Genomic DNA, 55838 nt, shown 5'->3' with positions numbered 1-55838 from the left:
CACGATGAACTATCCGCCTTGAGTGCTGGGAGGCTCTTTTCGTATGGCAGACTACTCGAAACATGGTGGCGGAGGAATCTCATGGCCGAGCCGTGCGCGCCTGGCCCTGGCGATCTCTGCTGGCAAGCTGGCGGGGGCCTCGGGCCGCCTCTTTCGCATTGGCGGCGGCACAAGCCTGCCGGGCATGATTGCACGGCGCATCGATCCCAACGTGCTCCGCTCTGTCATGGCGGCCACGACCGCCAGTAAAATCGTCATCACCGGCAGCAATGGCAAAACTACTACCGCGCGCATGACCGCCGCCATCGCCGATGCCAGCGGTCGGCGCGTTTCTCATAATCGCACCGGCTCGAACTTGCTGCAGGGCGTGACCTCTGTGGTCGTCAACTATGCCGACATGTTCGGGCGGCTCGATAGCGATCTCTTGCTCTTCGAGATCGACGAGGGTACAATGCCGGTGGCCATGCCCGAGATTCAGCCTGATGTGGTTGTCATTACCAATATCTTCCGCGACCAGCTCGATCGCTACGGCGAGCTGTATTCAGTGGCCAAGGCGCTTGACAAGCTCCTGGAGCGCCTGCCAGAGACAGCCACGATTGTGCTGAACGGTAATGATCCCCAGGTGGCCAGCTTTGGGCAACAGGCCCGCGCCAAAAAGCTCTATTTCGGCCTGCGCACCACCGATATCGGTCGTCCTGTCCCCGAGCACGCCGCCGATGTCATTCGCTGCATTCGCTGCAATGAAGATCTGGTCTACGAGGTGGCCTATCTGTCCCACCTCGGACTCTATCGCTGTCCCAACTGCGGCTATGAGTTGCCGCCGCTGGATGTGGCTGCGACCTCGATCCAGTTGGACCCGCGGGGCGATGGACCCACTCAGGTAACGATGCAGACACCGCTCGGCCAGTTAGAGCTGACGCTGCCGCTGCCCGGCGTGCACAATGTCTACAATGCTGCTGCCGCCATCGCCGCCTCGATCGCCGCTGGCTTCGGCATTGAGAAAGTCCCGGCAGCGCTCAGCAATATCCGCACTGCCTTCGGGCGCCTGGAGAAGATCCAGGCTGGTGATCAGACGATCTATCTGGCCTTCGTGAAAAATCCCACCTCCTTCAATCTGGTGCTGCGTCTCATCGCCCAGCATCCGGGCGAGAAGCATCTGCTGCTGGTTGCCAGCAACACGGTCGTCGACGGCGAAGACTTCGCCTGGCTCTGGGACGTCGATCTGGAGGAGATCTCGCCCCAGGTGGCCGATGTGATCTGCAGTGGAACCAAGGCCGAGGAGCTGGCGATGCGCCTGAAATACGCCGAGGTGCCGCTTGACCGCCTGCGTGTCATCCATGAGCGTGAGGCGGCGCTCAATGCCGCCCTGCAAAACGCCGGCCCTGGTGGCACGCTCTATATCATGGCCAGCTATACACCGACACAGGAGCTGCGTCGCATTATGCAGAAACGCGGCTGGGTCAAGCCCTATTGGGAGGAGTAAGCAGCATGGCAAACGAGCAGGGAAAAGATACACGTCTGGTATTGCGCATTGGGCACCTCTATCCCCAATTGATGAGTGTGGCCGCGGATCGTGGCAATCTCTTCGCCATTGTCAAGCGCTGCAAGTGGCGCGGCATCAAGACGGCCATTGATCAGATTTTTGTCAGGCAGACGCCGGATTTCACCCAATATGATCTGATCCTCTTCCACGGCGGCGCCGATCGCGAGATGGAGGTGGCGGCCCAGGATCTGCAGGCTAAGGCGCCCTCGCTGCGCGAAGCCGCCGAGTCCAATACGGTCTTTCTGGCCGTCTGTGCTGGTTACCAGCTCCTTGGGCACTCCTACAAACCCTTCGAAGGTCCCGAGCTGAAAGGTGTCGGCATCCTTGATCTGCATACCGAGGGCGGCAGCACCCGCTTCATGACTCATATCGCCATCGAATGTGAGTTTCCGGAGTGCGGCAAGCAGGTCCTGGTCGGCTACGAGAATCATAGTGGGCGGACCTATCTGGGACCAGGGGCCCAGCCATTGGGACGGGTTTTGGCTGGCTGGGGCAATAATGGGAAAGATGGCTATGAGGGAGCGGTCTATAAAAATGTCTTTGGGACCTATTTGCACGGCCCCGTGCTGCCGAAGAATCCCTGGTTCACCGATCTACTGATTGTGCGCGCGCTGGCCCGTCGCTATGGGCAGCTTGAGCTGCCGCCTCTGGATGACTCGCCAGAGCAGGCGGCCCACACCGCAGCCTTCAAGCTGGCAATGGCCTTCAAGGGGACGGTCTCGGCTATCGACGCCACCCCCTGGCGGGAACGCCTCTCGCCTGGCTCTACCTCGCGCTCCCTCTAGCTCACAGCGCTTCCTTCGATGCTGGCAGGCAGGCGAGCTGCTGCGCTTTGGGCTAAGGATAGCGTGCGCTGGCGTTACGATTAGCTGGCAGGCTTCCCTCGCTCTCCGGGCCTGACGAGCGCTGCATCAGGATGAGCGCGCGAGAAAAGGGATCAGCTCTTAAGCTTACACTTGTGGCAGGAAGGGACTGTTGTCATGCCCTGGATGAGAGGGAGAGACAAAGGCAGAAAAGGACTCTTCTGGCTCTTGCTCTATTGGCAGCTGCTGATCGCCTGGCTCTTGACGGCTTGTCAGGGGCCGCTCAGCATCAGCATTACCGGGCCAGGCACACCCTCCCCGACGGTGCTTACTTCCACTGATGGGACCAGCCGTCCATTGGATCGCTGGCTGATGCTCGCTACGGGCGTCGAGCTACGTTATGAGCATTGGAAAGGGCCGAGTGGCAACGAAGATACCATCATGATCGCCCGCTTTGATCCGCGGCGCGTCGCTTTACGGGTGCTCTACAGCCCCTCAGCGCCGCACTTTATTAGTGACTGGCTCAAGGGGCAGAAAGGAGCGCTGGCGGTGATCAATGGCGGCTACTTTAATGATCAAGGGGAGGCTACGGGGCTGGTCGTCTCCGATGGCCAGGTCTACGGCACTTCCTACAGCGGCTTCGGTGGCATGCTCTACGTCGACAGCCAGGGAGCCATTCACCTGCGTTCCCTGAGCCAGTACCCCTACAGTCCCGGGGAGCAGCTCCAGCAAGCCACACAATCTTCGCCCATGCTAGTCCTTCCAGGGGGCAAGCGCACCCAGTTCAACGCCGACGCATCGAGCAACCGACGCACGGTGGTCGCTCTTGATAAGGAGGGGCGTCTCCTCTTCATTATCAGCCCCGAGGCCGCTTTCTCGCTGGATGAGTTTGATGATTTACTGCTGGCCTCTGACCTGAATATTGATGTCGCCCTCAATCTTGACGGCGGCTCCTCGACAGGGATGTACCTCAATGCCAGTGGTCAGCGCTTTGGTGTAGATTCCCTGACGCCGGTGCCTATCGCCCTTGTGCTGCAACCTCGCTAGCGTTGGCTGTGGTCCCTCCCTGACCTGGCGGCGCATGCGGATGCCTGTCCTTCTGAGGCTGAGGAGATCCGGGCGAGCGCGCAAGGCAAGCCAGCTGGCCAGGATCAGAGAAGCCAGGCCCAGCCAGGGAGGGACCCCGCCACTGGCTGGGCGCAGTGACGGGCCGGGCTAGAGGCGCTTACACTGCTTACCGGCCAGATCGCACTGGATCGTGGCCTTCTGGAAGCGCTGACTCACCAGATTCCCTTGATTGTAGTCGGGCATGCTGGTGGGAAAGCCAAATTTATCCAGGCCGCCGTTCTTGTCGAAGTAGTTCAGAATAGGGGGCGAGACGCTGTAGCCCGTATAGATGTAATAGCGGCCGTGATTAGCCGTCGGCAGCGTATTGGTCTTTTTATCGCGAACAAAGTAGCCCCAGTCGTAGTCGTAAGGAATGGGGTGCTGGAGGTCGACATCGTACGGTGAGATCCACTGGAAATTGTCGAAGCCCCAGTTCATCAAATCGCGCATATCCGTCCACCAGTCTTTCGTGTTCATTGTCACCCCGATCAGGTGGCGGCCATTGCGTGTGCACGAGACCACCTGCACGAAGTCGGTGTTGCCGTCCCAGCCTGGCTTACCGCCATCGACGCCAGGGTACCACCAGAGAAATTGGTTCCCATTGACCAGATAGTGCTCAGCGTGCTGGGAAGTCTTGGGAATATGGTAGAGGCGGGTGCTGGCAATCTGGTGGAGAGTGGGGTTACTCATGGTGTAGCGACCGAGGACCGCCAGATCATGGGCGCTGGAGTAATGGCCAGTGGCGAGCAGGCCGCTGGGGTTCATGTAGTGGGTGTCGTACATTCCCAGCTCGCGGGCGCGCTGATTCATCATGTCCACGAAGTGCTGATAGGAGCCACCAACCGTATCGGCGATTGCTACGGCGGCGTCATTGCCGGAGGGTAGGAGGAGGCCATAGAGCAGGTCTCGCAGCGTATAGGTCTCGCCCTTCTTCAGCCCGAAAAGACTGCTATCTGCAGAGATATGCTGTTGAATATCGTGATTGAGGGCATTCGTGATTGTCACCTGCTGATTGAGATTCCCGTGCTCAACGGCCAGCAGAGCTGTCATCAGCTTGGTGGTGCTCAACATCGGCAGGTGCATGAAGGGGTTATAGGCGTAGAGAGTGGCCCCGCTCTCCATATCCATGAGATAGGCCGAGGTGGCCAGAACTGGTGGAGGAGGATGATCGGTATCGCTGGGAACGATCACCACCTGGTGGGGATTAGCAGGAGCCTGGTTGAGCGGTGTAGCTGCCACTGTGGCCGTGTTTTGTTGCAGGCTGAGGCCCATAGGCCGGGGGGTGCCCAGCCAGCTCACGAGCAAGGGGATAAGGGAAACGAGCACCACTAGAAGGGCAGCGCATAGCAAAAGCAAGGTTTTGTTATGGCTCAAGTCGTGCAAGCGGTGAAGCAAGCTGGGGGGAGAAGGGGCAGCTGTTCGAGGAGGCGGGGGTGGAGGAGAGACCGCGCGTGTTCTACCAGTGCTGGCGGTTAAGGCCGGAGGTCGGCGCTGTTGGGTGGTAGCCAGCGGCTCATCATCGTCGAATGTTGGCCAGTCAGAGGCGCTGCCCTGGCTTCGGCTCAGGCTCTGGGATGGTTGCCGCTGCGAGCGCGTCACAGGGCCTTGCTCTCTGTCCAGGCTGGCATCTGAGCGGGAAGGACCGCCTGCTCTCTGGCTGGCAGAGCCTGGCTGGCCCGCGGCCCGACTGGCTCGTAGCGAGGCGCGGCGCTTCGGGACCGGGATGCTTCTCCAGGATGAAGTACTCATCGTTGACGAAGGCTCGGATTCATCCAGAGGTGGCAGCCGACGAGATTGCTGGACCCGTTGCCTGGCATACTGGGGAGCCTGCCGCGGAGAAGAGGCAGGCGGATAGGCGCGCTGCTCATCATCGTTTAGCGGCGTGCGTGGCATCGAAATGTCTCTCTCCGTTCTATCGTAGTTCAGCAACACCGGTTCTAGTCTAGCATACCTGTTCAAGAGGAAAAGAGGGGGACGCCACAGGGCAGAGAGGCAACGGTCCGCTCTTTCGGCCCTTGACGGTCCAGGCCAGGCATGCTACTCTGCAACCAATACCTCGATACCTCAGCCGTCTGTCTGGCTCCCTGCAGAGAATCAACGAGGCGCCAGCCCTCAGTTGCTGAAGAAAGGACGGAGATCGAATGGAACTCGCTCAGATTGAGCAGCTTGTGCGCGATGGCAAATTGGAGTATGTCAAAATCGGAACTCCCGATATGGAAGGGGTCTACCGCGGCAAGCGCGTCGATGCCACCTATTTCTTGCATGCGCTCAACGATGGCTTTGCACAGTGCGATGTGCTCTTTGGCTGGGATATTGCCGAAAATGTCCTGCCCAACCTCAAATTTAGCAACTGGGAGCGCGGCTTCACCGATCTAGTCATGCGCCCTGATCTCTCGACCTTTGCGCTGGTCCCCTGGGAAGAGCATGTCGCTTCTTGCATCTGTGATCTGTGGACTGAAGCGGGTGAGCCGGTGAAGCTCTCGCCGCGCTACCTGCTCAACCAGCTCGTTGAGCGCGCCCGCTCGCTGGGCTACAGCGTGGCAGCGGCTGCCGAGCTGGAGTTTCGCCTCTTCCGCGAGAGCCAGGTCTCCCTGCGCGAGAAGGACTTCGGGCCAAATCTCACGCCGCTCAACCCAGGCATGAACTGCTATGCTATCAGCCAGGCGAGCGCTGATGATCATTTGCTGGGCCGCATTGCCCGCATGATGCGCGATTACGGCATTGCCATAGAGGGCTATAACCGTGAGCATGGCCCTGGCATGTACGAGATGAACCTGCGCTATCAGCCGGCCCTGGTGGCTGCCGATTATACCATGCTCTTTAAAACGGGCATCAAAGAGATCTGCTATCAACTGGGTTATGCCGCGACCTTTATGGCGAAGTGGCATGATCAGGAGGACGGCAGCAGTGGTCACTCGCATATGAGCCTCTGGGACCTGGATATGGAGCGCAATTTGTTCTGGGATGAGGGGGCGGAGGGCCATATGTCGGAGACCATGCGCCATTTCCTGGCTGGCGTGCTGGAGTCCATGCCGGGCCTGATGGCGCTCTATGCCCCGACCATCAATTCGTACAAGCGTTATGTTGTCGGGACCTGGACGCCGCTCAATACCACCTGGGGCTGGGATAATCGCACCTGCGCGGTGCGTGTCATCAACAATGGTCCCCGTGCCATTCGCATCGAGAACCGCGTGCCCGGAGCCGATGCCAATTTCTATCTGGTCTTTGCCGCTATGCTAGCTGGCGGCCTCTACGGCATCGAGCGCAAGCTGGAGCTGGGGCCGGCTCTGCGAGGGAATGCCTATGATCCGGCCACCATTGCCCGCGCCTCGGAGAGTGGCCGTATCCACTCGCTGGCGTCCAATCTGACGACAGCAACCGACCTCTTTGAGCAGAGCGAGGTGGCCCGCGAGTACTTCGGTAGCGAATTCGTCGAGCACTTTGCCGCCACACGGCGCTGGGAGGTCAGCGAGTTCGAGCGCGCTGTGACCAACTGGGAGCGCCGCCGCTATTTCGAGCTGATTTAATCCCCGCCCGCGGACGGACGATCCAGGAAGGCTGCTGAACGCCTGCGACAAGCACGAGCGAGAGCCGCAGCACAGTCGATCGAGGCTGTGCTGGCGTGCTCTCCTCGGGTGGGTCGGCCCGGGCTGGGCTGGGCCGGGCTGAGCCAGCCATCCTCTCAGGCCCCAGGTTCGGCAGGCTTTTCCTGCTCAATCCAGCCTTGGGCCTCATCGCAGGAAAGACCTTGCTCTCTGGCCTCGTCAGCAGTGAGATAAGGGAGAACGTGCCCGACCAGTAACTGACCGGCGCGGTAGCGTTCCAGGTTAGCGCGTGCCTGCTCTGCCAGGAGCAGTAGCCCCTGCTCGCTCGGACCCAGACGACGCTCCAGCTCCGCGAAAAGGTCGCGGGCGCGAGCCTGACGGGCGGGACGCAAAGGCTGGCGTCCCAGGTAGCGCAAAAGGGCCAGCATATCTTCGTCGGGGACCAGGCCGAGGTGTTCGCCCCAGAGGAGCAGGCGCAGGCCCCGAGCCAGCTCGCTATCCAGCGTGGCCACATTCAGCTCTGTATCATCGCGCATGCCCCGGTTATTCAGGTTAGCTGACCCCACCGTTGACCAGAGGTCATCAACCAGGGCTACTTTGGCATGGACATAGATAGGGCGATAGCGTACCTGCCCGTCGACCAGATCGGACGTGGCGAGTGTCAAAACGAGCAGACGGTCCTCCTTGACGGCCTCGGGAGCCTCCTCGCGCAGGCGCTGTAGACCAGCATCGCTGAAAGCCCGACCCACATTGGGATGGTCCGGTAGGACCATGACGAGCCGGGCGCCGCGCCGCAGAGCCTCCCCAAGCAGGCGAATATTCTGCTCCATATCGGGGCTGTCCGACCCAATAAAGGGAATGTTCAGTCCCAGAAAGGAACGGAGCCAGAAATACTGATTCTCCAGGTAGATCAGCTGCTGCGCGTTGCGGAACGCTGCAGCGTAGAGCTGGGCGATCCCCTGGATGCCTCCCTCGGGGGTGAAGCTGTAGGTGTGCTGAGGAATGGTGCGCGCAATCTGAACCACCGTACGACTCTGCAGCGGCGGCGGGAGCGGATGCTCCGGCACCAGTACCGTTGCCTCAAGCCCTTTGCGCTTCACTACATCGTTCCAGCGCTGGCGGAAATTCAGCTCGACGTCGGCGGCTGCTGGCCCTTCGATCAGAGCATGGGCATCATGCCAGGGATGGGGAGAAGCCGGTTTGGCCAGCAGGCGACGCAGGGGAGTGAAGAGGGGGTGAGGATGCATATCCCAGCGGTCAAACTCGCCATCGTTCTCGATCAGGGGATCAATGCCGCCCACAAAGGCGTAGCGCCCGTCGATAACGCTGGTCTTCTGATGCAACGCCTCCGCTGGATGATGGAGCAGGCCGCGTGAACTATCATCGAGCAGGCAGAGCACGCCGACCGCGCTCAGCTCCTCATAGGCTTGCTGAGGGTGGTAGTGCGAAAAAATTTCCGGGCAGTCCCAGAGCAAGACACGCACTTCGACGCCGTGCTGGACAGCGTAGCCGAGGACCGTCTGTAGCGTCAGCTCGTGATTGCACCAAAAAGCGATGGCCTCATCGCTCAGGCCCGCCAGGCGCAGCTCGGCGACCAGCTCCTGCTGTTCGGAACTATCATCAGGTCCGGCGCGCTGATCTCTACCACGCACGAGCGGCATCGAGGGGGTCAGGCCCCAGTGAGCAAGATAGATATAGTCTCTGGCCTGGAAGCAGGCCAGGCAGAAGGCGAGGAGCGTGGCATGGCCATCAACCAGATAGGTCACGCGCGAATCGCGGCGCACGGGCGTGTCGCCTTCGGCCCACCATTGCTGCTCGTCGGCGCTTGCTGCGCTCATTGCGTCTCTACCTCCGTCGCTCAAATTGTGCGCCGGACAACAAAGCTCTTCCTGCCGGCAGGCCCCCTGATTGTAGCATTCTCCCCATGAGAGGCGCAAGTCTGGGCTGAGCCTGGGAAACAAAGAGGAGGAGTGGCTCGATCGAAGGCATGCGTTCGACCAGGTCACTCCTCCTTGCTGAAGAGGATTGCCTCCTTACTGGCGGGCGGGTCCGATCCAGACTGTTTGGATATTGACAAACTCGCGGATACCGAAGACCGATAGCTCGCGACCGTAGCCGCTGTGCTTGACGCCGCCGAAGGGGAGGCGTGGGTCGCTGGCAGTCATCCCATTAATAAAGACACCACCGGTCTCGAAATGGCGAGCCATCTGGCGTGCGCGCTCGACATTGCGCGTCCAGATATTGCCACCCAGGCCGAAAGGCGAAGCATTGGCCAGCTCCAGAGCGTGCTCCGCATCGCGGGCATAGATCACCGCTGCAGCCGGGCCGAAGGTCTCCTCGCGGAACAGCGGCATCGCCGGGGTCACCCCGCTGACAATCGTCGGCTCGTAGAAGAAGCCACGGCCCGAGCCGGGCTTGCCGCCCAGGAGCAGGCGCCCGCCCATCTGCAGCGTCTCCTCGACCTGGCGCCGCAGGGTCTCGCGCAAATCGCCGCGGGCCAGCGGGCCGATCTGGGTCTCCCGCTGCAGCGGATCGCCCATGCGCAGGCGCGAAGCGGCCTCAACAAAGCGGCGCTCAAAATCGGCGGCCACCGACTCCACTACGATGAAGCGCTTGGCAGCAATGCAGCTCTGGCCGGTATTCTGGAAACGTGAACGCGCAGCCCATTCGGCGGCGGCATCGAGATCGGCATCCTCCAGAACAATAAAGGCATCCGAGCCGCCCAGCTCCAGAACATGCTTCTTGAGCGCACGCCCGCTGGCGGCAGCCACCTCCATACCCACTTCGGCGCTGCCCGTGAGGGTGACAGCAGCGATGCGCGGATCGCTAATCAGCTTCTCGGTCTCAGAGCCACGCACCAATACCGTGCGGAAAACTCCCTCGGGGAAGCCGCACTCGCGGAAAACACGCTCGATCTCCAGGGCGCAGCGCGACACGTTGGAGGCATGCTTAAGCACTGTTGTATTGCCCGCCATCAGCGCTGGGGCGGCGAAACGGAACACCTGCCAGAAGGGGAAATTCCAGGGCATCAAGGCCAGAACCACGCCCAGGGGACGGAAAGCCACGTAGCTCTCGCTGGCGCTACTCTCGACCGGCTGGTCGGCCAGGAACTGCTCAGCATGCTCAGCGTAATAATCACACCCCCAGGCACATTTGACAATCTCTGCCTCGGCCTCCGCAATGGGCTTGCCCATCTCCAGCGTAATCAGCCGCCCCAGCCCTTCCTTATGCTCGCGCAGGTAGGCAGCAAGACGCCGGAAGAGGCCAGCCCGCTCCGCAAAGCTCGTGTCCCGCCAGCGCAGGAAGGTGCTGCGTGCCTGATCAAGTGCAGCGTTGATCTGCTCGTCCGTGAAGAGTTCAAAGGTCTCCAGCACCTCTTCGGTGGCCGGGTTAATCGACTGGATGGTCGGCCTGATCGATTGGATGGTCATCGGCACAACTCCCCGGGAACGAAAATAAGGGTCTCCTCTCGACTGTATTATATCATCCCACTGGCCGCCTTTCCGTTCGCTTGCCTCCTTGCCAGGGGGCAAGATATTGCTATTGAAACTCTCATCTTTCTGGAACATTTGACAGATTGTAATTATGATGGTAAAATTCATCTATATTAATGGCAAATAAATTCATTGATAAGGAGCTTTTTACTGAGTCAGGCGGAAAGCGTCGCTGACGCCCTGCTGGCGAAGGTGAAGCTGAAAGCAAGGAGGATTGCAGTAATGGTGACCCAGTCTGGGATCAAGAAGCCGGATTACGGAGTTGATGCTCCTGGTGTGGTGCGCATGCTCGTGCTCATTGGGCTTTTCCTCTGTGTGCTGGCGCTAGGGCTGCTGATTGCCTTTGGTCTCAATGCTCTTGTAATTGTTCTTGCTGCCTGGGTGATTTTGTGGGCCTTCGTCTGTCTGGGGGAGGCGCTGGCCATGCTATGGACCTCGCGCGTTGGGAAGCTGCGCGAGATTCGGCGCATGCTCGATTGTCTCGTGCTCTCCGGCGATGAAGAGGTGCTTGATGTCGGCTGCGGGCGAGGGATGCTGCTGATCGAGGCGGCCCGTCGCCTGAGCAGCGGGCACGCCACGGGTATTGATATCTGGAGCGAGCGCGATCAGAGTGGCAACAGTCCGCAAGTCACCCAGGAGAATGCGCGTCTGGCCGGGGTGGCGGAGCGCGTCGCTGTGCTCACTGCTGACGCCCGGCAGCTGCCTTTTCCGTCAGAGCATTTCGATGTCGTCGTCTCCTGTCTGGCCCTGCACAATATCGATGGGCGGGAGGGGCGCTATCAGGCTCTGCGTGAGATGCTACGAGTGCTCAAGCCTGGAGGGAGGATTGCCATTCTCGACTTTACCCACGTGAAGCAATATGCCCAGGATCTGCAGGCCCTGGGGGCGGGCCAGCTCACCCTCGGGCGTCCCTCCTGGCGTGTCTTTCCCCCGCTGCGTCTGTTGCTGGCCCGCAAGCTGCCAGTTCCTGAAAAGAGCCAGGCTGCTGCGACGGCCATCTGAAGCGAAGCGCAGACTCTTGCCTGGGGATGGACGAAGAAGGCCACGAGCAGAGAGGAGGGGCCGCTGTCATGAGTGTTCTCTTGCACGGTCTGAGTCTGGCAGCCCCGGAACTGTCTGATCGTCGAGGGCTGCTCTGGCTCTTCACGGTCTGCGATCATGATGATCTCTACGACGCCGACTATGGAGGCGAGCCGCTGCTCAGCGCGGAAGAGAGCTGGCTGGTCAAGAGCCACTCAGGGGAGCCGGTTGCCTATGTCGATCTCCGCTTTCAGCCGATGAACCAGGAGAGCGCAGGCGCAGCCGTCCTGGCCTGTCTGCTGCGCCTCCTCGTCCACCCTGACTATCGTCGTCGGGGTCTGGGCACACTCTTGCTCCGGCTGGCTGAAGAGCGGGCCAACCGGCTGGCCGTTGCTCTTTTCTCCCAGCGAGAGAGCGGCACACCTGTCTCCCTACTGCTCTGGATACCACTACTGCTCAAACGAGACAGACGTGGAGCGCTGCTCTTCTTAGAGCGTGAGGGCTATGCTCCTCTAGCTTTTGGCTATCGAGCCTGGCCGCGGGCAGAGGCAGGAACAGGCGGCCCTGACGTGCTGTCCCTGCTGTCTCTGCCGCTGCGGTCCTGCCGGCCTCTGCTGATCTACGCCAAAGAGATTGCCCTGGCACGGCAGGCCCTGTTCTCCGCTGCTGTGGCTGCTGCACGTACCCTATAAGGTGTCTCCTGCCGCGGTCCCTCTAGCCGGCAGGACCGAGGCAAACGTCACAGGCAGCGCCTGCAAGCCGCGAAAGACCAGGGAGGGAAGGCGCTCAACCTGCTCGGTTGCCAGGCGCAACCCCGGCAAGCGTCGAAGCAGGGTCGTAAAGGCTACCTCCGCCTCCAGGCGGGCCAGGGGAGCCCCGAGACAAAAGTGGGGACCGTGACCGAAGGCCAGATGACGATTGTCTGTGCGGCGCAGGTCGAGTCGGTCAGGCTCGGGAAACTGCTCGGGGTCGCGATTGGCCGCTCCCAGCACAGTCAGCACCTCCTCGCCGGCTTTAAAGCGTCGCCCGATCCATTCCACGTCCGTCTTGAGGCGACGCGAAGTCAGTTGCACCGGACTGTCGTAGCGTAAGAGTTCCATCACCGCCGTTGGCGCCAGACTGGGATTGTTCCGCAGCAGCTCAAGCTGCTCTGGGTGCTGCAAGAGGGCATAGAGGCCGTTGCCAAGCAGGTGGGTTGTGGTACCATGACCGGCGGCCAGCAACAAGACGCAGTTCCCGAGCAGCTCTTCCTCAGTCAGGCGATCGCCCTGCTCCTCTGCCATGATCAGGGCTTGCAAGAGATCATCGCGCGGGGCCAGGCGTCGCTGCGCGATCTGGCGCCTGAAGTAGGCCAGGAATTCAGCGATGCCACCCAACGTGTTCAGCAGCTCCTCGAAACCCAGATTGCTGCCATCTAGCAGCCGGCCAAAGTCGCGTGTCCAGACAATGAACTGACTGCGATCCTCGGGCGGCACCCCCAGCATCTCGGCGATCACAATCGCTGGCAAAGGATAGGCGAAATCGGCAACGAATTCCATCTGTCCCTGCTCCTGCACCGCATCGAGCAACTCGTTGACAAGGCGCTGCACGCGCGGACGCAGGCTTTCAACCATGCGCGGCGTGAAAGCCCGCGCCACCAGGCTGCGCAGACGCGAATGATCAGGCGGATCAAGAAAGAGCATTTGACGCGAGACCGCTCGCAGGACAGGCTCTAGCTGAGGGCGCAGCTCCTCTGGCATCCAGGCCGTCTCCAGGGAGCCCCAGGCCGAGGAGAAGCGCGGATCGCGCAGCACAGCTACGACATCGCTATAGCGTGTCAGCACCCAGGCCTGCATCTCTTCATCCCAATAGATGGGATCGTGCTCGCGCAGGCGGTGATAGAGAGGATAGGGATCGGCCAGATATTCCGGCCTCTGGGCGTCGCTCAGCGTCAGGCGCTGGCGAGTGCTCTGGGGATCTTGCATGACCGTTGCTGCTCCTTGCTGAACAAGCTGCAACACTCTGTAAGGTGAAAATGAATCAGGCGACCGTCGGTTGACCGGTCTGTTCACCCTTGCTGTTCTTACACCCTACCACAGCACCCGGGCCGGGGACAATGCTCCCTCGGCCCCGCTTTCCCCCGCGAGAGTGGCCTCCGGCGGAGAGGGTCGCCGATGGAGAAATCTTTATGAGTCAAGCCTGGCATTAACCAGATCTTGACAAATTTGCGCTCTCTAGCAGCAATATTCGTCAGATATAATGCTGCGCAGTAATTTGAGGGGGATCATGCGGGTCTTGCTTATTGGGGTGGATGGTCTGACGTTACGCATTGTGAAACCGCTGATGGCGCAAGGATTGCTCCCCCATCTGCGGCAGATCTACGAGGGGGGAGCGCATGCCTTGTTACAGGCCCCGCTTCCACCGGCGGCGATCACACGCTGGCGAGCTATCATGACCGGCCTTCCGCCGCGGAAGCAAGGCCTGATTCCGGAGTATGACGAGTACGATCGCTGCCTGCTGGAGACGGCGGCTGCGCTGCGCTCGACTCCGGAGACCGTGGACGACCTGGCACAAGAGGATGAGACGCTCTGGAGTTACCTGAGCGCCTGGGGGCGGCGCGTCCTGGTCGTCAATGTCCCCGCAACCTATCCGCCTCGTCCCATCAATGGCATCATGCTCAGCGGTCCACCTGCACCGCCATTCTATGCTGGCCTTGCCTATCCACCCGACTTCGCTGCCAGACTGCTGGAAGTCGTTCCGCATTATCAGCTCGCGCCCACCTGGCGAGGGCTGGCGACCTGGTTCAAAGAACCTCTGATAGAGATCCGGCGCCTCCTGGCAGATCGCTCTGCTCTCCTGGACATCCTGCTACGCGAAGCGTGGGATTGCTGTCTCTTCGTACTCCATGAGATTGATCTGCTGCAACATCTCTACTGGGACCGCGTGCTCGATCTCTGCCGGGAGGTGGTCGCTTGCTATCGCCTTCTCGATGAACTACTTGGGCGAGCGCTGAGCGCCCTACAGCCGTCTGACCTGCTGATCCTTCTCTCGCCCTACAGCTTTCAGAGCATCAAGCGCACTTTTCATCTGAAAGAATATCTGAGACGCTATACTCCCCATTTTCCTTTGTCGGGGAGAGTCACTGCTCGGGGAGTCGGCTGGTCTGCTTGGAGAGGGGAAGCGCAGCTACTGCCTCCTCTTCCCGCGCGGCGGCGCTGGCGAGTCTGTCGGCTGGCTGCCTCTCCTGGGAAGTCAGCTGAGCCACCGCTGGCGGGTGGTTCCCTTCTCTGGCTTCCGGCCTCATCGCCGCTGGGAGGCTATGCAGCTATCGCGCTTGCCGACCACCTCACCGAAAGGCACATCGAAGAGTTCATCGCCGATCTCCAGGCCCAGGTCGATCCAGCAACGGCCTATCCAGCCATTGGGGACCTATACCGTGACGAAACCTGTCTGCCCAGCCAGGAGCGACGCCTTATGCTCCTGGCCCACGATGGGATACTGCTTTCGCAGGCCCTGGGGCAGCGGCAGCTCTGGAGCGCGGGCGAGCCGTGCTATGGGATGCATCAGCCAGATGGGCTGCTCTGCCTCTATGGAGCGGGACTCCAGCGGTCTGTACTCCGGCCTGTCTCTGCCTACGACATTCTCCCGACCGTGCTGGCCGCGCTTGACGTACCTGTCCCTGCGCGGCTCGCGGGCCGCCCGCTCATTGGGGCTGGGGCGCCCCTTGCAAGGCCGTCTCCGATATAGTATCATAGCTAATGAGCTAATTTATGGAAGATGTCGACCTACGATTACCATCAGGATTGCAAGAGCGACCTCAAACTGCCTGATTGGCCGCAGCGGCAGGCGAACGACGCCAGACAGCACGCCGCTGCCTCTATTTCTCTCTGGGGTGGGCAGGCTGTGGTGGGGGGAGTTCATCTACGGAAGCGTGCACCGACTCGCGTACGCCTGGCTAGTGCAAGGTGTTTTTTACGCCTTTCGCATGGTGGATGAGGCAGACCCGGCTGCGAAAGGAGCGGCGGCTTGTCTGAACGCGCGAGCGGGCAGGGCCGACAATCCTGCTGCCTGGGGTGCGAGTCGCGGAGTCATAACGAAGGTATTGCTAGTTAGCTCAGCTGTCCCTCTGGGCAGACGTGATCTTGTCCCTCTGGGCCAATCAGCTAGCGAGTAGAAAGGTTGGCGGCCTCTGTGCTAGAGCTAAGCAAGATTCGTGTAGGCAAGCCTTCTTTGAAGCAGCTTTTGGTTGGCGGCCTGGGGAGCGTCATCGGAGTGGCAGGATTCGTTGTCACAGTAGCTGTCTATGTAGTTGAAACCCTGATCCGTCCCAAGAAAATCGTCAGTTTTGCGGACCTCTACAAAATCTCTCCCTTTGAGCTTGAGCTGCCAGCCGAAGCGGTGACCTTTCCGGCCTCCAACAGCGACCACATGGTCAATGGCTGGTACATTCCCTATCCCGGGGCCACCACAACCATCCTGGTCTGCCCTGGCTACCGCTCAGGGATGGCCGACGTGCTTGGCATGTGTGCCCACCTCTGGAAAGCCAGCCATAACGTCCTCGTCTTTGAGTATTACGGGCATGGGCAGGAGGTAGGCAAACCGGTCACCCTCGGCTACCGCGAGATCAATGATTTCATGGGCGCAGTGGCCTATGCCAGAGAGCGCGCGCCTCACGCTCGCCTGGGGGTCATTGCCTATTCGATGGGGGCTGCTGTGGCCATCATGTGCAGCGCCCGCTGTCAGGATGTAGAAGCAATTGTCGCTGACAGCTCATTTGCCACTCACTGGAGTGTCATCGACTACAATGTTCACCGCGTGCTCCACTTACCTGCCGCTCCCTTCACCTGGGTCGCCGATTACCTGCTCTGGTGGCGCGCAGGCTATCGCTTTGACCAGGTGGCGCCGTTACGCGATATCGCCAAGATCGCGCCGCGTCCCATTCTCATCATCCACGGTGGCAAAGATTCGCTGGTCGACCCGCGCGATGCCCCCCTTCTTTACGAAGCAGCTGGAGAACCGAAAGAGCTATGGATCGTGCCCGAAGCTGACCACTGCGGTGCCTACTTTGCGGACCGGCGCGCCTACGTCAACAAAGTGCTCTCTTTCTTCGAAGAGCATTTAAAGAAGCCCCGCCCTCATCTGCAGCTGATCGAGGGCGAAGGAGCGGGGCCGATACCGGCGCGCCCCGCTGAGCGGGTGGAAGAAATCACGGGCCTCTCCGAGGCCAGCTAATCAGTCAGCGGGTTCAGTTGAATGCGACGAGCGCTCCCGTTGCTCGTCGGGGGTGGGAGCGTAGCCCAAGGTCAGAAGCTCCCCATCCCGAGCGGCTCGTGTCGCGCGAAAAACGCGCCGGGCCGCTTTTTCGGCGTTGGAAGGATCATTGATCTTAGGGCTGAAGTGAGTCAATAGCAGCGTGTGAGCGCCGGCCTCCTTAGCCAGGCGCGCGGCCTCCTCTGCCAGCATATGCCCGTGAGCGCGGGCCAGAGGGAGATCTGCCGGATCATCATACATACTCTCGCAGATCAGCAGATCAACATCGTGGGCGAGAGCGCTCAGCTTAGGTGTTGGGCGTGTATCAGTGATAAAAGCCAGCGAGATACCGCGTCGCGGAGGGCCGAGCACCTGATCCGGGGTAATCAGCCGTCCCTCGTACTCAACGCTCTCGCCGCGCTGCAAGCGTGACCAATACTGGACGGGCAGGCCCAGAGCCTGAGCGCGCTCCACCTGGAACTGTGGGCGGCGTGGCAGCTCCAGGCGGTAAGCCAGACAAGGGATACCATGCTGAGCGGGGGAGCAGGAGCCCTGCAATCCTCCTGGCAGGGCCAGCCTCTCACCGCCCTGCAGCTCCTGCACCTGCAGCGGAAAAGGTAGCTCGCCTGCAATACGCAGCAGGCCCTCGACTACGTAGCCTGTTCCTGGTGGCCCGTAGAGCAGCAGCGGTTCCGTGCGTCCAGCGTGGGCCACCATAAAGAGCACGCCTGGCAGCCCTGCCACGTGGTCGGCATGCATATGCGTCAGGCAGATGGCTCCAAGCTGACGAAAACCCCAGCCCAGGCGCTTCCAGGGGATCTGTGTCCCTTCACCGCAGTCCAGCAGCGTTAGCGAGGCGCCACAGCGCACCAACACACATGAAAGCCAGCGTCCCGGCAAGGGCATCATGCCGCCAGTTCCCAGCATGCAGATGTCGATCATTGTCCGCCCGCATTCAGAGATTTTTCTGGTAGGCCCAGGCTAGTCCCAGGACGAAGATAGAGATCATCAGGTCGCTGCTGAGAGTGAGCGTTATCACGATGAAAGGGAAGCCGGAGATGATCATCACCGTAGCCAGCAAGAGCCAGAAGACCAGCAGGGCAGCTGCCAGATAGGCGAGGGCAGGAATTCGCCGCATAGGTTGCATCCTTTCGCGCCATTTCCCTCGTATGGTAGCACGCCCGGAGGGCCTTTGCAACCGGCATAGTTGTTGCAGTCTTGTGCCTGTGCCCCATCCGGAAGGAACGAGAAACAGAGGCAAATAAGCGACCCTCTTCGCCTGTCTTGCGGCTCTCCTCTATCCTCTGGGCGAATAGCTGTGGTATCATCAATCTGCAGAAGCCTGGTCCCGGGTAAGATACGCCGAGGCCTGGCGAGTAAGCAAAGCCGCAAAGAGCGGGCGCAGCCGTGAGAATGATCGATCGCTTCCACCCTCAACGACGTCGAGAGCTTCAGGCTGCTCTCGACGCAGGGCTAGTTCTCCTGCGAGGAGAAGTTTCGCTACTAGAGCCACCCTTGCTCTATCCGCTGACGCTGCTCAGTTTTTTGCTCCTGTTCATTGGGTTGGCGGGCTTTGGCGCGCTGGCTCTGATGGCGCTCAGCTGGCGATCCCTTCACGGCTGGTCCGCAGGGAGAGCCGATCTCCTGCACCTGCTCATGTGGCTCGCGGTCAGCGGCGGCGTTTATCTGGTCCTGCTGCCCCTGCACGAGCTCCTGCATGGGCTGGTCTTCCGGTTCTGGGGAGGACGGCCCTATTATGGGATGCGCCTCCCTGTGGCCCTCTATTGCGGAGCGCGTGGTCAGCTCTTCTGGCGCAACCAGTATCTCACCGTCGGCCTGACTCCCTGTCTGGTCCTCTCCCTTCTCCTGGCCCTGCTCATGTGGTGCTGGCCAGCAATCGCCCCGTACCTGGTCCTGGCTGGGGCTGGTCATCTCTCCGGCTGTGCTGGTGACTTGCTGGCGATCTGGCTCCTCTTGCGCTATCCGTCCCACCTTTGCATTGAAGATACAGAGGCGGGCTTTCGGGTGTGGGAAATTTTCCCCCTCCTACTTGATTCCGATCCCCCTACCCGAGCCAACTGAAGCCTCCTCTGTTGCGGGGGCCGGGAGCAGCGAGCGTGAGCGGGCAGAGCGCTGGCTGTTTCACCCCTGGCGGCTTTGCTCCCAGGCAATGCAGGCATCATCATATGAGCGAGTAGAACCATGCCAGAATTACCAGAAGTTGAATATACGGCGCGTCAGGTACGCGCTGCTCTTGTTGGAGCCAGTATTGCGGAAGCGCTGGTCTTTTGGGAGCGGAGCATCGCCCGGCCTGACAGCGACGCCTTCTGTCAAGAAATCGCCGGGCGACGCATAGAAGGAGTCCGCCGCCGCGGCAAGCTGCTCCTGCTAGACCTTAGCGGTGACTATCTGCTGACCATCCACCGGCGCATGACCGGCAACCTGCTTGTCCTGCCCCCTGGCTGGCATCTTGACTGCCGGCTCCGGAAGCAGGACCGGGCGTCGTGGGAACGGGTGGGGCCAGCCTTTCTCAACGAGAGTTATCAGTGCCGTTGTCAGGAGAAGCGGCAAGGGGAGCAGGAAGAAACCCTCTGTCTGCTGCATGACCAGCCATTCTACTGTCGTGTCTGCTTCACATTAGCCGATGGGAGGCGCTTACTCTATAACGACCTGCGCAAATTTGGCAAGCTGGCCCTCTGGTCCCGCGGCCAGGAGGCTGAGGCTCTGGCTGGCCTGGGTCTCGAACCGCTCGGCCCGGACTTCACCAGCGAGCGGCTGGCCCTGCTGCTACAAGGAAAGAAGCGACCGATCAAGCAAGTACTTCTTGAGCAAACTCTGATCGCCGGTTTAGGGAACATCTATGCCGACGAAGCCCTGTTTGTAGCGTCCATCCATCCTTTGCGCCGGGCCGACACGCTCAGCTGCGAAGAAGTGGCCGTCCTGCGCCAGGCGATCGTCGCGGTGCTCCAGCTCGGCATCGAGCATGGAGGAACCTCCTTCAACGACTATCGCGGCCTTTGGGGAGAAGCCGGCAGCAACTATGCCCATATGCAGGTCTACCAGCGCACTGGTCAGCCCTGTCGACGCTGCGGTACAGCGATCCAGCGCATCAGCGTTGCTCAGCGGAGTACCCATTTCTGCCCGCACTGCCAACCAGTCAGTCAGTCCGCCCGCCCGTCCTGCGGCCAGCCTTAGTGGCAAGGGCCTTACTGAGGCGTAAAGAAGGCCGGGCTGCAATGCAGGCTAGCAGGCCCACCGGGGATATTCGTAAAGGTCACATCGACAGTCGCTGGCACATTGCGCGGCTGCCGGCCAGCCAAAGACAGCGTAAAGCGGACATAGCCGCCCTGATCGCTTGTAGGCTGTTGTGCCAAAGGCGTATCGCCGCTGCTAAAATGGACCACCGCCGTTGCTGTAGCACCTGGCACGCCCTGCATATTTTTAGTCAAGCGAGCATAGATAGTAATCACCGCTGCTGGTGATGGAGCATTGTTCGAGGCCCAAGCGCCACAGCGATAGGGCGGCTCTGTAGGCAGGGGCGAAGTGCTTGCCTGGAAGGCGGGATTAATGGTCACCGTCGCTGCCGGAGAAAGCTGGTTAGCGGTTGGGCCGCAGGCACTCAGCAGGAGCAGCCAGAGCGTGGCCAATCCCGAGAGCAAGACGCCCAAGCGCTGATAGCGAGATCTCCTCATACAGGTTGTCACCCTGAACCTCTCTCACAAGGCATCATAGTTGTCCCTCCGGTTCGGGCGGAAGCCAGCAGAGCGAGGCAACGCGAATCCGACGGACCCTGGGTCCTGACTCGCGCGCTCTGCCATCCTGCGATGTTCACTGTGTGCTGACAGGCAGGATACATCTGAAACGGGCATCTGACAAGCCCATTGCTGAGAGGCTGGCCCGAGACTCTCCCCTGGGGGGATAGGCTTCCCATGAACGGCAGGCCAGGAGTCGCGGAGGGCCTCCGAGAAGCGGACAAAAAGTATTTCGAGCAGAAGAGCAAAATACTCTTCGGCCCGGAGGAGTAGTTGCCGGCGCGACTCCATAGCACCTGTTAGAAATAGACCACATTTGGAGGTGCGAGTACATTATATCATAGACAGGTAGTATAGGAGAGCTTACGCCCAGCCGGCTTGGCCGGCAGGCGCTGAAGCAAGGGAACGCCTGGCAGGAGGTGGAGGGGGAGCAGGGACCCTCCTGGTTGGGGAGAGTGAGCTGCCCCTGGGTCTGCCTGTCTGTCTGGCGACCTGAGCCACGACTCAGCAGGAGACTGGCAGGGGAAGTGGCACTTGAGCGGAAACGCTTTTCCTAGACGTGCTTGTCCCACGGCCCTTATGGCCCTGGAGGTTCTGGTGCTGGCATAATTGCCTTGTTCTTTCTATCGAGATGTGTTACACTACTGGACGTTGGAGAATTCCTGGATAGGAAGACAATTATTTTGCTCAATCAGGAGTGTATATTTCCATGAGTCATCAGTCTGACGAACAGTGGGAGCTGTTCGTAGAGCTGGAGCAGCTGAGCAAGAGGCCGGAGGTGCACAGCAGTGAGGGATCGCAACCAGCGTCGTTGTCTGTGCAGTCCGAACCGGTCACAGTTCGTCCTGATCCTGGTCGTGAGCGCAGGAAAGGGGCGCCGGAAGTCATCTTTGGGGAGACCAAAGAGACGGCGCAGGTGATTGCCATGGCCGAGGCGTTGCTGGCTGGTTCAGGGCGAGCGATTGTCAGCCGCATGCGCTCAGAGACGAAGGAAGCACTCCTTGACGTCTTTCGTAGTTACACCATTCGTCTGCGCGAAGCCGCCAGAGCGATGGTCATCTCCAGGCCCGATTTTGTGCGTCCCGACACGGGGGGGCACGTTGGCATCATCACGGCAGGTACCTCCGATGTCCCGGTAGCGGAGGAGGCGGCCCTTCTTGCCGAGGAAATGGGCTGCCGCGTGACCTGTATCTATGACGTGGGGGTGGCAGGGTTGCACCGTCTGGTTGGCCCGCTGCGCGACCTGCTCTCGAACGGCGTAGATGCGATCGTGGTGGCCGCTGGCATGGATGGGGCGCTCCCTTCAGTTGTGGCAGGACTGGTTCCTGTCCCTGTCATTGGCTTGCCCACTTCGGTTGGCTACGGCCTGGGCGGCAAGGGCATGGCCGCCCTGCTGTCAATGCTGCAGACGTGTGCCCCGGGCCTCGCCGTCGTCAATATCGATAACGGCGTCGGCGCGGGCATCACCGCGGCCCTGATCGCCAACCGCGTGGCTCAGGCTCGCAAGCATCCCTTGCGCTAGCTAGAAGGCTGCGAGATTTCTGTCTCTCTCGCTGGGAGCAGAGACTGTCTCGCCGCGTTGTTGGGTAAACGTGGATTTGAGTGAAAGAGAGGCGGGACCTTCTATGGCGAACAATAAACGCGGACCGGAACCCGGATCGCAGAAGGCCAAGCATGGCGGTCAGGCTGTGCGCGAGAAGTATGGTACGGAGTTCTACGCTAGAATCGGTAAGAAGGGAGGCGAAGCGGTCAAGCAGAAACGCGGCCCGCAATTCTATTCTGAGATCGGTAAGAAGGGCGGAGAGTCGACGAAGCGTCAGCAAGGCTCGGCTTTCTACTCGCGCATTGGTAAGAAGGGCGGTGAGCGGGGGCGTGCTGCTAGCTCTGCCGCTGCTCCAGCTCAGACATCGGATGAGAGCGGCGCGACCCCTTAGCATCGCTCGCCGCGTCTGCCGGGCGCCTCAGAGAGGAAGTGGCTTGCTCGTGCGCTCCCGCTGCTTCCCTCGCGCTTGTGTAGGCGGGCCTGAGATGAGGTATGTCGATGTTCTAGCTATTCGGCAAGCACATCTGCCGACGGGAAGAGCTGGCCTGTGAGGAGGCTAGCCAGCGGGGAGACTGGCCACCGCGGTGGTCAGCTCCCCTTGGCTTGCCTTGTCTTGTCTCGATGGTGGTCCTGGGGTCATTGGCGAAGGACGTCGCTCCCTTCCCGGCCCGGAGACCCCTCTCTGCCTCCTAGCGACGACGCAGGAAGGGAGGAGCGCTAACCTCCTGCTCCTGCTCCAGCCGCTCCTGGTAGCGGCGTGCCAGGCTACGCAAGCCCCGCAGATCTTCCAGGCTACGCTGCGGACGTGGCAAGGCAGGTGGACGCGAAGGGGCCGCTGAGGCAGCCGGGACGCCGTGGGACAGAGAAGGGCGCGGTGTCAAAGGCGGCATAGGGACCATCTGGTGAGATGCCCGAGCCGGTTCGGGCATGCCTGTGCCGTTGCTGGCCTGGGCTGGTGCCTGGAGCTGAGCCGGGCGCGATGTTCCCGCCATCAACGCTGGCGGCTGGGCTGCCAGTGGCTCCCCCATGCCAGCGGCAATCAGCGTTACTCGCAGGCTATCCTGCAACGTTGGATCGATGACCGCTCCAAAGGTAATATCTGCCGCCTCGTCGACCACGCTGCGAATGCACTCTGCCACCTCATTGACCTCAAAAAGCGTCAGATCCTCGCCACCGCTAATATTGAACAGCACACGGTGCGCTCCCTTGATGGTCACATTCAGGAAGCCACCAGCGATGGCCTGCTGGGCGGCAGCCTGAGCACGATTGCGGCCCTTCCCCTCGCCGATACTCATCAAAGCGCTGCCGGCGCCGCGCAAGACATTCCGCACATCGGCGAAATCGACGTTGACCAGCCCCGGCACATTAATGACCTCTGCGATCCCTTGCACTCCCTGGCGCAGCACGTCATCGGCGACCTTGAAGGCCTCTGCCAGGCTGCGATCTCGTGTGCTCGACATCAGCAAGCGATCGTTGGGGATAGTGATCAGCGCATCGACCTCTTTGCTCAGCTCGGCCAGGCCCTCCTGAGCCACGCGGCGGCGGCGAGAGCCTTCAAAGCTGAACGGAAGTGTCACAATGCCGATGGTCAGGGCGCCCAGCTTGCGAGCGATTGAAGCCACCACTGGGGCAGCTCCCGTACCGGTGCCTCCTCCCAAACCGGCGGCGATAAAGACCAGGTCAGCATCCTTGAGCGCGGCACGAATCTCCGCAGCGCTCTCCGTGGCGGCCCGCATACCGACAGCCGCGTTACCGCCTGCTCCCAAACCCTTAGTATAATGGTGGCCCAGGCTAATCCGCAGTGGGGCCTGTGACAGCTCCAGCACCTGCGCATCCGTATTCATTGCGATGAAACGCACGCCCCGGACATTCATATCAATCATGCGATTCACCGCATTGGTGCCTCCGCCGCCTACACCGGCCACCACAATATCAACATGGCGCGGCTCATCGCAGCGCTCCTCGGCGTCGACGGGCGCCTCAGTAGCGATCATCTCCTCTTCCGTATCCCGCTGCTCCCAGCCGGCCAGGGTGTGCTCCTCCCGCATATCCTCTCCCACCTCTACCTCATGTCGGAGTACGGCCCAGCGGTTCGCCTGCTCATCGTAGTAGAAATCTGAACCCTCGTTCACCGCCTGCCCCTGGCGGTCCCAGGGCCTCTCTCTCTCGTATCGATCGCCATGAAATATCGACTGCATGCGGACCCCCGTTTCTCTTCTCTCTGTGAGCGAGCAGCCCTTGTCTGGGTGCTGCGATGAGCAGGTAGTATGTTGCCGAAAGGCGTTCTAAGCGCATTGTAGCAAGTGTGTCAAGGGATGGCAAGACGTTCCTTCTTCCTCAAAATGCGAACCCTCCCTATCAGATATTACGGAGAGCATGGCCGGTACGTAAAACGGAGAGTGAAAAGGCCGCTTCTGTCTGCCTGTGAGTTGGGGACTCTGGGGGGGCTGATGAGATGAGCCAGGCGTCAAATCGAGCAGGAGGATAGAGATGAAGTGTAGAGTAGAGGAGCGGGAGGAAAAGCCCGAAGCAGAGTGGCCGGACTAGAAGAGCATGAGACTGGCTTTCCACTTGTCTGTGTGCTTGCCTCCTTGCTTGCCTTGCCAGACAAAGGGAAGATGCCCCGCCCGCTCTCGCTCTGCCCAGATCTCGCTCTGCCTCGGGCTCTCGGCTCGCTCCTGCAGAAGGGCTACTGATGAACGAGTTGGCCCTCGTGCGGGCGACGGGGAGCCGCCGCCCGACGCTGCTGCGGAAGGCGCGGGTCAATGTATGGCCTGGCTGTCAGCACTATTCAGGATTGGGCGCGCACCAATTGCTGCTGTGATGGCTGCTGCTGGGGCGGCTGAAACGGCTGGAACGGCTGTTGAGCGCGGGCCAGCTGCTGCTCTTCGCTTGTAGCCAGGGCGTGGGTGATCACGCGGATCACGCGCCGGATGTCCATCGGCTTGCGCAGGGGATGGATACCGCGCTGCTGCAGCTCCTCGTAGGGCAGGTCGGCGCTCATCATAATGGCTGGGGTACCGCGCGTCTCCTCCATCTCCTGCAAGCGATCAAAGACCTCCAGGCCGTTGATGTCCGGGAGCTTATAGTCGAGGAGCAGAAGGCAGGGACGGAGGCGCTTGGCCTTCTCCAGGGCGCAGGAGCCATTATCGGCAAGAGCCGCCTGGTAGGGGGTTTCACTGTTAATAACCTCCTCCAGAAACTTGCCGAAGTCGGCATCGTCCTCGACAATCAAGATAATAGCGCTGCGTGGGCGTTGGGCTGCCGGCGGAAAGACAAGCCCTGACATTGTGTACTCCTTCCCTTTGTCTCTGTCAGCTCAATGGAGAGAGAAAGGATCACCGATAACTACATTGTAGTCTAACGGTTATTCCTGTGGATAGGTGACATGATCGCGACATTGAACCGCGACACCCCTTCTCTCTGTAAAGCATACCATCATCATGCGGACCTGCACTCTGAGTCTGCGCGCTCTGCTTATGAAAGATGTCCTATCTCTCTTTCCATTCTACCTCGTGTCCTCTCAGCTGGGTGGGACTGAGTGATGGCCCGTGGCAGCTCAGGAGTTCAAGCCGCTCAGGGTGGGGAGGGGACAAACAAGTAAGCTGGCGTCCGCTTACCCCCGTTCCAGTGTACCTGCTTTTGACTAGCATAGAGCAGAAAACTGTTTCTGGGAAGGGGGCAGGGAACAACTGGCCCTTCCCAGGCCCCGGTCATTGGTCTGCGGTCCCTCTTTGCAGAGAGAAGGAGGGAGGGACTTGAAGATTGGTGGGGGACTATGCTATCATGGAAGCGCTGCACCTGTAGCTCAATTGGATAGAGCGCTTGACTTCGGATCAAGTGGTTGCGGGTTCGAGTCCTGCCAGGTGCGCTCGCCCGCCAGGGCCGACGGTGAAGCTCTCTGTGAGCAGGAAGAAGCAAGAGGGGGACGCACCAATGCGTCCCCCCTCTTTTTGGGGCTTTGCATGGGGCTGCACAGGGCAGTACCAGCAAAGGGGTCAGGAGAAAGAGACCTGCAGCCCACCGGCCTCGAGGGAGGCGCTATTGAGGGAACGATCGATATAAAGCACCACATTGGTCATCACAAGCCGGGGGACGGTGCCCCCAGTAGCCAGGGTCAGCAGATCGGCCTTGTTGGCGAAACTGCTCAGGCCGGTAACAATATCCTGCAAGATAGAAGTCTTAATAGAGACACTGGTCGCGACCGCTGTGCCCGAGGCTGTGATCGTAATGGTCACATTGCCGAGATCGCGCGAGATCTGCAATCCTGACATCGTAGTTGAACTGAAGGTCAGCACAGGGTGCAGCGGATCGGGCAGGAGACTCAGATGGGCATTGGTCCCAATGATCTCACTTGCCCGCAAGACGATCGAATTAGGCGCCGTGAGAATCGTCGGCTTCGGCGTCGCCGTTGGTGTAGCTGAGGGTGTTGGCGTGACCGTCACCGTTGCCGTGGCCCCGGGCGTTGCAGTGACTGAAGGAACCGCGCTCGGCGTCGGAGCTGCCGTGGCTGTTTCACCGGGCGTGGGTGTCACCCGCGGCGTCGGGGACGGCGTTGGCGTGGGGGTCGGCGGGTCAACAGTCGGCGTGGGGGTTGGCGTGCGATGATGGCATGGGATCAGTGGCGGCAGACAGAACTCCGGTCCGGCCTGCGGCGCCGTTGCTGAACTGGCGGCGAAGGCCACCTGGCCCCCCGCAACAAAAGCTGGAATCAAGAGCACCAGAAAAGAACAGAGTGCACCGACTTTCCCCCAAAATGCCAGCATTGCTGGAGAACGCTTCTTCTTCTTCATAGCTTGGCCTGACCTTTATTCATTACGCAACTTATTCGTCCGCTGAGCTTGCGAGGATAGGAAGGAAAATACCGTCACCGTCAGATGGCAATCGTACCATTGGAAGACCAGACGGGGAGAGAGCGCGAGTGCAACCAGTTCCGTGAGTGCCAGCTGCACCCGCGCTGAAGCGATGGAGGAGGGGTCGTGCAGGAGGCGGCGACCCTGCTCTCCTCCGGTTTTAGCTATGGGTAATGCTCAGCGTCAGACCGGGCAGCGTGATGCTATTGACAGCCTGGTATGGGGAGCTAATGGTCAGATTGGTCAGCGTCGCGCTGGTAGCCGTCTGATCGAAGGGATTGGGACCGGTATTGAGCACGAGGTTCTGGAACTGGCCTTCATCGGCCTGCAGGCCCATGGCGTCGTTCGTCAGCCCCGTCACCGACACCGGCGTGTTCTGGCCGGCTTCCAGCTTGACGGTCACGGTACCCAGCGGCCCCAGGCTGATACTCTTACTGATCACCAGATCGGTGATGGTACCATCAAGCTGGTTGACGGCCACCGGCGTGCTGTTGTCAGCAGGCGAGATGCCCGGGTAAAGATGGAAGTTCTTGGCCTGCAGCACTTTAGCCTGCACCGTGACCGGCAGCGGCGCCGCTGCCGCCAGGGCGATGGCACCATTCTCTACTGCTCCGAGCATCCCGAAGAGCAGCAGGGCCGCGACCAACATCACCGACCAGAAAACGGTCCGATTGGTACGCCCTACCGGGGGCAGCTCCTCGTCTTCATCGACAACTGCTCTGGTCTCAATGGTTTCCACTCGGCTGACATCAATGTTTTCGGCATCGAACGGGGGCAGGTGGATGGGCAAGCTCGTTTCTTCACGCTCTGGCTCCCGGGTCATTCCGGTGTCGTGCTCGTTTTCCATGAGACGCTCTCCTTTTCAAGTACTACATGATCAGATATATATTTATGTATATGTAATCCCGACAAGCGGGATCACAGACGAACGGAAAAAGACGCTCACAGGATAATAATCTGAGAAGATAGCCTGGTTTGCTGCCCTGCTGTTATCCTTGCTGGCGTAAAGCTCCTGGCGACGGCTTCATGAGCGCATGGTTGCGCGGGCGCGGAGAGACGAGCGCTGCGCGCTGCTCCGTTTGCTGGCAGCCACGGGGCGCCAGGCTACGCCCAAAGCCCCACCGATGATGCCAAGCAGCATACCGATGCCAAAGCCGCCGAAAGAGGAGGCGACCAGAGAGACGAGGGCGAGCACCACGCCGATGGAGCCTGTGATGAGTGAATAAGCGGGGACCAGCAGCTGGATCACGCCCATAATGACCAGCAAGGAGCCGACGAGTAAGCCAGCCCAGAGAGTGCTGCCGGGGAGCATGGCCAGTCGGATTAACATAGCCGGACCCCAGAGGACCAGCAGGCCGGAGAGGATCAGCAAAATGGAGCCTGCGAAGGGACGTGAGCGGCGCCAGCGGCGGAAGCGACCCCAGCGCTGCCACTGTTGGACCAGCCGAGCCTCTTTGTCGGCTGTGCGCAGGCGTCGATACGTGCGCCAGGCGCTGAAGCGTTGGCGCAGTCCCTCCAGCGCGTGGGTGCGGCTGGAGCGACTGGAGAGGTCGACAACGATCACTTGTTGACTCTGGCTAGTGCTGCTTTGCGCGGTGCCTTCCGCCTGTGGTTCTTGAGACATCGCCATTGTAGACACTCCTTTTCCACGCCTCAACGGTGAAGCGACCTGCCGGTAAACAGCCCCGGCGAACCAGGAAAGCAAACGGTGCTCAACGAGTTGAGCGAGCAAGGACAGGTAAAATAGGGTAGAGCTGGCCGCTCCTGGCGCCCGGGCCGGAGGGAGCGGCTCATGCTTTCCCCGGCTTGCTGCTGCCTAAACGGCGAGCAGGCGCGGCAGCTCCAGTGCCAGCCGCCAGTCGCCGCTGATGCGCAGGCGACGTGAGAGGACCGCCTGGCGCTGGTTGAGACGACGGCTAGAGAGCCTGGCCCAATCGTTGGCTGAGCAGCGCAGCGTCAGCCGCGGATTCTCCAACCGGCCTACGCCAGCGACCGGTGGTTCGCCCGGCTCCAGCTTCAGATAGCGAGGTTGCATATCATCGAAGAGCCACTGGATAGAGGCCCGCAATGGCTTCGAGCGCTGCAGCGACCAGGCGGCCACCAGGCGCATGGAAGTAAAGATAGTCTCCATTGTCTCCTCAGTCACATGGGGAGCATCCCCGGTGCCCAGCACGCCGCCCTCGATGAACTTGATAATGCGCTCGGCCTGGACCTCAAAGGGATCATCGAGACCCAGCTTGGCCAGCTCGCTCACCTCGTGGGGGTCGATGCCCGCGCGGCGCAGCTTTGTATGCAGCGATCGCAGGCCGAAAGCGAACATCTCCTGTGGGGTAAAGCCAAGGCAGGTAATATACGACCAATCGTGATTAGGAGGAGCCAGCACACCCGCCGTCCAGGCCAGGATGCGGTTGAGCATCTCGATCGTGGCCTCCTTGCAACGGCGGTCTTTGGTCACCAACTCACGCAGCAACTGGATGCCAAAGGCGATATGTCGCGACTCATCGCGGGAGACGAAAAAGATGCCGCGTCCCAGGGCTGGAAGGAGGCCGGTGCGGGTGGTATATTCGCGCAGGAAGTGCTGACCGGTGTGCGCCAGCATCCCTTCGATGACGATATGGTAGAGCACCACACCCTGGGCCAGCAGCGGCAGACTGTGCGGATTGCGACGCAGCCGCTCTGCCGCGCGATCCAGCTCCGTGAAGACCTGCACGAAGCCCCAGCTCAAATGCGGACGGACTGCACTGAGCGTCGTGCTGATATCCTGGCCGAGCTGACAGACTTCGCGGATAAAGCGATCGAAAAAGACGTGATGACGAGCCTCGTCGGCGATCTGTGTTGCGAGGAAGATCTTATCCTCTGGCCGGGGCGCCGGCTCCACAAAAGGGGCCAGCGTCAGCGTCACCGACTCCTCACCGTCGAGGAACATCGAGCAATTCCAGAGGATGGCCGCCCGCTCTCGCTCACTGTGCTTTTCTCTCCAATCCAGTGCATCCTGGCTAAAGTCCAGCGCCTTTGCTGACCAGTTCCCTTCCTCCCACAGGCGATACAGTCGATCTTTCTCAACCGGTGGCGTCTGCTCAGAATCGACATCGATGAAGCCTTCCTGTTGGGCCGGTTCGGTGGTCATGGGTTGTTTCCCCCTGTTTCTGGGTACCTGCCTGCCTGTGAGGGAGGCGCCACCCCGACAAAGCCGCGTCGGGGCTGGCTGGCCCTCGCCAGATCCTGAACCGTCGACAAAATTGACTGACAGTCAGTCAACCGTTGTTGTATATGACTATAGCCGGCAATCAGGTGATTGTCAAGGGGAAAACGATCGCCTGGTAAATTAGGGTAGTTTCTGCAACCGGACAGGATACCGGGAGCGAGAGCGAGCTACCGCTGTGAAGCAGCGTTACGCGATGCCGAGTGCGTGGCGAATGAAGCTAGAGCATTCGGCGATGAAGACCTCGGGGGAGACGGGCGAGTTATAGATATAGCATTCTTCGGCGGCGTAGTAGACGGTACCGACGATCAGAATCGCCGTCACCTCGGGGTTAATCGTCGGGCTCAGAGAGCCGCGTTGCTGCTCCTGGCGGATGATCTCGGCGATCAGGCCGTAGTAGGGTGAGAAGATATGCTGGCGCTCGGCGGGGTGCTCGGTCCAACAGGTATTGAAGTGGACGATCGCCAGGATATCGCGGTACTCTGACATGATCTGGAACGTTTCGGCCACGCTGCGCTCAATCATCTCTTGCAGAGTGTGAGCCTCATCGTAGGCGCGTCGGAGGACGGTCTCGATGCGCTCTTGCATCTCGCGGGCGAGCGTCGTCAAGACCGAGGCTTTGGATGGGAAGTACCAATAGAAGGTTCCCTGGGCCACGCCGGCGCGGGCCACGATCTCGGAGATGGTCGTTGCTTCGAATCCTTTCTCGGCGAAGACCTCGCGCGAGATCCTGAGCAATTCGGCCTTGCGTGCTTCGCGATTGCCTCGATTTGCTGCCATTCCCTTCACCTTTGTGCTATCAGTAAAGCAGATCCTTTGCTAGCCTTTTCTAATAGCATAGCATACAAACACGGCCATACGCCAGGTCAGGCCGGCTCCCGCGGCGTAAAGGGGGAGCGATAGAGCCAGGCGCTGTCGCCTATGCCTCGCTCACGCGGGAAGCTTTCGTTCTCTGGCGTGCGCCGGTGCTGGTGCTGATGCCGGGAGCGGAGGACGTCGGTGTGAGGGGCGAAAAAAGCCGGCTCACCACTCCAGGTGTATCGCGAGCCTCGGGCCTGCGCGCTCGCGGGGTGGGACCTGAGCGGGGCCTGGGGAGGCTGAAGGTGGGCCGGCCTGAACCTCTTTTCCTCTCCCTATTCCACCTGGTCCTCTGTCCTCCGCTGGCTACGTGTGCCTGGTGCGGCATCGGCAGGGGTGAATGAAGCGCAGCGCTGCGATGCCCTCCCTGGCCAGGCTGCACTAAACCCAGCTCTCTGGAAAGGTCGTCTAGACGCTGACTGCTGTGGTACCATGAATCAGGGCATCAAGTGTACTCTTCTTGACACGGTAGCCCTGACGTTTGCCGCGGTGGGGGAGCAGGATAGCCTCCAGGGCACCCGATTTGATCCAGCGCCGCACGGTGGTGTCGTCGACACGGAGTCGCTGGGCGACCTCGCTCACAGTGAGCAACTCGGTAGGAGGCTCCAGCTCGCGACCTGCTGTCTCCTCATGGTGTGTGCGTGTTCGAGCCATATGTCTCTCCTTCCTCCTGAATTCCAAAAAAGCACCTGCAGTATTCCTTGAACGGAACAGCCTCCGTCTTACAACTAGCATACTGTAGTACACAAAGAGGACGTCTGCAAGCTGGCGCAATGCTGCGCCGTAGTCCGCCGGAGGAGCTGCTCCGGGAGTGCCCTGCCTGGCTGTGCGCGGCCCTGTCTGGCTGTGCCTGCCTGGCGAGACTGGGCGATGCAGGACGATGCGGGGCCTGCTGTTGTCAGCTTCCCTACGCTCCTCCCTTATATAATGATGATGCTCGCTTGAAATAATGCGGGTAATATGTTCTGGCGGAGAGCAAGAATCGGGCTGTGGGAGATTGTCGACAAGGAGGTGAGCAATATGGTTAGCTGGTTTTCGGGTGGCGCTGGCCCGGATTCCAGTGGAGAAGCGGGGCGGGCGCGAGAGCAGGAGCGGCTGGCGATTCCCTGCCGGAGGCAGGGCTGGCCAGCCTTCACAGAGGAGGATGTGCGCACCTATCTCGCTGAACACCCGCCTTTCTTTACGATGTTTGGCAGTGTGCCCGGGGTTGGCAGCGTGCGCTTTCTGCCTGTCCCCGAGGCGGCCTCAGTGTTGGCCCAGTGGCGCGCTGAGCAGAGCCTGGTTTCCCAGCTCGCTGGCCGAGAGCAGGTCTGTCTGGTCGAGTTGCTGGGGCCGTTCCAGATCCATGATCCGCTGCGCCCTCTGGGGCGAGTGGCGCCCATCGCCTCGCGCCTCTACTTGCTCTTCGACGCAGGCGATGGGGCGCTGCTTACCTGGGTGCCCGCTGATCAATAGGCCCGGGTTGGCGACTGCTAAGGGCATCGCGCTCGTGAAAGCGGGCCAGGCGAAAAGGCTTGAGCGGTACCAGCGGCTCCTCGCCGCACACTAAGCTGCTCAGCAGCTCACCAAGTAAGGGACCAAACTTGAAGCCGTGGCCCGAGAGACCGGTGGCAAAGGCGACACGCGGCTCATCGGGCAGGAAGTCGATAATGAAATCGCCGTCGGGACTCATGTCGTAGATGCATTTGCCAATGTGGGCCAGATAGGCCCGCCGCAGAGCCGGGATCAGTTCCTCTAGATCGTGGATGGCCTGGCGCACCAGCTGCTGGCTGCGTGCAGGATGCTCGGTCTCATCCGGGTCGATGACCGGACCGGTGGCGTGAGAGGCAACTTTGAGCCAGGGCAGGCCCTCGCCATTGGCGCTGTAGCTACTGTGAATGGGGAGCCCATAGAGATCGTTGGCCATGAAGGCGGGAAAGTTCTGGACGCCAAAGCTGGAGAGCGGCAGACCACCAAAATAGAGCAAGTATTGGCGCGTTGTTTGAATGGGTAGGTGAAGCTCGCCGAGCAGGCGATGCACCCAAGGCCCGGTCGCCAGGACCACCCGATCGGCGCTGATAGTAGTTCCATCGGCTAGTCGCAGGCGGAGTGGCCTCTGCCGGCTGCTGGCGTCGAGGGCACAGACGCGCGTTCTCTCATAGATGGTTCCTCCCATCTCGCTCACAAGCGCCTTGAGTGCGCGTAAAGCGGTCGAGGCATGAAGAATACCAGCTTCTAGATTATAGGTGAGCAAATCAAAGGCATGCGTCTCAAATTGGGGAAAACGTCGGCGACATTGCGGCTCTGCCAGCCGCTCTGTCGGCAGACCCAATGCCCGCAGCGTACGGTAGCTTTCCAGGGTAAACCCGTCATCCTCACGCCCGAGTAAGAGCAAACCTGTGCGCAGATAGAGGGTTCGCTTTGTCAGTTGCTCCAATGCCACCCAGCGACTTAGACTGAGTATCACCATTTGAGAGTAGAGGGCATTCGCTCCGTATTCAAAGCGTAATAGACGCGAGGCTCCGTGAGAGGTAGAGCGTGGATGATCGACAACTTCCTGCTCCAGTACGGTGACGCGCTCTATGCCTCGGGCCAGCAGCGCATAGGCCGTCGCCAGTCCCACGATCCCCGCTCCCACAATGACAAAATGGTCTTGTTTCACGATCGTCTGGCGCCTCCTAGAAATTCTGCTATATGGAATCCTAGTATAGCAGAATATACATTTTTAGTCAATTGATAGCTATGGCTTTTTCCTTGTTGAAAAGATAAAATGATGCACTATAAAGTGTAGCGTGGCTTGTATGTACAGTGTAATTCTTTTGTAAGGCGAGCAGGAGACATATGTCGCCCTGGCTGCTGACCACAACGTTGCATCTGCTGGCCTGCATGTTCTCTCTTTCTTTCGCCTCTTGAGAAAGAGCGCACCAGCGTGATACTATCTTGAAGACAAGCTCCAGCCTTGCTGGCGGGGCTGCTTCCTACGATGAATACGGCTCGGCTGCGCGCTACAGGGTAGCGTGATGCGTGACGTGAGGCGTGCATGAGCCAGGCTAGTGAGATGGAACAACGAGACGCGAGAACCACAGCGGCGGGCAAACCAGGGCGCAGTCTCTCAGTTGCGCCGACGATGTTGCTGCGGGGGGAACCGTCGTTTCCCTCTTCCAAGTACTATACCTTGCGTTACCTGTTGGCGGCAACCCTGGCCGAGGGGGAGAGCCAGATTCTCTTCCCTGCTCTTAGTGAGGATAGCGAGGCGCTTTTCCGGGGCTGCCGGGCTTTGGGGGCGCAGCTCGACTGGCTGGGAGGGCCGGGTGAGCGCTTGCAGGTCAGAGGGGTGGGACGACCGCGGGCTGCGGGTGCGGTCACTATCAACGTCGGCAATGCCGGAGCGGTGCTACGCCTCTTGCTCGGCGTCGCGGCCTGGCTGCCCCAGGTGACCTTTGTGACCGATCAGCCGCAGTCGCTGGGGCGCAGGCCAAATCGCGAATTGCTGCAGGCCTTGGAAGCGCTGGGCGTGCGGGTTGAGGCTCAAGGGCCGGAGGGCTATTTGCCGATCACGCTCTATGGCGGCCAGCCGCATGGCGGTCGGGTTATGGTCTCGGGAGCGCGCAGCTCCCAATATGTGAGCGCTTTGCTCTTTCTGGCCCCTTTGCTCGCTGAGCCGCTGACGATCGAGGTCGTTGACGGTTTAACCTCTCAGGTGATGGTGCAGCTGACGCTCAAAGTGCTGCGTCAGGCAGGGATTGTCATTGAGCACGATGCCGCTCTCCGGCGCTTCCTGGTGCCGGCCCCGCAGGCGTACCGCGCGGGTACCTATGTGGTACCTGGGGATTATCCTTCGGCGGCGGCGCTGCTGGCGGCCTGTGCTGCTATGCCTGATCCGGCCAGCGAGCTGCGGCTTGGCCGTTTGCCGGCGGGTGAGGAGGATGGTGAAGCGCTGGTAGCGGCGCTGCTGGCATTGGGCTGCGATCTCCGGCGTGAGGGCGAGACCTTATATGTGCGTGGCGGGCGACCTCTGCGGGGGCTGGAGCTGGATGGAAGTCGGATGATCGATTGTATTCCGGTGTTGGTGGCTCTGGCCTGCTTTGCCGAGGGGCGCACTGTCTTCTATAACGTGGAAAATCTCCACTATAAGGAGTCGGATCGCATTAACGATCTCTGCGCCGAGTTGCAGCGGGCTGGCTGCCGGGTAACTCCCTTGCCAGACGCCATTGTGGTCGAGGGGCAACCGGAGGGCGTCGAGGGTGGGGTCTGGGTCGATGGCCATAGCGACCATCGCTTGCTGCAGGCCCTGACTATTGTGGGGATGCGTAGCCGTCGCGGGCTGTCGCTGCGTGGGGTGGAGCATGTGGCCAAGAGCTTCCCGCACTTCTTCTCGGAGCTGCAGCGTCTGGGGGCAGTGGTCAGTCCTGCGCTTTCGTGGTAAACTCTTGTCCAGAGGGATGATAGAAAGAAGGCGTTGTGTACCTGAGTCTGCCTGAGTGTTCTAGCAGAGAAAGGACAGAGGGGTGTATCGATACAAAGGCTTTGATAGTGCCCAGTGCGGCGATAGCATCTCCGCCCTTGAGGCGGCCATCAATGCCTGGATGGAGGCCGAGCGCCCCCGCATCCGTCATGTCTGCCAGAGCGTGCTGAACAACCATATCCTGCTAAGCTTTGTCTATGAGGAGATGTCGGAGCTGGAGCAGCGTTTGCCTGCCCAGGCTCAGACTCAGGCCGGTGGCACTCACTCCCGGTTTCTAGAAGACGAGTGTTCTGAGGGGCCTCCGACCAATCCGCAGCTGCCGGCCATCCCGCCGGTCGTCCACTGAGCGATTCAGCTTCCAGAGCAGGGGGTCCGTCCCCTACCCGGACAGCGCACGCTCTCACTCTCTGCTGCCGCCTGGTTGCGCTAGCGTGGCGGGCAACTGCGGCATCAGATGAGGTGTGCCTGTCTCCTGTAGGAATTCTTCTTTGTCTTTTTTTCGCCCGCTTGCTGATAATGCTCTTCTCAGCTGTTCGTAGCGCGAGAGCGGGGGCGGGTGGAAAGCAGCGATGATCAGGCGCTCATCTCTGTCCTTGCTGCTTGATGAGCGGAGTGCTAGAGGTGCTATGAAGGAACCGTATCTTGTTTATTCGACGGCGCAGGGGGAGGTCCGTGAAGAGCGGGGGCTGCGCGCGCTGGCCTTTGATGGGAGCCCGCTCCGAGCTGAGGAGCTGATCCCTCTCCCTGATGGGGCGACGCTCTCGATGCTTCCTGGTCGCTTGCCTGTGGGGCTGGACGCGGCTGGTCAGCGTCGCTCGCTGCAGCGTCGGGGGGTTTGGGCTCTGGCGGCTCTGCTGCCGATTGGCTATACACGCACTCATCTGCCAGCTTATAGCAAGGGGCCCGCGAGTGAGCCGCTCCCCTTTTTCGGCTACTGCGCTGTGGCTGGCCTGAAGGGACGGCTCTTTGTGGCAGCTCTGCGAACCGATGATCCGCACAAATGGCATCCACGGGCCTTCCCGCGCCGTACCCTGGAGCGTCTTGTTCAGGAGAAGCTGGCGGCCTATCCTCACAATCGTGTGGTGAAGCAACACGCCCATTGTGCGCTCGACTACTATTGTCCAACGGCCAGTAATCTGTTTTTTGGCCGCTGGGAGATGGCTATTGCGGTTTCTCCTGGTTGCAATGCTCGCTGTGTAGGCTGCATCTCGAAGCAGGAGGAGGAGCAGCTGATTTCACCCCAGGATCGCCTGACCTTTGTGCCGACAGTGGAGGAGATAGTGGAGGTGGCCGTCCCCCATCTGGAGCGGGCTGAGGAGGCAATTGTGAGTTTTGGTCAGGGGTGCGAGGGCGAGCCGTTGCTGCAGTGGCGCCGTATCGAGCAGGCCATCCGCGAGATCCGCCGGCGGACGGAGTGCGGCGTCATTAATATCAATACCAATGCGAGCAATCCGCGCTGGCTACAGCGCCTCTATGATGCCGGCCTCGATATGCTGCGGGCCAGCACCATCTCTGGCCGCGAAGAGACCTATACAGCCTATTATCGTCCGATTGGGTATACGCTGGCTGATGTGAAAGAGTCGCTCAAGCGCGCTCGCGATGCTGGCGTCTATGCCTCTATCAATCTACTTTGCTTCCCTGGGCTGATCGATCGCGAGCGCGAGGTGGAGGCACTCTTGGCCTTTGTGCGTGAGACGGGCCTGCGCCTGATCCAGCTCCGTAATCTGAACATCGATCCCGAGGTGCTCTTGCCGCGTCTTCCAGCTCTCGATTCGCTCGGTAAGGCCCTGGGCATGCGCACCCTGATTGAGATTCTGCGTCAGGAGCTGCCCGAGGTTGAGATCGGCAATTTCTCGCGTCCCGTCAAGCGTTGTACCGGTCAGCCTGCTGGCAACCAGGCCGAGGCTGGCGCCAGGGTTTAGCGAGCGAGAGAGTGCGGCTGGCTCACCCCTGGCTGCACGCCACGCCTCAAATCAAAGCCGCGGCTCGTCTTCAGTGGTCCTCATTGGGCGTGCCCGCTTGGGAAGGCTGAGAGGTGTGAAGGGGCGAGGCGGGACGGTAGCCGGCCTGGAGTAAAAGGCTGCGCGCTGCGGTAGCGACCGGATCGACGCCAAGTTGGGCCAGGCAGTCGCGGGTAGCGCAGCCCTCGGGGGTGCCCAGCTCATGGCCGCGGTAGAAGCAGGGCATGCAGGGCAGGTCAAGGCGTACGACGACCGCCTGTCTTCCAGGCACGCCGCCGGTATAGGGACCCCAGGCGCGATGGTTGGAAAGGCCGAAAATAGCAACGGTAGGTGTTCCGGCGGCAGCGGCCAGGTGCATGACGCCTGCGTCGTTGCCGATAAAGAGGTCGACCTGTTCCAGGACGGCTGTCGTGACTTTGACGCTCCCTTTGCCGGCGAAGCTGCGCGCTGGCAGGCCCGAGCGCAGCAAGCTCAGGATATGCTGATGCAGCTCGCCTTCCTCTGGTCCTCCGAGTAGTACCAGTTGTCCGCCAACCTCGCGATAAAGGGTATCCGCCAGAGCGGCAAAGCGCTCGGGGGCCCAGCGGCGAGCCGTGCTGTAGCTGCCGCTGCCCGGGTGCATAGCGATAATCGGGCGCATAAAAGGATCGGGGGCCTCGTCCATATAGAGCAGGCAGCGGGCCTGCTCCCGCTCTGCCTCGCTCAGAGGGACGGTCAGACGACGGTCGCTGGTGTGGGCGCCGACGGCGGCGGCAACGGCCAGGTTGTAGTCAGCTTCATGCATGGCCCCGAAACCTTCGTCTTTGACCCGTACATTCAGAAACCAACCGTGCCCGTTATCCAGGCCAACGCGCCAGCGCGCTCCGGTGGCGCGCACCAGAAGCTGGTGTTTCAGACGACCAAAGGGGAGGGTCAGGTGGTGCAGGAGCAGCACGGCGTCGTAATGGGCGCTGCGCAGGCGTTGCCAGAGCGGGAAGAGGCGCCCGAGCCGGAGCGGATCGGTCAAGACCTGCCTGGGAGAATCGAACAGGTATTTGTCGAGAACAATGATCTCGTCAATGATCTCCCAACCGGCGAGCAGATCGGCAGAGCCAGGCGTGACAAGCAGGTCGATGCGCGCCTGCGGGTAGGTTTCGCGCAAGGCGCGCAAGGCCGGCGTAGCCAGCAAGAGGTCGCCGAGCGAGGCCAACTTGATGACGAGGAGACGCGCCTCCGCTGGTAAGCGGATCGACTGCTGCTGCTCGTCCTTGGATGATGACATTCTTAAAGATGCTTGTTGCTGCTGCACTACTGTAGCTGCCTCCTCTGCAAAATTCATAAAGACGAGCGACACTGACCCGGCTGTTCTGGACTGGAGGAAGTGGAAGCGTGCGGTGCAGGAGGGCGGGCCGCAGAAGAAGAAGACGCTGACCACTGTTCCTGGAGGCGGCGCATGGCCAGGGCCAGCACTTGCTCTGGGGTGACGTCCTTCATGCACTGGACCGTATGGAAGCGGCAGTCAGCTGGACTTCGAGCATCGTAACATGGACTGCACCAGATTCCGCTGCGCACGATCGTGGCCTGCCGGCTGACGGGCCCACTGAGGGCCGGATCGGTCGGACCGTGAATAGCGATCAAAGGGGCCCCGGTGGCCGCCGCGATGTGCATCGGGCCACTGTCGCCGCTAATTACCAGGTCGGCCATCTGCATCAGGGCTGCCAGCTGAGGCAGGCTGGTCTCTCCAGCCAGGTTGAGCACCGGCGTGGAGCCGTCCAGGCGCTGGAGGATGGCCAGAATGAGTGGCAGGTCGCCCCTGGCTCCCGTGAGAACCAGCTGCGCCTGAGCCTCGTGCGCCAGTCCTGTCAGCAAGCGTGCCCAGTAGGGGATAGGCCAGCGCTTGGCGTAGCCGTTATGCGAGGCCACGTGACAGACCACCAGGGGCCGCCTGCGTCCTCCCGCTGAGCTGGAACGCTCAGCGAGATCGATCGCTGGGTTGAGACGCTTGAGGAGTGTCTCAACCTCAAGGCGGGCCTGTGGATCAACAGGGAGGCGTGGAAAGCGATCTTCTGGTTGGAGATTGACACCTGCCGCGCGGGCCAGCTCCAGGCAATAATCGACTTCGTGACGGCGATCGCCGGGCTGCCAGTGACGGCCCGGAACGGGATCGGTCATAAAGCCGGCGTAACCCTCGCCGGCGAAGCCAACCCGTCGCCGGGCGCCGCTCAAGAGGGCCAGCAGCGCTGCCCAGGGGCCAAAGACGCTCACAGCCAGGTCATAGCGCCTGGCTCGTAGCCGACGCAGGAGAGCCGCGGCCTCGCGCCAGTTCTGACCACGAACGAGTGCTTTGGGCCGGCGCCAGATGTTCGGATCGTAGGTAATGATCTGGGCCAGCGCGGGATCGGCGCCGGCGATTGGCGCTGTTGAAGGCATCGCCAGCAGATCGATCTCCGCCTCGGGATAGGTCCGCTTGAGAGCGTGCACCAACGTCAGTGAGAGGACCAGATCGCCGATCAGGTCCAGGCGAATGACCAGGATGCGCCGCGGCCTGAAATGCTGCGCGTTAAGCGGCTCATGACGTCGCGCCAGGCGAGCGCAACGCAGCAGCAAGCCATAGCTGCTCAATGCCAGATAGATGATCGTCAGCAAGGTGCGCTTACTGAGCTGGATGAACAGCTTGCGCAGGCGGCGCCGGGCTGGCGGGCGCAGTGGATAGCCATATTCATCGAGTTCTTCTCTTGCTGCCATACCTCTCGCGTGCCATCCTTATTCTACAACATGCGTGCTGGCAGGAGTTGCTCTATCGCTGCAAGGAGGCGCTCCTCTGGGATCAGACGTACGCAGGGATGCTCCGACAAAGCCTGCGGCGGGATGTCAAGGCGCCCGCAGGGAAGTTTTGGACAGGTGGGGCAGCGCTCGCTTGCCAGAATGACCACATGGCGCCTGGGGTTGCCCCAAGGGCCGAAGATAGACGGGTCGGCAGGGCCATAGAGGGCCACGGTGGGGGTCCCCTGTGAGACGGCCACATGCAGAGGGCCGCTATCGACCCCGAGCACCAGCCGCGCGCGACGCAGAACGGCGGCCAGCTCTCCAACGCTCAAGGTGGAGAGCAAGACAGGCGGCGTCTCGCCGGCCCGGAGCTGCTGGCGAACCAGGGTAGCAATCTCCTGAAGCAGGGCCTGCTCGTGGGAGGCACCTGTCAAGACGAGCCGGAGGCCATAGTGGCGTAGCAAGGTCACAGCGCAGGTGGCCCAGCCCGCTGGACGCCAGAGCTTGACAGCGGCCCCGCTACCAGGATGGATGACTGCGAAAGGTACCTCACCTGTCAGGCCGGCCTCCGCAAGCAGGGCAGCGACCCGTTCCTCTTCCTGAGCCGTTGGCCTGAAAAGAAGCGGGTAACGTTCAGGGGTAAACGGCTCTGCGAGAGGGGCCTGACCCAACAATTCAAGCGCGGTGCTTACCAGACGCAGACTGGAGCAGGTGCTATGCTCTCCTTCGGGGAAGGGCAAAGCGTGCGTCAGGAAACGCCTGCCTGGGGCGAGCGCGTAGCCGACGCGCTGCGGGATACCGGCCAGGTAGATCAAGGCCGCACCCCACCAGAAATCAGGGCGCAGGTTGATCGCCAGATCGTAGCGCTCGCGCCGCAGTTGCCAGGCCAGACGCAGCAGCAGCCAGTAGGGTCCCAAGACTCCCTGGGCCGCCCGCCGGAAGCCAGGGAAGGCGCAGGTCAAGACCCGCTCCGCTGCTGGATGACCCATCACAACCGCCTGTGACCAGGGTCCCACAAAGAGCGTCACCTGGGCTGTCGGGCAGCGCTCCTTGAGGGCTGTCAGCGCTGGCGTTGTCAGTACCAGATCCCCCAGGTGGTCCGGGCGTAGGAGCAGCAGGCGAGGTGCCTGGGCAGACGAGAGGGGACGTCGGGCGCGCCGCTGTGCCAGCCACGCCCCGGGCAGGCCACAGAGATAGATCAGCAGCAGAAGCGCCCCACGTAGCCGTTCTCGCATCATCATCGAATTCCCCCCCGTTCAGGACTGGGCAGCAGTTGCCGCACGGCCTGCCAGACCGTATCGACGCTGAGCGCCTGCATGCAGGTGCATTCCGGGCAGGCGCGCATGCGACCCAAGAAAAAGCAAGGCTCTCCACGCGGATGCTGCCAGAGAGCCACGTGGTGCGGCTCATCCAGGGGATAGGGGCCATACTCCTGTGGACTGGTCGGACCGAAAAGGGCAATCACTGGGATGCCCACAGCGGTGGCCAGATGCATCGGGCTGCTATCGTTACCGATGAAGAGAGCGCACTGCTCAAAAATGGCCGCCAGTTCGCCAAAGCTGGTCTCTCCTGCCAGATTGAGCACGCGGCCTGGGGGGGCTGCCAGACCGGCCAGCACCTCCTCATTGACGGCGCGATCCTCTGGACCTCCAACCAGCAACACGCGAGCCTCCAACTCGCTCACCAGGCGCTGCACCAGGTCGCGATAGCGCGCAACTGGCCAGCGCTTGGCCGTCAAAGTCATCCCTGGATTAGAGCCGCCGCCGGGCAAGAGGGCGACCTGCAGACGTGGCTCGGCCTCCCGACTGGCGTCACGCGCGAGCAAGGCCCGAGCGCGCAGGCGCTCCTCACTGGTAGGCACAAAGCGCATGTGGGGCCGTCTCTGTGGCAAACCGAGGGCACGAGCCAGGTCCAGATACAGCTCAGCCTGATGACGCAGGTCGGACAGGGCAGCCGGAGCAGGCACACGATCGGTCAGTGAGAAGCCGCGTCCCAGGCTGTCCGGCCCCACACGGCGGGGAATACCCGCCAGCCAGGGGAGCAGGGTCAGCATCGGAGATCGATCCAGAACGAAGGCCAGATCAAAACGCTGTCTGCGTAGAAGGCGAGCAAAGCGCAGATACGCTGAGAAGCGGTAGCGCCCAGGGATACCGACCGTCCCGCAATCCAGGACTGCATCCACGGCGGGATGATGCTCCGGCACCACCTTCGACCAGCTGCTGGCCACATACGTAATCTGGGCCTGGGGATAAGCCGCCCGCAGCACCTCGAGCAGCGGCGTTGTCATCAGTAGATCGCCCAAACAACAGGGCTTAATCAGCACAATTCGGCGCGGCTCACGCCAGGCCCGTCGCCGGAGCCGGCGCTCGACAATATTGAAACAGGCGAAAGGGAGGCGCAGCATGTAGCAAAGCAAACTCACCACATGCTGGCGCAGAGCAGCTCCAGGCATAGTGTTCGTGCTCTTCCTCACTTCCCATCTATATATGTCATATATGATGATGTAAAACCTGAAAATCAAGAAAGATTGGTTATCAACCGTCTTCTATGCTTTAGGCAAACAGTTGTCGCCTGTCCTGGCCATTATCGCATGGCGCAGCCTGCCCTGCCGCTGATAGCGTCTCCCCACCTTCTGCAATCAGGGGCGTCCCTCATGTGGGTCGCTTGCGCTGGTAGGCGCGTCAGGCGAACCTCCCTGGACCGGTTGGCCTGGGGGAGGCTGCAGTACTGTCTCCTGGTTGTTGATGCTCGCTGGATCAATGGCAGTAGCCGGGGGAGCTACTGGAGGAGGGATAGCGATCGTTGGCTGTTGAGTCAGGCCAGGCTCTGGCTCGGAGGAAGGACCTGGCTTCGCTACCATGACGAGGGCCTGCCCGCACCTTGTGCAAAAGCGTACCCCAGGCGGCATGCTGGCCTTACAGGAAGGGCAAAGGCTGCCGCTCAGGGGCAAGGCAGTAGCCTGCCCGGGCGTTGCCGCCATCTCTCCAGGGCCAGTGACTCCGCCTTTGTCCTGATGGACGGGAGCAAGCGGAGATGCTGGAACGGTGGGGTAGATTGGACTGCTGCCGACGGGAGGCGTAGAGATAGTAGGATAGGCAGTACTGCTAAGAGGGGGAGGAAAAGGCATGCTGCCAGGAGGAGGAGGTGGTGGAGGGGCGATCTGGGCTGCTGGCTCCTCTCCAATCTCAGGACTGTAAAGAGGATGGCTGCTTGCTGTTGACTCTCGCTCTCCACCGCTGCCGGGAGGGGTCCAGGCTGGCAACGTTCCCGGCTCCGGGACAGGATAGCTTGTAATAATGTCCGTTTGACCTCGGGTTGTGGTCTCAGACCCGCTTTGCAAGCTCTGCAGCTCTTTTTGGACCTCGCTCAACTGCTGTTGTAGGCTAGCCAGGGCCTCACAGAAAGGCATCAGCTCGCTCTGGTGCAGCTGACCCATCTCATACAGCTCGCGAGTCCTTGCCACCAGACCACTTTCCTGCTGGCTGAAATCGCGCTTGAGTCGCTCGATCGTGCTCCGCAGATAGCGAATACGTCCCATGCGGGCGGCTTCTTTAGAAGCCTTCTCCAGGCCGCGGTGGAGTGAGTCCCAGATGCTACTCATTGTGGCCTCCTCTGGCGCTGAACAACGCTGGCAAACTGACTGTCGATACGGGCATTATAACAAAGGGTGCTTTAGCGCGTCGAGTGCGCTGGCCAGCTTGCAGCAGCCCAAAGCGGCTTAGCGAGCGGCCACAGCAGCCAGCGTCAGGGATGCTGAGGAAGGAGAGACCGCCTGAGTGAGATAGACCTCGTAGCCCTGCTTGTGGAGACGGAGCCAGAGACGATGAGCCTCCTCGAGGTTGGCCAGCGCCGTAAAGAGCGTTGGACCGCTGCCCGAAAGGCGGACGAAAGGAGCCCCGGCCTCCAGAAGCGCGGCCCGCCCGGCGGCCACCTCGGCATAGCGCTCCAGGACCCCGCGCTCAAGACCATTGTGAAGGTGAGACAGGTCAGGCATCCGCTGTGCCTGCAAAGCCGCGCAGACCGCCTGCGTATGCGAGCCATCGCTGTAGTCGCGCGCCGTCAAAGCTCCAAAGACCCCAGCAGTTGCCACACTGATCGCTGGCTTCAGCAGCACCAGCCAGCGCAGCTCGGCGGGCCAGCAAGGAGGCAAAGGGGTCACCAGCTCGCCCCGGCCCTCACAGAGGGCCAACCCTCCATAGAGAAAGAAAGGCACATCCGAGCCGAGCGAGGCGGCCAGCTTCATCAGCTCCTCTGAAGTCAGTTGCAGCTGCCACAGGCGTGTCAGAGCCAGGAGAGCCGCGGCGGCGTCACTGCTTCCTCCGCCCAGGCCGGCGGCGCTCGGAATGCGCTTCTGCAACTCGATCAGCACGCCGCGCTGTTCGCCGGTATGTTCCCGGAGCAGCCTCGCTGCGCGGAGTGCCAGATTGTCCTCCGTACGCAGCTCAGGCTGGGTGCAGGCCAGGCGTACCTGCCCATCCTCGCGCAGCGTCAAAGAGAGCGTGTCGTAGAGATCGACCGTCTGCATCACCGTCGCCAGCGCGTGGTAGCCATCGGCGCGCCGACCGAGAACATCAAGCGTCAGATTGATCTTGGCGTAGGCGCGTACCGTGCAGCTTCTCCCCAGTTGTAACCATTGCCATTGCATAGCCATAGCCATAACCATTCCCTTCGTCTGGATTGTGCCGCTTCCTGGCCAGGCTGTCAAGAAAGCCGTTCCAGAGAAGGAAGTTAGTCCTTTTTCGCTCGTGGGAGAACTATTCTGTCCCACCTGTGGTATACTACCAGCGAGCTATTTCCCAACAGAGCCAAGCTGCTCGCTCAGCACGAGCAGAAATCGGTCTCCGCACCACCTATCCTGGACCGCTTGCCTGGTGAGCGTCATGGACATTACTGTTGCTTATTTCCACTCGCTCTTTCATCCTGACCTCGTCAAACGGGACTTTGAGCAGATTCGCGCTGCGGGCGCCAGCAGTATTGTTTACAGCATTCAAGATGAAGAACGTCACTACTGGCCGCGCGACCTGGAGCGCGGTCTGCTGCTCGCGCAAGACGTGGGCCTCAAAGTCTACCTGAGTCCGGGCCAGCATGGCAACCTCTTCGCCACCCCCTCGCCGGCGCCGAGCTGGTATACGTTCCATCACCCCGAGTCACGTGTGCTGGACCATCACGGTCGTTATCACGACCTCACCTGCTTCAACCACGAGCCCTTTCGCCGCTGGCTCTTCCAGGAGCTTACTTTCTATTTAAATACCTATCCCATTAACGGCATCCTGCTCGACGAGCCACACTACGGCGAAATCACCTGCTTCTGCTCGGTGTGTCGGGCGCTTTGTCCTGATGTGACCGACCTGGCGGGCTTTCGTCGCCGCTCCTGGGTGACCTTCTTGAGCGATCTCTGTACCTACATTAAAGGTCTGGACAAGCATGTCAGGACTGTGATTGTGCTCCCCTCCTACGATGCCAGCCTGGTTGAGGATCTCGCTCTCTTGCCAGACCTGGACATGTTGGGCCTCCACCTGCGGCGGTGGTCTCGCCAGCAGCCTCAAGCTGCTGAGGTTGCGACGAGCAGCGCTGAGCGGGGGGAGCGGGAGCTTGTTGATCTAGCGCGTCAGCATCAGAAGCGCAGCCTGCTCTGGCTGCAGAACTTCGATCTGGATGAAGACGGCCAGCAAGAACTCCCGAGGCTCTTCCAGCTGGCGCTACGGGCTGAACCTGATGAAGTCGCCTGCTATTACTACTGGCGCAACAATAGTGATCCCGAGGGGGTCTGGCAGCTCACCAGGCAACTGCTGCGGAGCATTCCCCGGCGCCAGTTGCACTGGCAGACCGGCAAGCATTTCGCTATTCCACGCCTGGGAGATGAGTGAGGAGGAAACAATGGGAGAGGACAGTGACCTCCTTCTTCCCCCTGGTGGCCAGCGTATCCTGGTCGTCATGGCCCATCCCGATGATGCCGGGTTTCTCTCTCTGCGGTGGGACCATTGCCCGCCTGACTGCCCGGGGATGCGAGGTCAGCTATCTCCCGGCCACTCGTGGGCAGCGGGGCAGCAATGACCCAACCATGACGCCGGAGCGGCTGGCTGTGATTCGCGAGGCCGAGCAGCGGCGGGCGGCGGAAGTACTGGGGGTGCACCAGGTAGGTGCTTTTTCTCGACTATGTCGGTTAACAACGACCCCTGGCTCAAGCCAGGGGCTTGCCCGCAGCCGCATCGGCCCGGGCTTCAAGGCTGGTTGACGGCAGCCCACTGTCCCGTAGGACAGTACAGCACCGTGGCTGGGTTGACCCGCTCTGCTCCCCCGCCCGCTGCACGGTGAGGCACAGCCGTTGCTGGGAGACCACAGGAGAGCTGAAGATGTCAACCCCAGGATGAGAGAAAGGAGAGAGCCGCTTTCCTCCCCTGGATGAATCCAGGGGTCCCCGGCGGCATGCCTTTATGGAGACGTTGAGCCGTCGCTGCAGATGCGGCGCGAGATCGCCCGCATCGTGCGTCTCCTCAAGCCGGAGGTCGTCTTGACCTTTGGTCCCAAGCAGCGTTATCAGGTACATCCTGACCACCGTGCGGTCGGCCTTTGTACCCTGGATGCGCTGGCCGCCTCGCGTCCGCCAGATCTACTGCTTTGCCAGTGACCAGCCGAACCACTGAGTAGACATCAGCGCCGTCATTGACAAGAAAGTCGAGGCACTCCTCTGCCATGCCAGCCAGATGCGCGGGCGCTATGCCCAGGCCGTCCGTTCGGTAGCGAGCATGGCTTCGCCTGTGCAGAGGCTTTTCATCATCTGGTGATGAACTGAGCCGGTCACAATTGGTTCGACCGGCGGGCCGGCCCGCGCTCAACCTGGCGTACAGGGCCTGGCAGGCCGCTCTAGGGTTCTTCCTCTTCCTCAAAGGAGGTCGGGAGCGACGGCTGAGGCACGGTCGGCGGGGGAAGCTCTTTTTCTTCCTCCTGGTGGGCCTTCTCCAGCCACTCGCGCAGCTCCTGGATACGCTGAGTCGTCGCTGTGACGCTCTCGCTGGCTGGCACAATCACTGCCTGGATGCCCAGCGCCAGCAGACCATAGGCGGCGGCCTCTCCCGCGAGGGATGTCAGACTCATGAGAGCTGGCAGGCGCAGCGCCTCGCGTATGGCGCGGTAGCCAAGCGCCTCTTCGATGCTGAGGCGCTCAAGCGGTAGCTCTCGCCCATCGAAGTGCAGGGCCGAGATCCCCTCGAACGCGCTCAGGTTACGTACTACCAGAGGATAGAGGGGATCGTTCCCGCGCCAGGGTAGCGTCACTGCCAGATCGAAGTCTTTCAGGTGTGTGCTCAGTAGGCGAGCCGGAGCCTGGAGCGGCACGATCAAGAAATGGACTCCATGCTCTTTGAGCGACTCTAGCGTTTTCCGCTCGATACCGACGCCGTTGCCGAGGAGGCGCAGACCGAGGGCGGCGTTCTCGTCCTGGCTTTGGATGGTCTCGCTCAGCTCTTTGAGTGTCGCGAGGCTGGCGCTATCCAGGGAAGAGCCAGACCAATGAAAGAGCAGGCCGTTGGCGCCGGCTTTGATAGCGGCTTCCGCCTCGCCAGCATTGACGGCGGGAAACTCAATCAGCAGAGCGGCGGCGCGGGGCTTGACCGTTGGCCGGCTTTTGCTCCCGAAGAAGCCAATGGCGCCGCCGCTCTGGCCTCGCCGTGCCTGGCTCAGCATATTCGAAAACTTGCTCATCTCTCTCTCCCGCTAGCGATCTAGTGGATAGGATTGTACCATAGCAGCAAGGTCGGAGTCATCGGCGCGAGCTGGCGCCCCGACTGACCTGCCACATCTCAGTTTCTGTGCATGCCGGGCGGATAGTCCTATTATAGCACCCGGTTCTGGGTTGGCGCAGTGGTACTCTTCTGTCGCCACTCTTGCCTCTCTCCAGCCTCTGGCATATAATGCCAGCACCGAGGCAAGCCACCCACTCCTCCCTCAGACACGGACGAGACGAGAAGATGGTGGTAGGTGCACTGCTTTCTCATTTCTGGGTAGGGGATATGTCGCAATGTTGCAAGAAGCTGTGGATGCCTATCTCGCCACTCTGGCTGAGAGGGGCGCTGGAATCAATCACCACACGGTGGCGGCCTATCGCAACGATCTCTCTCAGTTCTCCTCGTTTCTAGCGCAACAGCGGCAACGCCGACACTGGTCGGAGGTGGAGAGCGAGGATATTCGGGCCTATCTAGAGGAGATGCGCCAGGTGCGCGCCTATCAGCCCACGACGATCAGCCGCAAGCTGGCCGCGCTCAAAACCTTTTTTCGCCATCTTAAAAGCCTGGGGCTATTGGAGAGGAATCCGCTGGAGGCGGTGCCAGCTCCCCGTGCTCTCAGGACCACCTTCCCGGTGCTTTCGGCTGAGCAGCTCATGCGTCTGCTGGAGCAGATTCCGCCGTTCACGCCAACGGGCATGCGCGATCTGGCAATGGTGCAGGTGCTCTATGCAACGGGGATGCACCTCACTGATCTCGTGGCCCTCGATGTGGGCTGTTTCGATCGCCTCTGTGGCTCGCTGGTCTATCCGCGTGGCGATGGGTGCGTGCGCGAGTGCCCGCTGACCTCGCAGGCCATTATGGCGCTGGAGCAATATCTGCTGCGCTCGCGCCCTTATCTGGCTCGCCATCATCCCGAGGAGCCTGGCCTCTTTGTGAACCATCATGGGCGGAGGCTGACTCGCCAGGGCTTCTGGCTGGTGGTGAGGAACTACGCTCAGCGTGCTGGCATCGCCGAGCTGACGCCCTGTCAGTTGCGTCAGTCCTTGATGCTGCTGGCTATCAAGCGGAGCAGCGAGCCACAGGGTGTACAGGCATTATTGGAATATGCTCACCTATCGAGAGAAGCAGGACCCTCAAAGGGCTGGGGAGCGTCTGAGGGACACGATTCTTTGCTGATGCGACGAGGATAGCACTATGTTGTACGACCAGGTCGAGGAGGCTGTGGCGGTAATCCAGGAGCGCTCTCCGTTGGTGCCCCAGGTCGCCCTGATTTTGGGGTCAGGTCTGGGCGAGCTGGCCGAAGCGGTAGAGGCCACAGCTGCCATTCCTTATGCTCAGCTGCCGCATTGGCCCTCGTCGACAGTGGCGGGCCATGCTGGTCGCTTGATATTGGGACAGCTGGAGGGGGTAGCGTTGGTAGCCATGCAGGGGCGGCTGCATCTCTACGAGGGCTATACACCGCAGGAGATCACCCTGCCTGTGCGGGTGATGGCGCGTCTGGGGGCCCAGGTGCTTGTGGTGACCAATGCGGCGGGCGCCTTGAATCCAGCCTATCAGCCCGGCGATTTCATGCTGATTCGCGATCACATCAATCTGCCCGGGTTGGCGGGCTGGCATCCGCTGCGTGGTCCTCACGATGAGCGGCTCGGGGTACGTTTCCCAGCCATGACGGCGGCCTACGATGAGGAGCTGCGGACCCTGGTACAGAGGGTGGCGGGGGAGATTCCCAGCCTGCATCTGCATGAAGGGGTCTATGTGATGGTCAGTGGCCCATCCTACGAGACGCCGGCTGAGCTGCGCTTTCTGCGCCAGATTGGGGGTGATGCCGTGGGGATGTCTACCGTGCCCGAGGTGATCGTAGCCCGCCATATGGGGCTGCGGGTTCTTGGTCTGAGCCTGATTACGAATAGCGCCACCGGGAGCGAGGGACAGCCGGTAGATCATGGCGAGGTGCTGGCGACTGCCGCCGCCGCCAGTTCGCGCTTTGTGCTGCTGATCCGGGGAGTGCTGCGTGAGCTGGCGCAGATGCTGCAAGGCCGAGCGGAGCAAGCGAGTGAGTGAATGAGCGAGCGAGCGACGAAGAGGAGCGCTGTCATCGGCCTTGCAAGCTACAGGACAAAGAGGGCGCTGGCTGCTTCGCGTTCCGGCCACTCCCTCCTCTCCTCCGCCAGGCCGGCAGGAAGTCCCTGACGCCGAGCTGCTTGCTGGTCGGTGAGGTGCAACAGGACAACTACCGCTGGTGCTCAGTCGTTGCCTGGCCCCATTCCCTGTGCTTTGGTAATGACGATGTGGGCCCAGCTCCAGTTGTAATGGATGCCCTGCCAGTCGGTGAGCAGGACGAGATCGTACTTGCCCGGCTGCACGCTGGGGGAGATGGTGTAGTTCCAGGTGGCCCGCCCTTGGGAATCGCAGGACTGGGTTTGTGGGGTGCCTGCCGAGAACTGCAATCCTGCGACTTCGTCGTAGGGTTTGTCTTTGACCTGCCCCGGGATGGGTTGCTGGATGCTGGCCAGATCCATGCGCTTGCCGATATCGGGCAGCTGGAGAAGAACCCCGTCAGGGACGCGGTGCACCAGCCAGAGCTTGCAGGTCACTCCGCTGCGGTTGATGGTCTGCCCTTGCTTGTCGATGGCCTGTGCGGTCACAGTGTAGCTGGTCTGGCCGTCGGCGGCTTCGCTGAAAGTCGGTCCGGCAGCAAAACGGGGAATCCCGAGGAGAATGGGCACCGGCGATGGCGTCGGTGTCGGCGTGATGGTGTGCTGGGCGATGGTGGGCACGGTCGGCGATGGCGTCGGCTGGCCGGCGCTGGATCGGTGGCGCACGGCGGCCCCGAAGGCGAAGCCGCTCATGATGCCGGCCAGGGCGAAAAGGATCAGGGCACTGACAACGATTGTGCGGAGCTGGGTGCCACTCGGGGGAAAGCTCTCTCTGGGCTGCATGGTTCCCTCACTCACTCACTTACGTACTTGCTTACTCGCTTGCTCGCTGACATGGACAGCGTCGGTGCGCTGCCCTCCTCATTTTTTTATTCTTGCATTTCTCTATTCGGCTTAGATGATAGCACAGGCCAGAGAATAGGCAGTAGTAGAAGACCTCTTTCTCCCCCGATCTGGCCATGTCAGGGAGCAACAAGGTGAGCAGGTGGCTGGTTGAAGGTGGTCCTGGCTAAGGGAAAGAGAAAGGAGCTGGCGCTGCTTGCAAGTGGCCAAAAAGAAGGAGACCGATTGCTGTAGCAGGAACCGAAAAACAGCAATCGGCAGGCCCGGAGTGGGGGTGTGTGGGGGAAGCTCCGGGCCTGGATCTCCTGCGTTGACCACTGCCGGCCTCTGTACTCACAGTCGTAGCCCTCCCCTCTCACTTCCTCGTTTCCCCCTTCCTCGCGCGACCTCGTGGTGGGGTGCCCCCTCTTACGAGGCGAGGTCTGAGAGACGCGAGGAGATACTGAGAGAGAGCATGGACTACGGTGCGAGGGAAAGCCAGATAGTCAACCTCGGCACTCTCTCCAGTATAATAAACTCCTAACGATCACTTTTTCGTTCCTGAATTTTTTCGCTGTCCTGTCCCGGCTAGTCGTTAAGAATCGCTGTGGGCTGGTTGGCCTTGGCCAGGGCCAGGGCAACGGCGCGGCTCCAGCGCGCGTGGCCTGCCCACGAAAGGCCTGTCGCTGGGCGAGGGTGCCGAAGCGGAGGAGGCGAATAGCGGTCCATTCCCAGCGCAGGGCCTCATAGACTGTGACGCTGTGGGGACTATTGTGGGCGAAGAAGGTGGCCAGCTTGCGCGCCTGCGCAGGATAGGCACCAAGGATCAGGGCCTCCAGGCTTTTGACGACAAAGCCGGCCCAGGCCCAATGCCAGCTTCCGTTGGAACGCATCTCGCGGGGCTGATACCAGACGTCGAAGATCAGACGTAGTAGATCGGTGGCTGCGTGCGGGGTTGAGAGCAGGGCAAGCTCTAGCTGGACGTGCTTGATATCGCCGTCGTGAAGCCAGATCCCGTGGAGATCGCGCTGCCTCGTGGGCTGTCTCCAGGGAAGGAGGGGGCCGCCTTCCTCCCCTGGATGAATCCAGGGGTCCCCGACGGCACGTTGTTATGGTATCATACTTTTGAGAAGAAGAACCAGCGAGTAGGGACGCGGCTACTGGCTTCCCAGTTGGAAAGCGAGAGAGCCAAGACGAAAGGTGGCCCCTATGGGCTTTCATCCGATTGATCTGCTAATCATCTTCCTCTTTGGGCTGGCGCTCTTCGGGCCGCGGGCGCTCCAATCGGTAGCGCGCAACCTGGGTCGGGGAGTGGGTCAAGCCCGGGTAGTGAAAGACAAGATCAAAGAAGAGCTGCAGGTTGAGGAGCTGGCGCAGATTTCTGGGAACATCCCTCGCCTGCCGCTCAATACGCGCGAGGCGGCCAGCCTCCTGCTCAAGGAGCAGAAGGAGCAGCGTGCAGGCCAGAGCCAGGAGGCGGCGCTGACCCCTTCCCGTGCGGAGCAGGCGAACAAAGGCGCAGTCCGTGACGGTGCTGCCGGTGCCTGAGAGGCACCTTCGCCGGTGAAGCCTGCATCCCTGGTGATCCTGTCGCTGTGCGTCAGCCTCACCCTAGACTCTTGCCATTCCCATCTGCGACGGCAAAGCCGCCGTGGCGATCCCTCTATTACGCCGCTGCTCCTCTCTTTTTGTCTCTCACCCTCACCGGCTGACCATGGACAGGGCTGGTGATCACCAGGCAAGCATCACGAAGAAAGCACGAACAGTCCGCAGCTTTGCCCCGTCTATGAGCCTGCCAGCGGGCCTTTGAGGGGCCCGCTGGAACAGAGCGAGAACCTGCCACCTTGACACTGACCCGATATATCGTTATACTTTCAAAAAACGATATATCGAATTGAGGGGTGGGCTTGACAGTGGTGGAAGACCGTGCTATTCTTTGATTAAGTCAATAATTGTTACTACCACTAATTGGTAGCAACAACGAACTGAGTAGAGCAACGAGTTGGCAACGCAGGAAGAAAGGAAGCAAGCAGGGGTCATGGAAAGAGAGACCGATGGTGAAAGGCAAGTACAGGATCTGGAGGAGCAGGCGGAGCGCTTTGCGGGCCTTTTCAGCCAGATTCAGAGGGCGATGGGAGCGAGTTTCAAGCGGGCCCATCAGCATGGGGTGATTGTGAGTACGACCCAGTTCATGGTGTTGGGCTTGCTGCAGCGGGCACTGCAAGAAGGGGGGGAGCCGTACACCATCGGTCTGCTGGCCAGTCGTCTTGACCTTGATCCCGCGACGGTGGTGCGGGCGGTTGACAGCCTGGAACGACGGGGGCTGGTGATGAGGAGGCGTGATCGGCAGGATCGTCGTCAGGTTTTTGTTGAGTTTACCGACTCTGGGCGAGAATTGCGCCAACACATGGCGCATCAGATGAAGGAGCAGCTCAAGGCAGTCTTCAGCCTCATGAGCGAAGAGGGGCGGTGCGCTCTTCTTCGCGGGCTAGAAGAGCTGGCCGCTGTGATAGCTGAGAGAGCTGAGAGAGAAGGAGAGATACATGGCAGACATGGCTGCTGAAGAGCAGACATTGCAAGGAGAACAGCTCAACGGACGGATTCAGTCGCCGGCGGATCTGCGGATGGCGGTAGCGAGCGAGGGAGTGCGGCCCACGGGTGCGCCCATCATCGAAGTTGAGGGCCTGACCCGCCACTACGGCAAGCTGGAAGCGGTCAAAGGCATCTCGTTCGAAGTCTACCCTGGGGAAATCTTCGGCTTCCTCGGCCCCAATGGGGCTGGCAAATCGACCACCATCAACATGCTTTGTACCCTGCTGCATCCCACTGCTGGGCGGGCGCGCATCGCCGGCTATGACCTTGTGACGCAGCGCAACAAGGTGCGCGAATCGATCGGCCTCATCTTCCAGGACCCGAGCCTTGACGATCGCCTGACTGCGGACGAGAACCTGCGCTTCCACGCCACCGTCTATGGTTTGCCGGCGGCGGTGAGCAAGCAGCGTCGCGAGGAGCTGCTCAAGATGGTCGATCTCTACGACCGGCGCGACCAGCTGGTGCGCACCTTCTCGGGAGGCATGAAGCGCCGTCTGGAGATCGCTCGCGGCCTCTTGCACTATCCGCGCGTCCTTTTCCTCGATGAGCCAACCATCGGCCTTGATCCACAGACGCGCCTGCATCTCTGGTCATATATTCTAAATCTGCGCCAGCAAAAGCAGATTACGATGTTTTTGACCACGCACTATATGGATGAAGCTGAATATTGTGATCGAATTGCCATTATTGATCATGGCAAGATCGTAGCGCTGGACACGCCGAGTCGGCTCAAGGACATGGTAGGAGGCGATGTTATTCGTCTCAGGACCAGCGATAACGCTGTAGCGGCGCAGCAGATTAAGGAGCATTTTGGGGTTGAGCCGCGGGAGAACAAGGGGGAGCTGGTTTTTGAGATTGCGGGCGGCGAAGAGCTGGTTCCGCGCATCGTTGAGAAGGTGACGGCGCGCATTGCCTCGATCAGCGTGCGGCGCCCGACGCTGGACGATGTCTTTATCAAGCTGACGGGACGCGAGATCCGTGAAGAAGAGGCTGATGTCCGAGAGCAGATGCGCGGCTTCATGCGCTCGCGCCAGTGGGGAAGGAGGTAAAGATCATGGCGACAACTGTAGCGACGCCGCAACCGGCGCAGATTGAGCAGGCCCTGACGCCGATCAACGGGCCATTCCGGCGCAACCTCAATACGATTGTGATCATCTGGTACCGCGAGGTTTTGCGCTTTGTGCGCGACTGGATACGGATCATCACCTCGCTGGCCCAGCCGTTGATGTTTCTCTTCATCTTTGGTTCAGGCCTTTCCAGCAGCCTGAATGTAGTTGGCAGCCAGGCCAATCTGCCGCCGGGGGCGACGACTCTGGATTTCCGAACCTTCCTCTTCCCGGGCGTCTTGAGCATGACGGTGCTCTTTACCTCGATCTTCTCGGCGATTTCGATCGTCTGGGACCGCGAGTTTGGTTTTCTGCGCGAGATGTTAGTGGCGCCGATCTCACGCACCTCGCTGGTGCTGGGGAAGGCCCTTGGTGGCAGCACGATCGCCATGTTGCAGGGGACGATCATGCTGATCTTCGCGCCGCTGGTGGGGGTCAATCTGAGCGTTGGCCTGGTGGTCAAGCTGATGCTAGAGATGCTGCTGCTGGCCTTCTCTCTGACATCGCTGGGCATTGTCATCGCCTCGCGCATGAAGTCGATGGAAGGCTTCCAGATGATCATGCAGTTCTTCCTGATGCCGATGTTCTTCCTGAGTGGGGCGCTCTTCCCCCTGCGCAATCTGCCTGACTGGCTGGCCTTTCTGACGAAGATTAACCCGGTGACGTACGGGGTGGACCCGCTGCGGCAGGCGGTGCTGCGCGCGCTCAATCTGCCCCAGTTTGTGCTGGATGCCCTGGGTCTGGGGGTGAAGGTGTTCGATACGACGCTCTCGACGCCGGTGGAGCTGGCGATTGTGGCGGCCCTGGGACTGATCTTTATTGTCTGGGGCGCAGTGGCCTTCAATAAACAGGATTAGAGGCGGGAGCTGCCTGCCAGCCTGAAGCCTGGCGCTCTGGACCAGGCAGGCAACTTTCTGGAAGAAGGGGCCGGTATCTCTTGCTCTTTGAGGCGGGGATACCGGCTTGATTATTGGGGCCATAGTCCTGCCGCCTGACTCAGTTCCCCTCGTCGCCGCCGACCCCGTTGCTACTTACTGCTGCCAGGCGCAGTGCTAGGAATGCCTCCTTCAGTTCTTGCCTGACGGAGCTTTCTGGCTCTTCTAAAATGAGCTGTTGATAGATATCAAGAAAATTGTTTCTTAGATGGTGAAAGAGATGCAAGAAATGTCTGATAAATGTGATACAATCAAGTACTGCAAATTCTATGCCACCTGTTCGCTTATATAAGCTGATTGCATATTGATGAACCTGTGGGGTAATCTCTTCTGTAGTGATAAATATATATTTATCAATTCTATGGCCTAGGCTAGCTACCTTTTGCAGGGCTATCTCTAAGTCA

The 55838-nt window shown here is 60.9% G+C and carries 49 protein-coding genes, 1 tRNA gene and 1 pseudogene; 26 read left to right on the top strand and 25 right to left on the bottom strand.

Features of this window, described 5'->3' with window-relative positions:
* The first annotated feature begins 43 nt into the window (after positions 1–43).
* The 3 genes from BGC09_RS05580 (at position 44) to BGC09_RS05570 (ending at position 3393) form a co-directional block, all read left to right on the top strand.
* Complete coding sequence (locus tag BGC09_RS05580; RefSeq protein WP_084657980.1) at positions 44–1483, top strand: MurT ligase domain-containing protein; 1440 nt, start codon at positions 44–46, stop codon at positions 1481–1483.
* Between the two features lie 5 nt (positions 1484–1488).
* Positions 1489–2328, top strand: a complete 840-nt coding sequence (locus BGC09_RS05575; RefSeq protein WP_069802904.1) for a type 1 glutamine amidotransferase — start codon at positions 1489–1491, stop codon at positions 2326–2328.
* A gap of 195 nt (positions 2329–2523) precedes the next feature.
* Positions 2524–3393: a phosphodiester glycosidase family protein gene (locus tag BGC09_RS05570; protein WP_069802903.1), complete on the top strand. Its 870-nt coding sequence runs from the start codon at positions 2524–2526 to the stop codon at positions 3391–3393.
* 168 nt (positions 3394–3561) lie between these two features.
* Here BGC09_RS05570 and BGC09_RS05565 read toward each other — a convergent pair whose 3' ends face one another.
* A complete protein-coding gene (locus BGC09_RS05565) occupies positions 3562–5346 on the bottom strand; it encodes a D-alanyl-D-alanine carboxypeptidase family protein (protein ID WP_069802902.1) in 1785 nt (594 codons plus the stop codon).
* Between the two features lie 248 nt (positions 5347–5594).
* Between BGC09_RS05565 and BGC09_RS05560 the strand changes: the two genes are divergently transcribed.
* A complete protein-coding gene (locus BGC09_RS05560) occupies positions 5595–6980 on the top strand; it encodes a glutamine synthetase family protein (protein WP_069802901.1) in 1386 nt (461 codons plus the stop codon).
* A gap of 155 nt (positions 6981–7135) precedes the next feature.
* On the opposite strand, the gene BGC09_RS05555 is transcribed toward BGC09_RS05560, so the two are convergent.
* Together BGC09_RS05555 and BGC09_RS05550 are read right to left on the bottom strand one after the other, a co-directional pair.
* Positions 7136–8836 carry a phospholipase D-like domain-containing protein gene (locus BGC09_RS05555; protein WP_069802900.1) on the bottom strand — a complete coding sequence of 567 codons (1701 nt, stop codon included), beginning with the start codon at positions 8834–8836 and terminating at the stop codon, positions 7136–7138.
* A 195-nt stretch (positions 8837–9031) separates the two neighbouring features.
* On the bottom strand, positions 9032–10429 hold the full coding sequence (locus BGC09_RS05550; RefSeq protein ID WP_069802899.1) for an NAD-dependent succinate-semialdehyde dehydrogenase: 1398 nt from the start codon (positions 10427–10429) through the stop codon (positions 9032–9034).
* A 285-nt stretch (positions 10430–10714) separates the two neighbouring features.
* On the opposite strand from BGC09_RS05550, the gene BGC09_RS05545 reads away from it, so the two are divergent.
* Positions 10715–11494, top strand: coding sequence for a class I SAM-dependent methyltransferase (locus tag BGC09_RS05545; RefSeq protein WP_069802898.1), 780 nt, complete (start codon positions 10715–10717; stop codon positions 11492–11494).
* Between the two features lie 68 nt (positions 11495–11562).
* Entirely contained in the window at positions 11563–12204 is a 642-nt protein-coding gene (locus BGC09_RS05540; protein WP_069802897.1) for a GNAT family N-acetyltransferase, read from the top strand.
* Here the strand turns inward: BGC09_RS05540 and BGC09_RS05535 are convergent.
* Positions 12199–13476, bottom strand: a complete 1278-nt coding sequence (locus tag BGC09_RS05535) for a cytochrome P450 (protein WP_069802896.1) — start codon at positions 13474–13476, stop codon at positions 12199–12201. The two genes, BGC09_RS05540 and BGC09_RS05535, sit on opposite strands and share 6 nt — an antisense overlap.
* 301 nt (positions 13477–13777) lie before the next feature.
* Between BGC09_RS05535 and BGC09_RS05530 the strand changes: the two genes are divergently transcribed.
* The gene (locus BGC09_RS05530; RefSeq protein ID WP_176728851.1) at positions 13778–15238 is read left to right on the top strand and encodes an alkaline phosphatase family protein; all 1461 of its coding nucleotides are present in this window, start codon (positions 13778–13780) and stop codon (positions 15236–15238) included.
* A 444-nt stretch (positions 15239–15682) separates the two neighbouring features.
* Complete coding sequence (locus BGC09_RS05525) at positions 15683–16723, top strand: alpha/beta hydrolase (RefSeq protein ID WP_141727655.1); 1041 nt, start codon at positions 15683–15685, stop codon at positions 16721–16723.
* On the opposite strand, the gene BGC09_RS05520 is transcribed toward BGC09_RS05525, so the two are convergent.
* Both BGC09_RS05520 and BGC09_RS05515 read right to left on the bottom strand, forming a co-directional pair.
* Positions 16724–17683, bottom strand: a complete 960-nt coding sequence (locus BGC09_RS05520; RefSeq protein ID WP_069802893.1) for a ribonuclease Z — start codon at positions 17681–17683, stop codon at positions 16724–16726.
* A gap of 13 nt (positions 17684–17696) precedes the next feature.
* A complete protein-coding gene (locus BGC09_RS05515; protein WP_069802892.1) occupies positions 17697–17879 on the bottom strand; it encodes a hypothetical protein in 183 nt (60 codons plus the stop codon).
* A gap of 275 nt (positions 17880–18154) precedes the next feature.
* Here BGC09_RS05515 and BGC09_RS05510 point away from each other — a divergent pair, with 275 nt between their 5' ends.
* Together BGC09_RS05510 and mutM are read left to right on the top strand one after the other, a co-directional pair.
* Positions 18155–18823 (top strand): DUF3267 domain-containing protein, encoded by a 669-nt coding sequence (locus BGC09_RS05510; protein WP_069802891.1) that lies wholly within the window; start codon positions 18155–18157, stop codon positions 18821–18823.
* Between the two features lie 120 nt (positions 18824–18943).
* The gene (gene mutM, locus BGC09_RS05505) at positions 18944–19936 is read left to right on the top strand and encodes a bifunctional DNA-formamidopyrimidine glycosylase/DNA-(apurinic or apyrimidinic site) lyase (RefSeq protein WP_069802890.1); all 993 of its coding nucleotides are present in this window, start codon (positions 18944–18946) and stop codon (positions 19934–19936) included.
* Positions 19937–19947: 11 nt separating this feature from the next.
* Here mutM and BGC09_RS05500 read toward each other — a convergent pair whose 3' ends face one another.
* Complete coding sequence (locus tag BGC09_RS05500; protein ID WP_141727653.1) at positions 19948–20433, bottom strand: hypothetical protein; 486 nt, start codon at positions 20431–20433, stop codon at positions 19948–19950.
* A 769-nt stretch (positions 20434–21202) separates the two neighbouring features.
* Here BGC09_RS05500 and larB point away from each other — a divergent pair.
* Positions 21203–22015: a nickel pincer cofactor biosynthesis protein LarB gene (larB, locus tag BGC09_RS05495; RefSeq protein ID WP_084657978.1), complete on the top strand. Its 813-nt coding sequence runs from the start codon at positions 21203–21205 to the stop codon at positions 22013–22015.
* Between the two features lie 103 nt (positions 22016–22118).
* Complete coding sequence (locus BGC09_RS05490) at positions 22119–22427, top strand: KGG domain-containing protein (RefSeq protein ID WP_069802888.1); 309 nt, start codon at positions 22119–22121, stop codon at positions 22425–22427.
* 298 nt (positions 22428–22725) lie between these two features.
* On the opposite strand, the gene ftsZ is transcribed toward BGC09_RS05490, so the two are convergent.
* Entirely contained in the window at positions 22726–24234 is a 1509-nt protein-coding gene (gene ftsZ, locus BGC09_RS05485) for a cell division protein FtsZ (RefSeq protein WP_218103969.1), read from the bottom strand.
* Positions 24235–24827: 593 nt separating this feature from the next.
* Positions 24828–25325, bottom strand: a complete 498-nt coding sequence (locus tag BGC09_RS05480; RefSeq protein WP_069802887.1) for a response regulator — start codon at positions 25323–25325, stop codon at positions 24828–24830.
* A 508-nt stretch (positions 25326–25833) separates the two neighbouring features.
* On the opposite strand from BGC09_RS05480, the gene BGC09_RS05475 reads away from it, so the two are divergent.
* Positions 25834–25907, top strand: a tRNA-Arg gene (locus BGC09_RS05475).
* Between the two features lie 127 nt (positions 25908–26034).
* On the opposite strand, the gene BGC09_RS22775 is transcribed toward BGC09_RS05475, so the two are convergent.
* From BGC09_RS22775 to BGC09_RS05445, 6 genes are all read right to left on the bottom strand, one after another.
* Positions 26035–26829, bottom strand: a complete 795-nt coding sequence (locus BGC09_RS22775) for a hypothetical protein (protein ID WP_176728850.1) — start codon at positions 26827–26829, stop codon at positions 26035–26037.
* A 220-nt stretch (positions 26830–27049) separates the two neighbouring features.
* A complete protein-coding gene (locus tag BGC09_RS05465) occupies positions 27050–27736 on the bottom strand; it encodes a DUF6230 family protein (protein ID WP_069802885.1) in 687 nt (228 codons plus the stop codon).
* A 177-nt stretch (positions 27737–27913) separates the two neighbouring features.
* Positions 27914–28519, bottom strand: coding sequence for a DUF6114 domain-containing protein (locus BGC09_RS05460; RefSeq protein WP_141727651.1), 606 nt, complete (start codon positions 28517–28519; stop codon positions 27914–27916).
* 186 nt (positions 28520–28705) lie between these two features.
* Positions 28706–30016: a ribonucleotide-diphosphate reductase subunit beta gene (locus tag BGC09_RS05455; RefSeq protein WP_069802883.1), complete on the bottom strand. Its 1311-nt coding sequence runs from the start codon at positions 30014–30016 to the stop codon at positions 28706–28708.
* A gap of 264 nt (positions 30017–30280) precedes the next feature.
* A complete protein-coding gene (locus BGC09_RS05450; RefSeq protein WP_069802882.1) occupies positions 30281–30871 on the bottom strand; it encodes a TetR/AcrR family transcriptional regulator in 591 nt (196 codons plus the stop codon).
* A gap of 486 nt (positions 30872–31357) precedes the next feature.
* Positions 31358–31603, bottom strand: coding sequence for a helix-turn-helix domain-containing protein (locus BGC09_RS05445; protein WP_069802881.1), 246 nt, complete (start codon positions 31601–31603; stop codon positions 31358–31360).
* Between the two features lie 366 nt (positions 31604–31969).
* Here BGC09_RS05445 and BGC09_RS05440 point away from each other — a divergent pair, with 366 nt between their 5' ends.
* The gene (locus tag BGC09_RS05440; protein WP_069802880.1) at positions 31970–32404 is read left to right on the top strand and encodes a hypothetical protein; all 435 of its coding nucleotides are present in this window, start codon (positions 31970–31972) and stop codon (positions 32402–32404) included.
* Here BGC09_RS05440 and BGC09_RS05435 read toward each other — a convergent pair.
* On the bottom strand, positions 32379–33590 hold the full coding sequence (locus tag BGC09_RS05435) for an FAD-dependent oxidoreductase (protein ID WP_069802879.1): 1212 nt from the start codon (positions 33588–33590) through the stop codon (positions 32379–32381). The two genes, BGC09_RS05440 and BGC09_RS05435, sit on opposite strands and share 26 nt — an antisense overlap.
* 396 nt (positions 33591–33986) lie before the next feature.
* Between BGC09_RS05435 and aroA the strand changes: the two genes are divergently transcribed.
* The 3 genes from aroA (at position 33987) to BGC09_RS05420 (ending at position 37315) form a co-directional block, all read left to right on the top strand.
* Positions 33987–35354 carry a 3-phosphoshikimate 1-carboxyvinyltransferase gene (aroA, locus tag BGC09_RS05430; protein ID WP_069802878.1) on the top strand — a complete coding sequence of 456 codons (1368 nt, stop codon included), beginning with the start codon at positions 33987–33989 and terminating at the stop codon, positions 35352–35354.
* A gap of 82 nt (positions 35355–35436) precedes the next feature.
* Positions 35437–35739 carry a hypothetical protein gene (locus BGC09_RS05425; RefSeq protein ID WP_069802877.1) on the top strand — a complete coding sequence of 101 codons (303 nt, stop codon included), beginning with the start codon at positions 35437–35439 and terminating at the stop codon, positions 35737–35739.
* A gap of 280 nt (positions 35740–36019) precedes the next feature.
* Positions 36020–37315 (top strand): radical SAM family protein, encoded by a 1296-nt coding sequence (locus BGC09_RS05420; protein ID WP_069802876.1) that lies wholly within the window; start codon positions 36020–36022, stop codon positions 37313–37315.
* Between the two features lie 70 nt (positions 37316–37385).
* Here the strand turns inward: BGC09_RS05420 and BGC09_RS05415 are convergent, their stop codons facing one another.
* The 6 genes from BGC09_RS05415 to ispE all read right to left on the bottom strand — a co-directional run bounded on the left by BGC09_RS05415 (position 37386) and on the right by ispE (position 44750).
* The gene (locus tag BGC09_RS05415; protein WP_069802875.1) at positions 37386–38615 is read right to left on the bottom strand and encodes a glycosyltransferase family 9 protein; all 1230 of its coding nucleotides are present in this window, start codon (positions 38613–38615) and stop codon (positions 37386–37388) included.
* 53 nt (positions 38616–38668) lie between these two features.
* Positions 38669–40078, bottom strand: coding sequence for a lipopolysaccharide heptosyltransferase II (gene waaF / locus BGC09_RS05410; RefSeq protein ID WP_069802874.1), 1410 nt, complete (start codon positions 40076–40078; stop codon positions 38669–38671).
* Between the two features lie 23 nt (positions 40079–40101).
* Positions 40102–41340 (bottom strand): glycosyltransferase family 9 protein, encoded by a 1239-nt coding sequence (locus tag BGC09_RS05405; protein WP_084657973.1) that lies wholly within the window; start codon positions 41338–41340, stop codon positions 40102–40104.
* The gene (waaF, locus tag BGC09_RS05400; RefSeq protein ID WP_069802872.1) at positions 41337–42551 is read right to left on the bottom strand and encodes a lipopolysaccharide heptosyltransferase II; all 1215 of its coding nucleotides are present in this window, start codon (positions 42549–42551) and stop codon (positions 41337–41339) included. Before waaF (BGC09_RS05400) ends, BGC09_RS05405 begins: the two co-directional genes overlap by 4 nt.
* A 186-nt stretch (positions 42552–42737) precedes the next feature.
* Positions 42738–43700 carry a zinc ribbon domain-containing protein gene (locus BGC09_RS05395; protein WP_069802871.1) on the bottom strand — a complete coding sequence of 321 codons (963 nt, stop codon included), beginning with the start codon at positions 43698–43700 and terminating at the stop codon, positions 42738–42740.
* Positions 43701–43817: 117 nt separating this feature from the next.
* Positions 43818–44750 carry a 4-(cytidine 5'-diphospho)-2-C-methyl-D-erythritol kinase gene (gene ispE / locus BGC09_RS05390; RefSeq protein WP_176728849.1) on the bottom strand — a complete coding sequence of 311 codons (933 nt, stop codon included), beginning with the start codon at positions 44748–44750 and terminating at the stop codon, positions 43818–43820.
* Between the two features lie 229 nt (positions 44751–44979).
* Between ispE and BGC09_RS05385 the strand changes: the two genes are divergently transcribed.
* From BGC09_RS05385 to BGC09_RS22095, 3 genes are all read left to right on the top strand, one after another.
* On the top strand, positions 44980–45966 hold the full coding sequence (locus tag BGC09_RS05385; RefSeq protein WP_069802870.1) for a hypothetical protein: 987 nt from the start codon (positions 44980–44982) through the stop codon (positions 45964–45966).
* A 23-nt stretch (positions 45967–45989) separates the two neighbouring features.
* On the top strand, positions 45990–46334 hold the full coding sequence (locus tag BGC09_RS05380; RefSeq protein ID WP_069802869.1) for a PIG-L deacetylase family protein: 345 nt from the start codon (positions 45990–45992) through the stop codon (positions 46332–46334).
* A 225-nt stretch (positions 46335–46559) separates the two neighbouring features.
* Positions 46560–46727 carry a PIG-L family deacetylase gene (locus tag BGC09_RS22095; RefSeq protein WP_084657971.1) on the top strand — a complete coding sequence of 56 codons (168 nt, stop codon included), beginning with the start codon at positions 46560–46562 and terminating at the stop codon, positions 46725–46727.
* A gap of 236 nt (positions 46728–46963) precedes the next feature.
* Here BGC09_RS22095 and BGC09_RS05375 read toward each other — a convergent pair whose 3' ends face one another.
* Positions 46964–47800 (bottom strand): hypothetical protein, encoded by an 837-nt coding sequence (locus BGC09_RS05375; RefSeq protein ID WP_069802868.1) that lies wholly within the window; start codon positions 47798–47800, stop codon positions 46964–46966.
* Positions 47801–48116: 316 nt separating this feature from the next.
* Here BGC09_RS05375 and BGC09_RS05370 point away from each other — a divergent pair, with 316 nt between their 5' ends.
* Both BGC09_RS05370 and BGC09_RS05365 read left to right on the top strand, forming a co-directional pair.
* Complete coding sequence (locus tag BGC09_RS05370; RefSeq protein WP_069802867.1) at positions 48117–49013, top strand: tyrosine-type recombinase/integrase; 897 nt, start codon at positions 48117–48119, stop codon at positions 49011–49013.
* Positions 49014–49017: 4 nt separating this feature from the next.
* Entirely contained in the window at positions 49018–49884 is an 867-nt protein-coding gene (locus tag BGC09_RS05365) for a purine-nucleoside phosphorylase (RefSeq protein WP_069802866.1), read from the top strand.
* Between the two features lie 182 nt (positions 49885–50066).
* Here BGC09_RS05365 and BGC09_RS05360 read toward each other — a convergent pair whose 3' ends face one another.
* On the bottom strand, positions 50067–50762 hold the full coding sequence (locus tag BGC09_RS05360) for a hypothetical protein (protein WP_069802864.1): 696 nt from the start codon (positions 50760–50762) through the stop codon (positions 50067–50069).
* A 1248-nt stretch (positions 50763–52010) separates the two neighbouring features.
* Here BGC09_RS05360 and BGC09_RS05355 point away from each other — a divergent pair.
* From BGC09_RS05355 to BGC09_RS05340, 4 genes are all read left to right on the top strand, one after another.
* Positions 52011–52349, top strand: coding sequence for a Sec-independent protein translocase subunit TatA/TatB (locus BGC09_RS05355; protein ID WP_069802862.1), 339 nt, complete (start codon positions 52011–52013; stop codon positions 52347–52349).
* 490 nt (positions 52350–52839) lie between these two features.
* Entirely contained in the window at positions 52840–53364 is a 525-nt protein-coding gene (locus BGC09_RS05350; protein ID WP_069802860.1) for a MarR family winged helix-turn-helix transcriptional regulator, read from the top strand.
* The gene (locus BGC09_RS05345) at positions 53345–54442 is read left to right on the top strand and encodes an ATP-binding cassette domain-containing protein (RefSeq protein ID WP_218103968.1); all 1098 of its coding nucleotides are present in this window, start codon (positions 53345–53347) and stop codon (positions 54440–54442) included. Before BGC09_RS05350 ends, BGC09_RS05345 begins: the two co-directional genes overlap by 20 nt.
* Before the next feature lie 5 nt (positions 54443–54447).
* Positions 54448–55356 (top strand): ABC transporter permease, encoded by a 909-nt coding sequence (locus BGC09_RS05340; protein WP_069802858.1) that lies wholly within the window; start codon positions 54448–54450, stop codon positions 55354–55356.
* A gap of 139 nt (positions 55357–55495) precedes the next feature.
* Here BGC09_RS05340 and BGC09_RS05335 read toward each other — a convergent pair.
* A pseudogene (locus tag BGC09_RS05335) lies at positions 55496–55838 on the bottom strand (DNA methyltransferase); the annotation flags it as partial.

It is taken from the genome of Thermogemmatispora onikobensis (genome assembly GCF_001748285.1).
Taxonomy (GTDB): domain Bacteria; phylum Chloroflexota; class Ktedonobacteria; order Ktedonobacterales; family Ktedonobacteraceae; genus Thermogemmatispora; species Thermogemmatispora onikobensis.
The sequence above is the reverse complement of the archived record's forward strand: the minus strand, read 5'-3'. Positions and strand labels throughout refer to the sequence as shown.

What these genes read in the sequence shown, in the direction of transcription:
- BGC09_RS05450 (WP_069802882.1), bottom strand. Translation starts at nt 30,871, where the DNA reads ATGGCAGCAAATCGAGGCAATCGCGAAGCACGCAAGGCCGAATTGCTC.
- BGC09_RS22095 (WP_084657971.1), top strand. Translation starts at nt 46,560, where the DNA reads ATGCGGCGCGAGATCGCCCGCATCGTGCGTCTCCTCAAGCCGGAGGTC.
- BGC09_RS05465 (WP_069802885.1), bottom strand. Translation starts at nt 27,736, where the DNA reads ATGGAAAACGAGCACGACACCGGAATGACCCGGGAGCCAGAGCGTGAA.
- BGC09_RS05515 (WP_069802892.1), bottom strand. Translation starts at nt 17,879, where the DNA reads ATGCGGCGAATTCCTGCCCTCGCCTATCTGGCAGCTGCCCTGCTGGTC.
- aroA (WP_069802878.1), top strand. Translation starts at nt 33,987, where the DNA reads ATGGAACAACGAGACGCGAGAACCACAGCGGCGGGCAAACCAGGGCGC.
- BGC09_RS05405 (WP_084657973.1), bottom strand. Translation starts at nt 41,340, where the DNA reads ATGATGATGCGAGAACGGCTACGTGGGGCGCTTCTGCTGCTGATCTAT.
- waaF (WP_069802874.1), bottom strand. Translation starts at nt 40,078, where the DNA reads ATGGCAGCAAGAGAAGAACTCGATGAATATGGCTATCCACTGCGCCCG.
- BGC09_RS05500 (WP_141727653.1), bottom strand. Translation starts at nt 20,433, where the DNA reads ATGAGGAGATCTCGCTATCAGCGCTTGGGCGTCTTGCTCTCGGGATTG.
- BGC09_RS05570 (WP_069802903.1), top strand. Translation starts at nt 2,524, where the DNA reads ATGCCCTGGATGAGAGGGAGAGACAAAGGCAGAAAAGGACTCTTCTGG.
- BGC09_RS05560 (WP_069802901.1), top strand. Translation starts at nt 5,595, where the DNA reads ATGGAACTCGCTCAGATTGAGCAGCTTGTGCGCGATGGCAAATTGGAG.
- ispE (WP_176728849.1), bottom strand. Translation starts at nt 44,750, where the DNA reads ATGGCTATGCAATGGCAATGGTTACAACTGGGGAGAAGCTGCACGGTA.
- BGC09_RS05520 (WP_069802893.1), bottom strand. Translation starts at nt 17,683, where the DNA reads ATGATCGACATCTGCATGCTGGGAACTGGCGGCATGATGCCCTTGCCG.
- BGC09_RS05370 (WP_069802867.1), top strand. Translation starts at nt 48,117, where the DNA reads ATGTTGCAAGAAGCTGTGGATGCCTATCTCGCCACTCTGGCTGAGAGG.
- BGC09_RS05535 (WP_069802896.1), bottom strand. Translation starts at nt 13,476, where the DNA reads ATGCAAGATCCCCAGAGCACTCGCCAGCGCCTGACGCTGAGCGACGCC.
- BGC09_RS05375 (WP_069802868.1), bottom strand. Translation starts at nt 47,800, where the DNA reads ATGAGCAAGTTTTCGAATATGCTGAGCCAGGCACGGCGAGGCCAGAGC.
- BGC09_RS05510 (WP_069802891.1), top strand. Translation starts at nt 18,155, where the DNA reads ATGATCGATCGCTTCCACCCTCAACGACGTCGAGAGCTTCAGGCTGCT.
- BGC09_RS05360 (WP_069802864.1), bottom strand. Translation starts at nt 50,762, where the DNA reads ATGCAGCCCAGAGAGAGCTTTCCCCCGAGTGGCACCCAGCTCCGCACA.
- BGC09_RS05415 (WP_069802875.1), bottom strand. Translation starts at nt 38,615, where the DNA reads ATGTCATCATCCAAGGACGAGCAGCAGCAGTCGATCCGCTTACCAGCG.
- BGC09_RS05365 (WP_069802866.1), top strand. Translation starts at nt 49,018, where the DNA reads ATGTTGTACGACCAGGTCGAGGAGGCTGTGGCGGTAATCCAGGAGCGC.
- BGC09_RS05545 (WP_069802898.1), top strand. Translation starts at nt 10,715, where the DNA reads ATGGTGACCCAGTCTGGGATCAAGAAGCCGGATTACGGAGTTGATGCT.
- BGC09_RS05575 (WP_069802904.1), top strand. Translation starts at nt 1,489, where the DNA reads ATGGCAAACGAGCAGGGAAAAGATACACGTCTGGTATTGCGCATTGGG.
- BGC09_RS05340 (WP_069802858.1), top strand. Translation starts at nt 54,448, where the DNA reads ATGGCGACAACTGTAGCGACGCCGCAACCGGCGCAGATTGAGCAGGCC.
- BGC09_RS05395 (WP_069802871.1), bottom strand. Translation starts at nt 43,700, where the DNA reads ATGAGTAGCATCTGGGACTCACTCCACCGCGGCCTGGAGAAGGCTTCT.
- BGC09_RS22775 (WP_176728850.1), bottom strand. Translation starts at nt 26,829, where the DNA reads ATGAAGAAGAAGAAGCGTTCTCCAGCAATGCTGGCATTTTGGGGGAAA.
- ftsZ (WP_218103969.1), bottom strand. Translation starts at nt 24,234, where the DNA reads ATGCAGTCGATATTTCATGGCGATCGATACGAGAGAGAGAGGCCCTGG.
- BGC09_RS05460 (WP_141727651.1), bottom strand. Translation starts at nt 28,519, where the DNA reads ATGGCGATGTCTCAAGAACCACAGGCGGAAGGCACCGCGCAAAGCAGC.
- BGC09_RS05420 (WP_069802876.1), top strand. Translation starts at nt 36,020, where the DNA reads ATGAAGGAACCGTATCTTGTTTATTCGACGGCGCAGGGGGAGGTCCGT.
- larB (WP_084657978.1), top strand. Translation starts at nt 21,203, where the DNA reads ATGAGTCATCAGTCTGACGAACAGTGGGAGCTGTTCGTAGAGCTGGAG.
- BGC09_RS05440 (WP_069802880.1), top strand. Translation starts at nt 31,970, where the DNA reads ATGGTTAGCTGGTTTTCGGGTGGCGCTGGCCCGGATTCCAGTGGAGAA.
- BGC09_RS05345 (WP_218103968.1), top strand. Translation starts at nt 53,345, where the DNA reads ATGGCAGACATGGCTGCTGAAGAGCAGACATTGCAAGGAGAACAGCTC.
- waaF (WP_069802872.1), bottom strand. Translation starts at nt 42,551, where the DNA reads ATGCCTGGAGCTGCTCTGCGCCAGCATGTGGTGAGTTTGCTTTGCTAC.
- BGC09_RS05480 (WP_069802887.1), bottom strand. Translation starts at nt 25,325, where the DNA reads ATGTCAGGGCTTGTCTTTCCGCCGGCAGCCCAACGCCCACGCAGCGCT.
- BGC09_RS05385 (WP_069802870.1), top strand. Translation starts at nt 44,980, where the DNA reads ATGGACATTACTGTTGCTTATTTCCACTCGCTCTTTCATCCTGACCTC.
- BGC09_RS05580 (WP_084657980.1), top strand. Translation starts at nt 44, where the DNA reads ATGGCAGACTACTCGAAACATGGTGGCGGAGGAATCTCATGGCCGAGC.
- mutM (WP_069802890.1), top strand. Translation starts at nt 18,944, where the DNA reads ATGCCAGAATTACCAGAAGTTGAATATACGGCGCGTCAGGTACGCGCT.
- BGC09_RS05490 (WP_069802888.1), top strand. Translation starts at nt 22,119, where the DNA reads ATGGCGAACAATAAACGCGGACCGGAACCCGGATCGCAGAAGGCCAAG.
- BGC09_RS05540 (WP_069802897.1), top strand. Translation starts at nt 11,563, where the DNA reads ATGAGTGTTCTCTTGCACGGTCTGAGTCTGGCAGCCCCGGAACTGTCT.
- BGC09_RS05555 (WP_069802900.1), bottom strand. Translation starts at nt 8,836, where the DNA reads ATGAGCGCAGCAAGCGCCGACGAGCAGCAATGGTGGGCCGAAGGCGAC.
- BGC09_RS05565 (WP_069802902.1), bottom strand. Translation starts at nt 5,346, where the DNA reads ATGCCACGCACGCCGCTAAACGATGATGAGCAGCGCGCCTATCCGCCT.
- BGC09_RS05355 (WP_069802862.1), top strand. Translation starts at nt 52,011, where the DNA reads ATGGGCTTTCATCCGATTGATCTGCTAATCATCTTCCTCTTTGGGCTG.
- BGC09_RS05350 (WP_069802860.1), top strand. Translation starts at nt 52,840, where the DNA reads ATGGAAAGAGAGACCGATGGTGAAAGGCAAGTACAGGATCTGGAGGAG.
- BGC09_RS05550 (WP_069802899.1), bottom strand. Translation starts at nt 10,429, where the DNA reads ATGACCATCCAATCGATCAGGCCGACCATCCAGTCGATTAACCCGGCC.
- BGC09_RS05455 (WP_069802883.1), bottom strand. Translation starts at nt 30,016, where the DNA reads ATGACCACCGAACCGGCCCAACAGGAAGGCTTCATCGATGTCGATTCT.
- BGC09_RS05530 (WP_176728851.1), top strand. Translation starts at nt 13,778, where the DNA reads ATGCGGGTCTTGCTTATTGGGGTGGATGGTCTGACGTTACGCATTGTG.
- BGC09_RS05445 (WP_069802881.1), bottom strand. Translation starts at nt 31,603, where the DNA reads ATGGCTCGAACACGCACACACCATGAGGAGACAGCAGGTCGCGAGCTG.